Genomic DNA, 57671 nt, shown 5'->3' on the forward strand with positions numbered 1-57671 from the left:
GGAATCAGGCGTTAGAGAGGAAAAGCATTGAAAAGCTGAAGGCTGCCCAAGGCATCCTTCAGCTATGACAAACTTTCCCCGGACACTAGTGACGCTCCGCGTGGTAATGCATCCGACGACGCTCTGCGTCGCAGCGATGGACGCGGAGCGTCCGGGGCGGCATCCCCACGCGGAGCGTGGGGACGATCATTCACGCGATGCTTTCAGCGGGACCGGTTTCAGCCGGAAATGACTGAACCCTCACTTCGCTCGGGTTGTCGACTAGGCTCAAGGTTCGCACGTAAGGAACCTGCCACACGATCTGAGAGGTCCCCCATGAGCCTGCTGCTTGAACCCTATACCCTTCGCCAACTGACACTGCGCAACCGCATTGTGGTTTCGCCGATGTGTCAGTACTCCTGCGCCGATGGTCTGGCCAATGACTGGCATCTGGTCCATCTGGGCAGTCGTGCGGTCGGCGGCGCCGGGCTGATTTTCACCGAAGCGGCGGCAGTCACCCAGGACGGGCGGATTACCCCGGAAGACCTCGGCATCTGGAACGATGAGCAGATCGCACCTTTGCAACGCATCACTCGCTTCATCGAGGCGCAAGGTGCGGTGGCCGGCATTCAGCTGTCCCACGCCGGACGCAAGGCCAGTACCTGGCGTCCGTGGGTGAGCCAGAGCGGCGCCATCCCTGCCGACCAGGGCGGCTGGGCGACCTGGGGCCCCTCGAAGATCGCTTTCGACCCGACCTACACCACGCCCACGCCGCTGGATGAAGCCCAGATTCAGGACATCATCAAGTCCTTTGTCGATGCTGCCAAGCGTGCTTTGACCGCCGGTTTCAAAGTGGTCGAAATCCACGCCGCCCATGGCTACTTGCTGCATCAGTTCCTGTCGCCGCTGAGCAACCAGCGCCAGGATCAATACGGTGGTTCATTCGAAAACCGCATTCGCCTGACCCTCGAAATCACCAAAGCCGTGCGTGAAGTCTGGCCCGCAGAGCTGCCGCTGTTCGTGCGTGTCTCGGCCACCGACTGGGTGGAAGGCGGCTGGAACGCGGATGAAACCGTCGAGCTGGCCAAGCGCTTGAAAGAGTTGGACGTTGATCTTGTTGACGTGTCTTCCGGCGGCACTGCAGCCAAGGCCGAGATCCCGGTGGGCCCGGGTTATCAAACCGAATTTGCCGCTCGCGTGCGCAACGAGTCCGGCATTGCCACCGGCACCGTGGGCATGATCACCGAGCCCACCCAGGCCGACACCATCCTGCGGACGGGTCAGGCTGACCTGATTTTCCTCGCCCGCGAACTGCTGCGCGATCCGTACTGGCCGCTGCAAGCCGACGAGTCCCTCGGTGGACGCCAGGCCACATGGCCCGCGCAATACCAGCGGGCAACGCACCGCGACCAGCCGATTCATGAGTCGGATCTGCGCGATTGATCACGCCGCTGAATAGCTGATGTAGGCTCGCTTGTTGATGTCAGGTTCGGTCGGTCAATCGGGATCGACCGGAGCGGACAGCGATCGACAAGCTCACCCTACCTGCCTCCGTCGTGGGAAGCACACTGCCCCAACCCACTCACTTCCCTCCACTCCCCGCCACGCTTTCCCCGCCCCGAGTCAGGCAGTACGCGCCGAGGATCGGCAGCAGGGTCACCATCATCACGAGCATCGCTACTACGTTGGTCACCGGCACGTCCCGTGGGCGGCTAAGTTGGTTGAGCAGCCAGATGGGCAGGGTGCGTTCGTGCCCGGCGGTGAAGGTGGTGACGATGATTTCGTCGAAGGACAGGGCAAACGCCAGCATGCCGCCGGCCAGCAACGCCGAGCCCAGGTTGGGCATGATGATGTAGCGGAAGGTCTGCCAGCCGTCAGCACCGAGGTCCATCGAGGCTTCGATCAGGCTGTGGGAGGTACGGCGCAGGCGGGCGATGACGTTGTTGTAGACGATCACCACGCAGAAGGTCGCGTGGCCGACGATGATGGTGAACATCCCAGGCTCGATCCCCAGGGTCTTGAACGCTGACAACAAGGCCAGCCCGGTGATGATGCCGGGCAGGGCGATGGGCAGAATCAGCATCAGCGAAATGCCGTCCTTGCCGAAGAAGTCCCGCCTGTACAGCGCCGCTGAGGCCAGCGTGCCGAGCACCAGTGCGATCATCGTGGCAACACAGGCGATTTGCAGCGACAGCTTGATCGAGTCCAGCACGTCCGGCCGCGCGAACGCCACGCCGATCCACTTCAGGGTGAAGCCTTTTGGCGGGAAGCTGAAGGCGGCGTCTTCGGTGTTGAAGGCGTAGACGAAGATGATCAGGATCGGAAAGTGCAGAAACACGAGCCCGCCCCAGGCGGCGATTTTCAGGCCCCACGACGCGTTTTCAGAGTGCATCGAACGCCCCCAGACGCTTGACGATCGCCAGATAAACCGCGATCAGCACGATCGGCACCAGCGTGAAGGCCGCGGCCATGGGCATGTTGCCGATGGCGCCCTGCTGGGCGTAGACCATGCTGCCGATAAAGTAACCCGGTGGGCCGATCAGTTGCGGCACGATGAAATCCCCCAGCGTCAGCGAAAACGTGAAGATCGAGCCCGCCGCAATGCCCGGTACTGACAGCGGCAGAATCACCTGCATGAACGTCTGCCGGGGCGTGGCGCCGAGGTCGGCGGAGGCGTGCAGCAGTGAAGGCGGCAAGCGTTCGAGGGAGGCCTGAATCGGCAGGATCATGAACGGCAGCCAGATGTAGACGAACACCATGAAACGCCCCAAATGCGAGGTCGACAGCGTGCTGCCGCCAATGCCGGGCACGCTCAACAGCCACTGCAACACTGGCGCCAGCCCCAAGTGCTGAACGAACCATTGCGCGACGCCGCCCTTGGCCAGCAGCAGTGTCCACGCGTAGGCCTTGACGATGTAACTCGCCCACATCGGCATCATCACTGCGATGTAAAAGAACGCCTTGGTTTTGCCGGTGGTGTAGCGCGCCATGTAATAGGCGATGGGGAAGGCGACGATGGCACTTGCCATGGACACGGCGACGGCCATGGTGAGGGTGCGGCGGATGACATCGAAATTGGCCGGGTTGAACAGCGCCCCGAAGTTCGCCAGGGTCAGGTCGGGCGTCACGGTCATGCTGAAGTCGTCGAAGGTATAGAAGCCTTGCCACAACAGGCCCAGCAGTGAGCCGAGATAGATGGCGCCAAACCAGAGTAGCGGCGGGATCAGCAGCAGTGACAGGTACAGGTTCGGGCGTCGATACAGCAGGTTGGAAAAACGTCGAAGTGGCGATGGCCGTTGCGTCGGCGCCGAGCCAGTGCACGTTCGGCCCATCTCAATGCGCCTCGACCGGCGCGTCATGCAGCGCAATCATCGCCTCCCGCGCCCAGCGAACGGTAACGCGTTCCCCCGGCTGATGAAGCGCTCCGGTGTCCAGCCACTGATTGTTGGCCTGGCTGACCGTGAGCGTGTGGCCGTTGTCCAGTTTGATCTCGTAGCGGGTGGCACTGCCCTGATACTGGACGTCGTGCAGCACGCCGCTGACCTGAACCTCGTGGCTCGCCGCAACGCCCTCGGCAAAACGAATGTGCTCTGGCCGAATAGAGAAGGCGCCCGGGTTGCCGCTCAACGCCTGCGCCGGTTCGCCGCGCACGACGTTGGAGGTGCCCACGAATTCCGCCACGAAGGTCGTGGCCGGCTTTATGTACAAATTGCGCGGCGTGTCGACCTGCTCGATGCGGCCCTTGTTGAATACCGCGACCCGGTCCGACATCGACAGTGCTTCGGTCTGGTCGTGGGTGACGAAGATGAACGTGATGCCCAGTTGGCGCTGCAGTTTCTTCAGTTCGCCCTGCATCTGTTCGCGCAGCTTCAGGTCGAGGGCGCCGAGGGGTTCATCGAGCAGCAGCACGCGCGGCCGATTGACCAGTGCCCGCGCCAGGGCCACACGCTGACGCTGGCCGCCGGACAGTTGCACGGGTTTGCGCGCGCCGTAGCCGTCGAGGGCGACCATGTTCAGGGCCTCGTCGGCCCGTTTGATTCGTTCGGCCTTGCCGACGCCTTTGACTTTCAGGCCATAGGCGACGTTGTCCTGCACGTTCATGTGCGGGAACAGCGCATAGTCCTGAAACACTGTGTTGACGTCACGCTGATACGGCGGCAGGCCGGCCGCTTCCTGGCCATGAATGCGGATCGATCCGGCAGTGGGCTGCTCAAAGCCGGCGATCAGGCGCAGGCAAGTGGTCTTGCCGGAGCCCGAGGGGCCGAGCATGGAAAAGAACTCGCCGTCCTCGATGTCGATGGACACCCGGTCCACGGCTTTCACCTCGCCGAACAACCGCGAGACCTGAGTGAACTGGACAGCGTGGGTCATGGTGGCTAATTCCCGAAATCTTTCTCGATGTGTGCACTGGGCAGGTTTGTATTTGTAGGAGCGCGCTTGCCCGCGATTGCGACCTGCCTGTGAGGTTGATGCTGTATGACACACCGTAATCGCGGGCAAGCGCGCTCCTACAATGGATGGATGGATGTACCCAGAGAGATTCCCCGGGCCTGAATACGCTTACCTGCCACCCATGATTGCAATGTAATCCTGCGTCCAGCGGCTGTACGGCACGTATTTTCCGCCCTCGGCCTGGGGTGTTTTCCAGAAGGCGATCTTTTCGAACAGGTCAAACCCGTTGGTTTCGCAGCCCTCGGCGCCGAGCAGTGCGTTGCCCTTGCACGCTTCAGGCACCACCGGCAGAGAGCCGAACCAGGCGGCAACGTCGCCCTGCACTTTCGGTTGCAGCGACCAGTTCATCCATTTGTAGGCACAGTTGGGGTGTTGGGCCTCGGCGTGCAACATCGTGGTGTCGGCCCAACCGGTGGCGCCTTCCTGGGGGATGGTCGAGGCGACGGGCTGTTTGTCGGCGACCAGCCCGTTGACCATGTACCCCCATGAACTGGACGCTGCCACGCCTTCGTTTTTCACGTCGCTCATCTGCACCGTTGCGTCGTGCCAGTAGCGATGAACCAGCGGTTGCTGAGCGCGGAGCAGGTCGAGTACAGCCTTGTACTGCGTCTCGGTGAGCTGATACGGATCGACGATGTCCAGCTCTGGCTTGGCGGTCTTCAAATACAGTGCAGCGTCGGCGATGTAGATCGGCCCGTCATAGGCCTGGACCCGGCCCTTGTTCGGTTTGCCGTCGGGCAAATCCTGCGGCTCGAACACCACGCTCCAGCTCACCGGCGGCGTCTTGAACACGTTGGTGTTGTACATCAGCACGTTCGGGCCCCACTGATAGGGTGTGCCATAGGTTTTGTTTTCGACCGTGTACCAGGGGCCATCTTTCAGGCGCGGGTCGAGGGTTTTCCAGTTCGGGATCAACGTGGGGTCGATGGGCTGCACGCGCTTGCCGGCGATCAGGCGCAACGACGCGTCGCCCGATGCGGTGACCAGGTCATAGCCGCCCTTGGTCATCAGGCTGACCATCTCGTCGGACGTCGCGGCAGTCTTGACGTTGACCTTGCAGCCGGTCTCCTGCTCGAAGCCGGTCACCCAGTCGTAGGCCTTGTCGCTTTCGCCGCGCTCGATGTACCCCGGCCACGCCACAATATCCAGCTGCCCCTCGCCATCGCCCACCGCCGTCATTGCTTCAGCGGCCTGCACCGCGCCGCTGGTGAATAGTGCAGTGATCACAGCGCTCAGAATCGCGGTCTTGTGCACGGACATGGTGGGTTTGCCTCATGGTGGTTGTGTGGGCAGAGATCGGTGGTGCAGAGCGTAGTGCCCAGTTCGATCCTCGACAAACTTCGCGCAGCAAATACCGAGCCCATTCGTGCAGGCGGAAGCGGTTGAGCGAAAACCCGTCGTCATCCGGCCTCAGGACATCCAGTCGCCGCAACATTCAGAAGCAAACCTGCCCAACGGCTGCTGGTGCCTTCGCCTTAACCTGCGGGTCGAATCGTCTGTCCCCATTTCTGAAGGTGAAGTCATGAACACGCGCGGTTTACTGGATCAACTGTTGAAATCCGGTCAGGACCTGCTGCAAAACAAGGCCGGCGCGCCTGACAAGAGCGGCAAAAGCGGGCAAAACGGGCAGGGCGGGCTTGGCGATTTGCTGGGCAAGGTCGGTGGCAGCGGCCTGGGCGGCAGACTGGGCGGCAGCCTTGGCGGGCTGCTTTCGGGTGCCGGCGGTGGTGCGTTGGCGGCGGGCGCGATGGGCTTGCTGATGGGCAACAAAGGCGCACGCAAAATGGGCGGCAAAGCGCTGACCTACGGCGGGCTCGCGGCGTTGGGCGTGCTGGCGTACAAGGCGTACGGCAACTGGCAGGCAAATCAGGGTGTGGCGCAACCGGTTGAGCCGCAAACCGTGGACCGCGTGCCCCCGGCTCAGGTCGAACAGCACAGCGAGGCCATCCTGCGGGCGCTGGTGGCAGCGGCCAAGGCCGACGGCCACGTCGACGAGCGTGAACGTGAACTCATCGAAGGCGAGTTCACCCGCATCACCGGCGACAACGAACTGCAGCAGTGGCTGCACGCCGAGCTCAACAAACCGCTGGACCCTGTCGATGTCGCCCGTGCCGCGCAGACCCCGGAAATCGCCGCCGAGATGTACCTGGCCAGCGTGATGATGGTCGACGAAGAACACTTCATGGAGCGCGCTTACCTCGACGAGCTCGCCAAGCAGTTGAAGCTTGACCCGGCCCTCAAGACTGAACTTGAGCATCAGGTGCTTCAGGCCCAGCCGTAAACCAGAGCGGGTCGGCCCAGTGACCCGTAACGAAAACCGAATACCCGCAACGCTGGCGGGTCAGTCCCGACAATCCCTGGGTCCTGACCCGCATTTCTCTCCCGCGCTTCAGGCGCGCCAGCCACACATGTGCCCTCAACGCACTTGCACCATCAAGCAACGCCACATCGAGCCGATAGCGTGTAAGACACTTCCGATCTGGTTGTGTGTTATGGCGTTTTCCTTGTCGGAAACAGCCCGTTTATTGGGAAGTCACTAGGCTATACTCCCGCTCGCTTTGGACCGTTCGTCGGTCCGCTTCTTGAACCCGGTCATGCCGGCGTTGAACCCTTGAGGGCTGACTGTGAAGAACTGGACGTTGCGTCAACGGATTTTGGCGAGCTTCGCTGTCATCATCGCCATCATGCTGTTGATGGTGGTTGCGGCGTTCAATCGCCTGTTGGTTATCGAGAACAGCGGCGATGCGGTGCGACTGGACGCGCTCCCCGGCGTTTTTTACAGCAGCACCGTGCGCGGCGCCTGGGTTGAAAGCTACGTACAGACCCAGCGTTTACTCAGTGAAGGCGCCGGTCGTGCTCTCACCAGCGCTGAAGAAGACCAGTACAAAGAATTCGACGACCGCTTGCAGGCGCAGATCGTCAATTACCAGAAGAGCATCTTCGACGAATCGGATCGCAGTGACTTCGCCCAGTTTCTGCAATTGCGCGAACGCTACCAGCTAGTGCTCAACGGTGTGCTCGCGGCTTACCAGGGCGATAACTACGCGTTGGCCCAGCGGACTTTCACCGAGCAACTCACGCCCGCGTGGTTTGAGGGTCGCAAACAGCTCAACGCACTCGGCGCCAAGAACAAGGTGGTCGCCGACAAGGCGTCCGACGCCATTCAGGCCGCTGTTTCCAGCGCCAAGATCACGCTTGGCATTTCGCTGATCATCGCTTTGCTGGCGGCGGCTGCGTGCGGCCTGTTGCTGATGCGCGCGATTCTGGCGCCGATGAACCGTATCGTGCAGATTCTCGACACCATGCGCACGGGTGACCTGAGCACGCGGCTGGCGCTGGACCGCAACGACGAGTTCGGATCGGTGCAGACCGGCTTCAACGACATGGTCGCCGAACTTGCTGCGTTGGTGTCCCAGGCCCAGCGCTCGTCGATTCAGGTGACCACGTCGGTCACCGAGATTGCCGCCACCTCCAAGCAGCAACAGGCCACGGCCACCGAGACCGCTGCGACCACCACGGAAATTGGCGCGACCTCCCGCGAGATTGCCGCGACGTCCCGGGATCTGGTGCGCACCATGACCGAAGTGACCTCGGCTGCGGATCAGGCTTCGGTCCTGGCGGGCTCCGGTCAGCAAGGCCTGGCGCGCATGGAAGAAACCATGCACTCGGTCATGGGCGCGGCCGATCTGGTCAATTCCAAGCTGGCGATCCTCAACGAGAAGGCCGGCAACATCAATCAGGTCGTGGTGACCATCGTCAAAGTCGCCGACCAGACCAACCTGCTGTCGCTCAACGCCGCCATCGAAGCCGAGAAAGCCGGCGAATACGGCCGTGGTTTTGCCGTGGTGGCGACCGAGGTCCGGCGTCTGGCCGACCAGACCGCCGTGGCCACCTATGACATCGAGCAGATGGTTCGCGAGATCCAGTCGGCGGTGTCGGCAGGCGTCATGGGCATGGACAAATTCTCCGAAGAAGTGCGTCGCGGCATGTACGAAGTGACCCAGGTCGGCGAGCAGCTTTCCCAGATCATCCATCAGGTGCAGGCCTTGGCGCCGCGTGTCTTGATGGTCAACGAAGGCATGCAGGCCCAGGCCACTGGCGCCGAACAAATCAATCAGGCGCTGGTGCAGTTGGGTGATGCCAGCAGCCAGACCGTCGAATCCCTGCGTCAGGCCAGCTTCGCCATCGATGAGCTGAGCCAGGTGGCGGTGGGGCTGCGTAGCGGCGTTTCGCGTTTCAAGGTCTGAGTCAGGCCCATGATCGAGCATTCAGCCAAGCGCAGCGCTGCGGTGTTGCCCAAGAACAAGCTGTTTCTGCTGTTCCGCATCGGCGCGGAACGCTATGCGCTGCAAGCGACAGAAATCGCCGAAGTGCTGCCACGGCTGATGCTCAAACCCATCGCGCAAGCGCCCCACTGGGTCGCCGGTGTGTTTGCCCACCGCGGCGCGATCGTGCCGGTCATCGACCTCAGCGCGCTGACCTTCGGCCATCCTGCCCCGTTGCGTACCAGCACACGGCTGGTGTTGGTGCATTACCGCCTTGGCGGGGATCGTCCTGCCCGGGAGCTGGGTTTGATCCTCGAACAGGCGACCGACACGCTGCGTTGCTCGCCCCATGAATTCAAAGCCTACGGCCTGGATAACGCACAGGCGCCGTACCTGGGCCCGGTGCGCGAGGACGAACACGGTCTGCTGCAGTGGATACGCGTGGATGACTTGCTCAGCGACGCCGTGCGCGAACTGTTGTTTCCCGAGCAGCCCATGAGCCTTGATGCTTTCGAGGCCGCGCCATGAGCAGCGATGCGCGTTTCTTCGCCTTTCTAAAAGACCGCATCGGGCTGGACGTCGCGTCGGTGGGCGAGGCGATCATCGAGCGCGCCGTGCGTCAGCGCTGCACGCTGTCCAGGGCGCGGGACCACGACGATTACTGGCACACCCTGCTGGTTTCGGCGGATGAGCAACAGGCGCTGATCGAAGCGGTGATCGTCCCCGAAACCTGGTTTTTCCGTTATCCGGAATCCTTCGTCACCCTCGGCAAGCTGGCCAATGCCCGGCTGTCGCAGCTCAATGGTGTCCGTGCGCTGCGGATTCTCAGCCTGCCGTGCTCAACTGGCGAGGAGCCTTACTCGATCGCCATGGCGCTGTTCGACGCAGGTTTACGAGGCCCGCAGTTCAGCGTCGACGCTGTGGACATCAGCCCGCTGTCCATTCAGCGCGCGCGGCAGGGCGTGTATGGCAAGAACTCCTTTCGGGGTGACCAGCTGGGTTACCGGGAACGTTTTTTCAGCGCGGTCGAGGAGGGCTATTGCCTGGAGGAGCGGGTGCGGGATCAGGTCCGCTTTCAATCCGGCAACCTGCTCGACCCTGCCATGCCGTTGGCGCAGTCGGCGTACGACTTCGTGTTCTGCCGCAACCTGCTGATCTACTTCGACGTCGACACCCAGCGCCAGGGCTTTGAGGCTCTTAAACGCATGACCCGCGACGACGGCGTGCTGTTCATCGGCCCCGCCGAGGGCAGCCTGCTGGGGCGCATGGGCATGGTGTCGATCGGCATTGCCCAATCGTTCGCCTTTCGTCGGCATGACGATGCCATTCCCGAACCCCACAGCGTCTTGACTGACCCAGCCATGCAGCCGTCGCGAAGGGATTCGGTGTCAGTTCAGTCAACATCGCTCCTGTCGCGCGGCACTCATAAACCGCAGCCCTTTGCGCCGAGGTCATTGGGTGATCCTGCGGTGACTGAAGAACGCAGGGCTGCCCTCAGACCGGACATCAAGGCAGTGGCGGCGCCGGGCGCGGGCAGTGGCGAAGCTGCCGAGTTGCTGCGCAGCATCGCGGCCCTTGCCAACGAAGGCCGCAGTGCTGAAGCGAAGGTTGCCTGCGAGCAGTACCTCAAGCGCTTTGAGCCCGTGGCGACGGTGTTTTACTGGCTGGGCCTGCTTAGCGAAGTGGCGGGGGAGGCGAGCGCGGCACAAGGGTTTTATCGCAAGGCGTTGTATCTGCAGCCGCAGCATCCGGAAACCCTGGCACAACTGGCCGCGCTGCTTGCCGCCCAGGGCGACAGCGCAGGAGCCCGGCGGCTGCAGGAGCGTGCGGCACGAAGTGTCACTAAAGAAGGACGCAGCGGATGAGTCGCGTACACACAGAGCTGGTCAGCGACGACGCCGAGACGATCGACGACTGCTGGAACCGCATCGGCATCCATGGCGACCGGTCCTGCCCGCTGCTTATCGATCATATTCACTGCCGCAACTGCTCGGTGTATTCGGCCGCAGCCACGCGCTTGCTCGACCGTTACTCGCTGGCGCAGGAGCAGCGTGTGTCGATGCACAGCGATGCGCTTGCCGTCGACGTCGAAACCCGCTCGACCGTGGTGTTTCGTCTGGGCGAAGAGTGGCTCGGTCTGCCGACCCGTTGTCTGGTGGAAGTGTCGCCGGTGCAAGCCATTCATTCGCTTCCGCACCAGCGCTCCCGCGCCTTGCTGGGGGTTGCCAATGTGCGCGGCGCCCTGGTGGCGTGCCTGTCGTTCGTTGAACTGCTCGGGCTGGACCCGTCAGTCGCGCCGGTCGGTGATGGCCGAACATTGCCGCGCATGCTGATCGTTTCCGCAGACGGCGGTCCGGTGGTGGTACCGGTCGACGAGGTCGACGGCATTCATGCCATCGAAGCGCGCCTGCTGGATAGCGCCTCGGCGTCGGCGCAGAACAGCAACGCGCGCTTCACCCGAGGCGTCGTGCAATGGAAAAACCGCAGCCTGCGCTTGCTCGATGAAGACCAACTCTTGTCGGCTGTGAACCGGAGCCTGACATGACGCCCGATCAAATGCGCGACGCGTCGCTGTTCGAACTCTTTACCCTGGAGGCGGAAGCGCAAACCCAGGTGTTGAGCGCGGGCCTGCTCGCCCTTGAGCGCAACCCGACCCAGGCCGATCAGCTGGAAGCGTGCATGCGCGCGGCTCATTCGCTGAAAGGCGCGGCACGTATTGTCGGGGTCAACGCCGGCGTCAGCGTTTCCCATGTCATGGAAGATTGCCTGGTCAGCGCCCAGGAAGGGCGACTTTACCTGCTGCCCGAGCACATCGACGCCCTGCTGATGGGCACCGATCTGCTGATGCGCATCGCCACGCCCGGCGCCACCGTCCCTCAGGCGGATGTGGATGGCTACGTGGCGCTGATGAACAACATGGTCAGCGCCGATCCGGCGGCGAAAGCCATGCTAATGCCCACCGCGCTGCCTTCCCTTGAAGACATCCTGCTCGCCAACGCGCAGTCGCTGGTGACCTCGCTCCAGTCGGCGCAGGATTCGGCGGCCGAAGAACTGGCTGCCGCCATCGTCGTTGAACCCGTCGCCGACCCGGCGCTTAAAGCAGACGGCCCCGGTGAACGACGTGTGGTTGAGACCGGTGAACGGGTCCTGCGCGTCACCGCCGAACGCTTGAACAACCTGCTGGACCTGTCGAGCAAGTCGCTGGTCGAGACTCAACGGCTGAAGCCGTATCTGGCCGCAATGCAGCGGGTCAAACGCACGCAGACCGGCGCCACCCGAGCGCTGGACAGCCTCGAAGCCTTGCTCGGCGCCAACACCGATCCCGATGCGCAAAAGGCGCTGGATGAAGCGCGGCGTCTGCTCGGCGAAGCGCAGCACTTGTTGATTCAGCAGACGGCTGACCTCGACGAGTTCGGCTGGCAGTCCTCCCAGCGCGCGCAACTGCTGTACGACACCGCGCTGGCCTGCCGCATGCGCCCGTTTGCCGATGTGCTGGCGGGTCAGGCGCGCATGGTCCGGGATCTGGGCCGCTCCCTGGGCAAGCAGGTGCGCCTGGAAATCGACGGCGAAAAAACCCAGGTCGATCGCGATGTACTGGAAAAACTCGAGGCACCGCTGACCCATTTGCTGCGCAACGCCGTCGACCACGGCATTGAGCTGCCGGCACAACGCATCGCCAGCGGCAAGCCGGCCGAGGGGCTGATTCAGCTGAAGGCCTCGCACCAGGCCGGGCTGCTGGTAGTCGAACTGATCGATGATGGCGCCGGTGTCGATCTCGAACGCCTGCGCATGAACATCATCGATCGCAAACTTTCGCCCGCCGAAACCGCTGCGCAGTTGAGCGAGGAAGAGCTGCTGAGCTTCCTGTTCCTGCCCGGGTTCAGCATGCGCGACACGGTCACTGAAGTGTCTGGCCGGGGCGTCGGCCTGGACGCGGTTCAGCACATGGTCCGGCAGCTGCGCGGTGGCGTCGAACTGGACCAGCGCGCGGGGCAGGGCAGCCGTTTCCATCTGGAAGTGCCGCTGACCTTGTCGGTGGTGCGCAGTCTGGTGGTGGAAGTCGGTGGCGAAGCGTATGCCTTTCCGCTGGCACACATCGAGCGGATGCGTGACGTGCGTGCCGACGAAATCGTGCAGCTGGAAGGCCGTCAGCATTTCTGGCATGAAGAGCGTCACGTCGGGCTGGTCGCCGCCACTCAGCTGCTCAACCGTCCGGCCAGCCAGCACAGTGAAGATGTGCTCAAAGTCGTGGTGATTCGCGAGCGCGATGCGGTGTATGGCGTCGCCGTGGAGCGGTTTATCGGCGAACGTACGCTGGTGGTTTTGCCGCTGGATCCGCGCCTGGGCAAGGTTCAGGACATCTCCGCCGGTGCGTTGCTTGACGATGGCTCGGCGGTGCTGATCATCGACGTCGAAGACATGCTGCGGTCGGTGGAGAAACTGCTCAATACCGGACGCCTGGAACGCATCGATCGGCGCAATCGTCAGGCGGACGCACGGGTGCGCAAACGCGTGCTGGTGGTCGATGACTCGCTCACGGTGCGCGAGCTGGAGCGCAAGTTGTTGCTCAGCCGTGGCTATGAAGTGGCAGTGGCCGTGGATGGAATGGACGGCTGGAACGCATTGCGCGGCGAAGATTTCGACTTGCTCATCACTGACATCGACATGCCGCGCATGGACGGCATCGAGCTGGTGACGCTGGTGCGTCGCGACAGCCGCCTGCAATCGCTGCCGGTGATGGTGGTGTCGTACAAGGACCGTGAAGAAGATCGCCGTCGCGGTCTGGACGCCGGCGCCGATTACTATCTGGCCAAGGCCAGTTTCCACGACGACGCGCTGCTCGACGCGGTCGTTGAGTTAATAGGAGATGCGCAGGGATGAAGATTGCCATCGTCAACGACATGCCCATGGCGGTAGAGGCGTTGCGCCGTGCGCTGGCCTTCGAACCGGCGCACCAGATTGCCTGGGTGGCGAGCAATGGCGCCGAGGCGGTGGAGCGCTGTGCCCAGCTGACGCCCGATCTGATACTCATGGACCTGATCATGCCGGTGATGGATGGCGTGGAGGCGACTCGACGTATCATGGCGGCCACGCCCTGTGCCATCGTCATTGTCACCGTGGACCGCGAGCAGAATGTGCATCGGGTCTTCGAAGCCATGGGCCACGGCGCGCTGGACGTGGTCGACACGCCCGCGCTGGGGGCCGGCAACCCCAAGGACGCAGCCGCGCCTTTGTTGCGCAAGATACTTAATATAGGCTGGCTCATTGGCGAGCGGGACACGCGGGTTCGCCCCGTGCCGCCACCGGTGCGCGAGTCGGCACAGCGTCAGCGGTTGATCGCGATCGGCTCATCGGCCGGCGGGCCCGCCGCGCTGGAAATACTGCTCAAGGCGCTGCCGACGGATTTTCCGGCGGCCATCGTGCTGGTGCAGCACGTGGATCAGGTATTCGCCGAAGGGATGGCGCAATGGTTGAGCAGCTCTTCGGGGCTGGAGGTCAGGCTGGCGCGCAATGGCGAGCCGCCGCAAGTGGGCACGGTGCTGCTGGCAGGCACCAACCACCATATTCGTCTGCTCAGGAACGGCACACTGGCGTACACCGCAGAGCCGGTTAACGAAATTTACAGGCCCTCCATCGACGTGTTTTTCGAAAGTGTGGCCAGCTATTGGAATGGTGACGCAGTGGGTGTTTTGTTGACCGGCATGGGCCGTGATGGTGCGCAGGGACTCAAGCTGATGCGTCAGCGGGGCTTTCTCACCATCGCCCAGAATCAGGAAAGCTGTGCGGTGTACGGCATGCCCAAAGCGGCTGCGGCGATTGACGCCGCCATGGAAATTCGCTCACTGGACTCGATCGCACCTCGCTTGAAGGAGGTATTCACCCAATGAATTTCCAGGTGATTTCACAGCCCGCCTGTGACCAGGAGACCCCGCATGCATGACTTGCAACTGGACGATCTGACCGCCACGGATGAAAACGCTGCCATGGTGTTGCTCGTCGACGATCAGGCCATGATCGGCGAGGCTGTCCGGCGCGGGCTGGCCCACGAAGACAACATCGACTTCCACTTCTGTGCGGACCCCCATCAAGCGATTGCGCAAGCCATCCTGATCAAGCCCACTGTCATCCTTCAGGATCTGGTCATGCCTGGCCTGGACGGCCTGACCCTGGTGCGCGAATACCGCAACAATCCGAAAACCCGTGACATCCCGATCATCGTGCTCTCCACCAAGGAAGACCCGATGATCAAGAGCGCCGCCTTTGCCGCCGGGGCCAATGATTACCTGGTCAAACTGCCGGACAACATCGAACTGGTCGCGCGCATTCGCTACCACTCGCGTTCGTACATGACGCTGCTTCAGCGCGACGAAGCCTATCGTGCGTTGCGGGTCAGTCAGCAACAGCTGCTCGACACCAACCTGGTGCTGCAGCGCCTGATGAACTCCGACGGCTTGACCGGCCTGTCCAACCGCCGCCACTTCGATGAATACCTGGAACTCGAATGGCGCCGTTCCACCCGGGAGCAGACGCAGATCTCGCTGTTGATGATCGACGTCGATTACTTCAAGGCCTACAACGACGCCTTCGGCCATCTCGAAGGTGACGAGGCGTTGCGTCAGGTCGCAAAAGCCATCCGCGCCAACTCCAGCCGTCCATCCGACCTGCCGGCGCGTTACGGCGGCGAAGAATTTGCGCTGGTACTGCCCAGCACATCACCGGGTGGCGCGCGTCTGCTGGCGGAAAAGCTGCGCCAGACCATCGCCAGCATGAACATCCCCCATGTCGCCCCGAGCCAGGGCTCGAGCCTGACCGTCAGTATCGGGTTGGCAACCATCGTGCCGCAGGTCGGCAGCCACAGCCGCCAGCTAATTCAGAGTGCGGATCAGGGGTTGTACGCGGCCAAACACAATGGGCGCAATCAGGTGGCGGTGGGGTAGGGCGAGGATCCACATTCCTGCGCGCTCTCGCCGTAGCCGGGTCGGGTCCTCATCAAGAACAGCGAACACGGCACACCCGTCGCCCAACGGACTGCCATCGGGGGTTTGCCTGCGCTATACTCGCCGGCTTTGTGAAAATCGCCTGCGAGTGCTGCCTACCATGGAAATCAACCCGATCCTAAACAGCATCAAGGACCTGTCCGAGCGCTCCGAAACCATTCGGGGGTATCTTTGACTACGATCACAAACATGATCGTCTGACCGAAGTTAACCGCGAGCTCGAAGATCCAAACGTCTGGAACAACCCGTCGTACGCCCAGGAACTGGGCCGCGAGCGTTCGCTGCTGGCGCAGATCGTCGACACCCTCAACGAAATGAGCACCGGCCTGGTGGATGCCAAGGACCTGTTGCTGATGTCCGCCGAAGAAGAAGACCAGGCCGCCGTCGACGACGTTGCCGCTGAAGTCGAGCGCCTGCGCGAAGCCTTGGAAAAACTGGAATTTCGTCGCATGTTCAGCGGCGAGATGGACCAGAACAACGCCTACCTGGACATCCAGGCCGGTTCCGGCGGCACCGAAGCCCAGGACTGGGCGAACATCCTGTTGCGCATGTACCTGCGGTGGGCCGACAAGCGCGGCTTCGACGCGACCATCATGGAACTGTCGGCCGGTGAAGTCGCCGGTATCAAAGGCGCCACGGTGCACATCAAAGGTGAATATGCATTCGGCTGGCTGCGCACCGAAATCGGCGTCCACCGGTTGGTCCGCAAGAGCCCGTTCGACTCCGGCAACCGCCGCCACACCTCATTCTCGGCCGTGTTCGTGTCGCCGGAAATCGATGACAACATCGAAATCGACATCAACCCGTCGGACCTGCGCATCGACACCTACCGCTCCTCGGGCGCTGGTGGTCAGCACGTCAACACCACCGACTCGGCGGTCCGGATCACCCACGTTCCGACCAACACCGTGGTCAGTTGCCAGAACGAGCGCTCCCAGCACGCGAACAAAGACACCGCGATGAAAATGCTGCGGGCGCGCCTGTACGAGCAGGAAGTGCAGAAGCGCAACGCGGCCTCGCAAGCGCTGGAAGACACCAAGTCGGATATCGGCTGGGGTCACCAGATCCGTTCGTACGTGCTCGATGCCTCACGCATCAAGGACCTGCGGACCAGCGTCGAACGCAGCGATTGCGACAAGGTGCTCGATGGCGACATCGACGAATACCTGATCGCGAGCCTCAAACAGGGCCTGTAATCGCCACACCACTGTTGCGGGTCGGGCGCGTCATCATGACGTCGCCGCCCGCGATCCTTCGTCACGCACCCCGGCCAGACGAAGGGCCACGAACCTGTGATGGATAATCAAGACATGAGCGACCAACAACTCGACCCGCAAGCCCAGCAACAGGAAGAAAACAGCCTGATCGCCCTGCGCAAGGAAAAACTTGCGGCCGAGCGCGCCAAGGGCAATGCCTTCCCGAACGACTTCCGTCGCGAAAACTACTGCAACGACCTGCAGAAACAGTACGCGGACAAGACCAAGGAAGAGCTGGCTGAAGCGGCGATTCCAGTCAAGGTTGCCGGGCGCATCATGCTCAACCGTGGCTCGTTCATGGTGATTCAGGACATGACCGGTCGCATCCAGGTCTACGTCAACCGCAAGACGCTGCCGGAAGAAACCCTGGCCTCGGTAAAAACCTGGGACATGGGCGACATCATCGCAGCCGAAGGCACCCTGGCCCGTTCCGGCAAGGGCGACCTGTATGTCGAAATGACCAACGTGCGCCTGCTGACCAAATCCCTGCGTCCATTGCCTGACAAGCACCACGGCCTGGTGGATACCGAACAGCGTTATCGCCAGCGCTACGTTGACCTGATCGTCAACGAAGACGTGCGTGAAACCTTCCGCGTTCGCTCCAAAGTCATCGCCCACATCCGCAGCTTTCTGATGCAGCGCGATTTCCTCGAAGTCGAAACGCCGATGCTGCAGACCATTCCGGGCGGCGCCGCGGCCAAGCCGTTCGAGACGCATCACAACGCGCTGGACCTGGAAATGTTCCTGCGCATCGCGCCAGAGCTGTACCTCAAGCGTCTGGTGGTTGGCGGGTTCGAGAAAGTGTTCGAGATCAACCGCAACTTCCGTAACGAAGGCGTTTCGACCCGGCACAACCCCGAGTTCACCATGCTCGAGTTCTACCAGGCCTACGCTGATTACGAAGACAACATGGACCTGACCGAGGAGCTGTTCCGCGAACTGGCCCAGCTGGTTCTCGGCAGCACCGACGTGCCATATGGCGACAAGGTGTTCCACTTCGGCGAGCCGTTTGCGCGTCTGTCGGTGTTCGACTCGATCCTGAAGTACAACCCCGAGCTGACCGTCGATGACCTGAACGACATCGACAAGGCTCGCGCCATCGCCAAGAAGGCCGGCGCCAAGGTGCTGGGTTTCGAAGGTCTGGGCAAGCTGCAAGTGATGATTTTCGAAGAGCTGGTCGAGCACAAGCTGGAACAGCCGCACTTCATCACCCAGTACCCGTTTGAAGTGTCGCCGCTCGCCCGTCGCAACGATGACAACCCGAACGTCACCGACCGCTTCGAGCTGTTCATCGGTGGCCGTGAAATCGCCAACGCCTATTCCGAGTTGAACGACGCGGAAGACCAGGCCGAGCGCTTCATGGCTCAGGTGGCGGACAAGGACGCGGGCGACGATGAAGCCATGCACTACGACGCAGACTTTGTCCGGGCACTGGAATACGGCATGCCGCCGACAGCGGGTGAGGGCATCGGCATCGACCGTCTGGTCATGCTGCTGACCAACTCGCCGTCCATTCGCGACGTCATTTTGTTCCCGCACATGCGGCCACAAGCCTGAGTGTCAAAACAAGCCGCCTGAGCAGGGCGGCTTTTTTTTGTCTGTTCGTTGAGTGCGCGGCTGCATTTGGAGATGCTATCGCGAGCAAGCTCACTCCTACAGGGGCACTCCGCCGATTGTAGGAGTGAGCTTGCTCGCGATGACCTCGGCGCAGACACCGCCGTAAGCTACGTTGCTGTGACGTGAATGACTCGAAAAAAGGAAACCCCGTTGTGAACCGCACGATCGCTCAAAAGGGAGCCGCTGGCCTGGCCACGGCAGTCGCACAGAGTGTTCAGTACCAGGGCCGCAAGGCGAGTCGACAGGGAAGTGAACAGCGTCGCCAACAGATTCTCGATGCGGCCATGCGCATCCTCATTCGTGACGGCGTTCGGGCCGTGCGTCATCGCGCGGTGGCGGCCGAAGCGCAAGTGCCGCTCTCTGCCACCACCTATTACTTCAAAGACATCGATGACCTGCTCACCGATGCCTTCGCGCAATACGTTGAACGCAGCGCGGCGTACATGGCCAAGCTGTGGACCAACACCGAGGCGCTGCTGCGCGAAATGGTTGCGCGCAACGACGGCAGCGCCGAGGCCCGCGCCCGGCTGGCCGATGAGATCGCACGCATGACCATGGAGTACGTGCGCCATCAGCTGCTGACCCGCCGCGACCAGCTCATCGCCGAGCACGCCTTCCACCTCGAAGCGCTGATCAACCCGCGGCTGGCGCCACTGGTGAGTGCCCATCAGCAGATTCTGTTGCAGGGCAGCGCCCAGTTTCTCGAAGTCATGGGGTCGGTTCAGCCGCAACTGGATGCCCAAGTGTTGACGGGGCTCATCTGCCGGATGGAATATCAGGGGCTGCTCAACGGGCCTCGGCCCGGCGCAGACGAAGAAATGCTCGCTATTCTTACTCGCCAGATGCATCTGGTACTGGGCACTGCCAAGCCGATGGCTGGCTGATACCTCAAGGAGAACCCGATGAGAGTCTGGAGCGTATTGCTCGCCCTGTCGTTCGCGCTGTTGAGCGGATGCCTGGTGACGTTCAAGGACCCGATTCCGGTCAGCGACACCGCCCCGCCCAAATTACTCGGCACCTGGAGCAGCAAAAATGCCTGGGGCGAGCCGCTCGAACTGGAAATCAGCCGCGCCGGCCCTGATCGCTACAAAGCGGTCAGCTACCGCAAAGGCGACCGCAAGAACCGCGACGAGTATGCCTTCACCGTGTCGCGCCACGGCAGTCGCTGGTACGTCTCCGCCGCGCTGCCTGACAAATACGGCGCCAATTACGTCATCGCCGGTTTCGACCTCATGGATAACGAGAACGGTGCCGATGAACTGGTGGTCTATGACCTCGACCTGGAGCGGTTTCAGCAGTTGGTCGAGCAGAAGGTGCTCGACGGCGAGCGGGTCGATACGGTCAAGGGCGACGGCATGTTGATCTCAAGTCCCATGGACAAGGTGTTTGCCTACCTCGACGACCCTGCCAATTCCGACGTTTTTCTCAAGGCAGCTCAATATCAGCGCATGACCAAATAGCGCAAAAGGTTCAATAAGGGGTACCGGGTGGACGAATACCAACAGACTATTCGCACGTTGTCCGATCGTATCGTGGTGGCGCAGACGCCGATTCGAATCCTAGATGCCGTGAAATGGGATGACAGCATCCGCAAGACCTTCCTCGACGGCAAAGGCAAACATCTGCCTGAAGTCGATCGCGCGTACTACGAGAATCGCCCTCTGGGCTTTGATTCCGGCGCGGTGAAGCTGGAATTCCAGAACATCGAGCGTGACATCACCCGCCAGCTGGGCCAGTTCAATCCGGTCGGGCAGATCATGCGCCGCATGTGCAAAGAGTACCGGATGGTGATCCGCATGCTCGAAGCGCGCGGCACTCCGGACTTCGGCCTGATCTCCCAGGAGCTGTACGGCGCGGCGTCCGATGCCTTTCACGCTGGCGACCCGACGCTGTCCGACCTCGGCATGATGCTCTCCGATTATCTGAACAACATTGCCGGTCGCGGCGATCTCAAGGATGAGCCGAAAATCCTGACGGCCAAAGACGCCGTCGGCATGCTGCAAACCCGGCTCAATCGCACGTTCGGGGAGGCGGAAGAGACGATCCGGGTGTTTGAGTCCGACGGCATCGTCGCGGACGCTGCGGCCGGCGCCGACTACATCAAGATCCGCAGCGACGCGATGTTCAACGAACGAGACGTGCGGGCGCTGGAAGTCCACGAAGGCCTGGTCCACGTCGGCACCACGCTCAACGGTCAGAATCAGCCGATCTGCACCTTCCTGTCCAAAGGCCCGCCCTCGTCGACGGTGACCCAGGAAGGCCTGGCGATTCTGATGGAGATCATCGGCTTTGCGTCCTACCCGAGCCGCCTGCGCAAGCTGACCAATCGCACCCGCGCCATTCACATGGCCGAGGAGGGTGCCGACTTTCTGCAGGTCTTCGACTTCTATCGCGAGCAAGGCTTCGGCATGTCGGAAAGCTACGGCAACGCCAGCCGCGTATTCCGGGGCTCGGTGCCGAATGGGCTGCCATTCACCAAGGATCTGTCCTACCTCAAGGGCTTCATCATGGTCTACAACTACATCCAGCTGGCCGTGAGAAAGGGCAAGCTGGAGCAGGTGCCGCTGCTGTTCTGCGGCAAGACCACCCTGGAAGACATGCGCACGTTGCGCCAGTTGGTGGACGAAGGCCTGGTGGTGCCGCCCAAATACTTGCCCGATCAGTTCCGTGACATGAATGCGCTGTCGGCATGGATGTGTTTCTCCAACTTCCTCAACCACCTGAGCCTGGACCGGATCGAAGCGGACTATTCGAATATCCTCTGATACGTTCGCGTTTAACTGGGACCTGTAGGAGCCGGCTTGCTGGCGAACGCTTCAGTTCAGCCGCCATGTGCGCAGCTGCGCCGACGCCTTTGCCAGCAAGCCGGCTCCCACAGTTTTGTACAGTGACCCCTATCGTGAATAGAAGGACATCGCGTGAAGCGTCTTCTTACCTTGCTCCTGATCATCTCCCTCAGCGGCTGCAGCCAATTGCTGTTCTACCCGGAACGCGGCCTGCCGCTGACGCCGGACAAAGCCCACCTCGCCTGGCGCGACGTCACCCTTACGGCGGCCGACGGCACCAAGCTGAACGCGTGGTTTTTGCCAGCCAAGCCCGGCGTACCGGTGAAGGGCACGGTGGTGCACCTGCATGGCAACGGCGGCAACATGGCCTGGCACCTGGCGGGGAGCTGGTGGTTGCCGGAGCAGGGCTATCAAGTGCTGCTGGTGGACTATCGCGGTTATGGCCGGTCCGAAGGCGAGCCGAGTCTGCCGGCGATTTATCAGGACATCGATGCGGCCTTTGACTGGCTGAACGCTGCGCCCGAGGTACAGGGCAAACCGCTCGTGGTGCTCGGCCAAAGCATCGGCGGCGCCCTGGCCGTTCATTACCTGTCCGGGCATCCCCAGCAGCGCGCGCGGGTCAAGGCGCTGGTGCTCGATGGCGTGCCGGCGAGCTATCGTGAGATGGCGCGCTATACCCTCAGCACGTCGTGGCTGACGTGGCCCATCAAACGGCCGCTGTCGTGGGTAATCCCCGACGGCGACAGCGCCATCAACGGCATGCCGCAGCTCAAGGGCACGCCGATGCTGCTGTTCCAGAGTCTGGATGACACGCTAGTGCCGCTGCACAACGGCATCAGCCTGTATCAGGCCGCGCCGCCACCGCGTGTGCTGCAACTGACGCGCGGGCCTCACGTGCAGACCTTCGGCGACCCCACCTGGCGCGAGGTGATGGTCCGCTATCTGGACGACCCGCAGCACTTCAATGGGCTGCGCAGGTTGGGGGAGATTCCGAATTATCCTGAGCCTCAATCCGGCAAGGCGGCGCCGTCTCCGCAGGAGGAGCACCACGAGTGACACTTAGTATCACTCGCACTGTGAAAGCGCCACAAAAAAGCCCCGCCTGTCTCTCAACAGGCGGGGCTCTTTATTTGCCGCTACAACCGCATTACTTCATCGAAGAGCGCGGTGCTACTGGCTGGTTGTCGTTGGAAATGGTCACTTCCACGCGGCGGTTCATGGCACGGCCCGAGGCGCTGGCGTTGTCAGCAACCGGGTATTCCTTGCCGTAACCCTGAGCAACGATACGCTCCGGGCCTACGCCCATCTTGATCAGAGCCATGCGCACGGATTGGGCACGGCGCTCGGACAGCGAGTCGTTGTAAGCAGCCGAACCGGTGCTGTCGGTGTAGCCTTCAACGATGACCTTGCGATCAGGGTTTTCCTGAAGGAACTGGGCCAGCTTGTTGACGTTGACCAGACCGGACGACTTGAGCTCAGCCTTGTTCAGGTCAAACAGTACGTCGCCGAAGGTCACCAGCGTACCGCGTTCGGTCTGCTTGGCGTTCAGGCTGTTCTGCAGGGCCTTGATCTGTGCATCACGGGCATCCAGACGCGCTTGTGCACGTTGGGCCGCAGCACCTTTCAGATCGTTTTCAGCGGTCTTCAGGTTGATGGTCTGCTTGGCCAGCTCAACGCGCTGGTTGGTCAGGTACGCCAGCTGATCGACCTTCTTCTGGTCATCGTTGTTGCGATACGCGGCGTCAGCCTTGTCCAGCCACTCGCTGGCGTCTTTGGTTTCCAGCGCAGCCAGTTCAGTGGCTTTAGGGTTGCTTTGCAGCGCGGAGTAGTTGGTGCGGGCTTGTTCCAGGTTCACGTTCGGCTGCGACGAGCATGCCGCCAGACCAACGCTCAAAGCCAGCAGGGCAGGAATAAGTACTTGTTTACGCATGATATTTTCGTCCTTTAACTCAATGGCCAATGCTTGAATTGCGAAGCGTTACTGTGTGACAGGCTGAACCTGACGCATGCCTTCTTCACGCAACTCATTGACGCCCTGACGAGCATCCTGCACCGCTTTCTGTGCCTTCGCGGCCTGAGCCTTACGCTCGGCTACACGTGCATCCCACTCGGCTTGCTCGGCGTATTTGCGAGCTTCGTCGTATTTCTTTTCCTGCATCGCCAGTTCGGCTTGCTTGAACTTGTCCTGGGCGGACTTCATTTCAACGGCAGCGTACTCGGTAGCGCCGGCGGTGACTGCGGCGTTGACGGCCGACTGGGTCACGGCGTACTGCTCGCTTGGAGGATTGCCTGCGCAACCAGCCAGAAGAACGCTGGTGCCCAGCGCCAGTGCAGCCATCTTCAGCCCGCGCAGGCGATTGAACGTTGGTTTGGCAGTGCTGGTGTTCATGGTGGTCAACTCCATTTCTTAACTCCTGAAAACTGGTTGTTCCATTTCAGCAACGGCCCACGCGGATGGATTGTATTGCGTCACTTCCGCTGTCATCTGACGGCTTTTACTGGAATGGCTAACTGCTCGGACCGCTGCCTTTTTTGAATAGTTCAGACATTTTTCTTAACTTCCGGTCAGCTTTTGTTGCGTGTTGTAAAATTGACGCTCAAAAAAATGACGGCGCTTTTCCCCGATCATCATCGGCAAAATGCACCGGTGGAGAAATTTGACGGGGCAAAAGCGACGTCGCGCACGCGATCGTTACAACGCTTCCCGATCCGAGATTTCCTGGAGATGGCGTCGCGAAAGCTCAAGGAACCGCGGCGTCGGGCCAACGTCTTCGTACAGCGGGTTGCCTTCCTCGTCGGTGGCGACCACCTGCTGACCGCGCACGTAGGGGAAGCTCGCCTCCAATTCTTCCAGCGCGGCGCCGATCAGCTCGCCCAGTAATTCATCGGGCGTGCGCTTGGGGTACATCTCGGCAATCGCCGCAAGCCGGGCGGCCGCCTCAACATCCAGATGAATGGCATAGGCGGTCTCGGTCAGACGGCCTTTGGCATTCTGTTCCCACTGTTCGGCGAGCTCTCGGATCTTCATACCTACCTCATCGGTTCCCGCGCTAGGGCGGGTGTTGGACATGGTGCTGAGCCACAATGATGCATGACTGAGACGGGCTTCCCCGGCGGTGAAAGTGCGTCGAGGGTTGCGTATGGACATCAATTTGTCGCTCTATACACACCAATAGAAACGAGACCCCGCAGGGCGTTCCGTTCGGCAGCAGCGAATGGACCCCCGCAAGGACTCGCCGGTAAAAACAATAAAGCTGAAGGAGAGGGCTGGATGGCTGATATCGATGCACGATTGCGCGAGAACGTTCACCTGCTGGGTGAGCTGTTGGGCAACACCATTCGTGATCAGCACGGCGCTGATTTCCTCGAGAAGATCGAGCGCATCCGTAAAAGCGCCAAGGCTGATCGCCACGCGTCTACCCAGCTCACCGAGCAGCTTAGCTCCAGTCTTGAAGATCTGGGTGAGGACGAGTTGCTGCCGGTCGCACGTGCGTTCAATCAGTTCCTCAATCTGGCGAACATCGCCGAGCAATATCAGCTGATCCATCGTCGCGATGACGGCAAACCGCAGCCGTTTGAATCCCGCGTCTTGCCCGAACTGCTGGAACGCCTGAAACAGGCCGGGCAGACACCCGAAGCGCTGGCGCAGCAGTTGTCCACGCTGGAAATCGAACTGGTGCTGACCGCTCACCCGACCGAAGTCGCGCGGCGCACGCTGATTCAGAAGTACGACGCCATCGCTGCGCAACTGGCGGCGCTCGATCATCGTGATCTGAACCGTCACGAGCGTGAGCAGATCACCGAGCGTCTGCAGCGACTGATTGCCGAAGCCTGGCATACCGAGGAAATCCGCCGCGTCCGCCCCACGCCCGTCGACGAGGCGAAGTGGGGGTTTGCGGTCATCGAGAATTCGTTGTGGCAAGCGATTCCCAACTACCTGCGCAAGGCCGATCAGGCGTTGCACGTCGCGACCGGTCTGCACCTGCCGCTGGAGTCGGCGCCGATTCGCTTCGCTTCCTGGATGGGCGGCGACCGCGATGGCAACCCCAACGTCACCGCTGCTGTCACGCGGGAAGTGCTGCTGCTGGCGCGCTGGATGGCCGCCGACTTGTACCTGCGCGACGTTGATCATCTGGCGGCCGAACTGTCGATGCAGCAAGCCAGCCCTGCGCTCATGGAAGCTGCGGGTGACAGCGCCGAACCTTATCGCAGTGTCCTCAAGCAACTGCGTGAGCGGCTTCGTGCCACCCGCAACTGGGCCCACGCTTCACTGAGTGTCACCCAGGTCGCGCCGGAAGACGTGTTGCACGAAAATCGCGAGCTGCTTGAACCGTTGCAACTGTGTTTCGACTCGCTGCACCAATGCGGCATGGGCGTGATCGCCGATGGCCCGCTGCTCGACTGTTTGCGTCGCGCGGTGACCTTCGGCCTGTTCCTGGTAAAGCTCGACGTGCGCCAGGATTCCACGCGGCACAGCTCGGCCATGAGCGAGATCACCGAATACCTCGGGCTGGGTCGCTATGACGAGTGGGATGAGCCGACGCGCATCGAATTCCTGCTGCGTGAACTGGATAACAAGCGCCCACTGCTGCCCGCGCATTTCAGCCCTGAAGCGGACACCGCCGAAGTGCTCGCCACCTGCCGTGAGGTTGCGGCTGCGCCGGCAGCATCGCTGGGTTCCTACGTGATTTCCATGGCCGGCGCGGCTTCCGATGTGCTCACCGTCCAACTGCTATTGAAAGAAGCCGGTCTGCAGCGCTCCATGCGCGTGGTGCCGTTGTTCGAAACCCTCGCCGACCTGGACAATGCCGGCCCGGTGATCGAGCAGCTGTTGAGTATTCCTGCCTATCGCCGAAGCCTGGAAGGTCCGCAGGAAGTCATGATCGGCTACTCGGATTCGGCCAAGGACGCCGGCACCACCGCTGCGGCCTGGGCGCAGTACCGGGCGCAGGAAAAACTGGTTGAGATCTGCCGCGCGCAGGAAGTTGAGCTGCTGTTGTTCCACGGTCGCGGCGGCACGGTCGGTCGTGGCGGCGGCCCTGCACATGCGGCGATTCTGTCGCAGCCGCCGGGCTCGGTGGCGGGGCGTTTCCGCACCACCGAACAGGGCGAGATGATCCGCTTCAAGTTCGGCCTGCCGGACATCGCCGAACAGAACCTCAACCTGTATCTGGCTGCTGTGCTGGAAGCCACGCTGCAACCGCCGCCGATGCCGCAGCCGGGCTGGCGTCAGGTGATGGACGAACTGGCGCAAGACGGTGTGAACGCCTACCGCGCCGTGGTTCGGGAAGACCCGGAGTTCGTCGAATACTTTCGTCAGGCCACCCCGGAACAAGAGCTGGGCCGCTTGCCGTTGGGCAGCCGTCCGGCCAAGCGCCGCGAAGGCGGGGTGGAAAGCCTGCGCGCGATTCCGTGGATTTTCGCCTGGACCCAGACGCGCCTCATGCTGCCCGCCTGGCTGGGCTGGGAAAACGCGTTGAGCAAGGCGCTGGAGCGCGGTCAAGGGGATCTGCTCGCCGAGATGCGCGAGCAATGGCCGTTCTTCCGCACCCGCATCGACATGCTGGAAATGGTGCTGGCCAAGGCCGACAGCGACATCGCCCAGCTCTACGACGAACGTCTGGTGGAACCGAAACTGCTGCATCTGGGGACGCATTTGCGCGGCCTATTGTCGCAGGCGTGTGACGTGGTGCTCGGCCTGACGGGCCAGTCGCGGCTGTTGGCCCACAGCCCGGAAACGCTGAAGTTCATCAGCCTGCGCAACACCTACCTCGACCCTCTTCATTTATTGCAGGCGGAGTTGCTGGCACGTTCCCGTCACCAGGACGCGAGTCTGGACAGTCCGCTGGTGCAGGCGCTGCTGGTGTCTGTCGCAGGCATCGCCGCCGGATTGCGCAACACCGGCTGACGGGCAGGCATCCCGGCCGAATGAACATGACCCCTTTCATTCGGCCGCACCTGAAGTGTCATGAGCGGTGCGGCGTCACGCAGTTGCACGAGGTCCTACCCTTGCGTCGATCGATGCCAAGCTACTGGTTTTTCGCGGGTTACTGCGACTTTCGGCGTCTTGTGCGCCATGAATCGGCTGTGTATCTTGATCAGCCTTTGGCCGTTGGGTCAGTAAAATTTTGCGATTGGCCCCATTTAGGCGAATCCGACGATATCTCTATAAAAATTTGAGGAGCACAACAATGCGCGTGATTCTGCTGGGAGCTCCCGGGGCCGGCAAAGGTACTCAGGCAAAGTTCATCACTGAGAAATTCAACATTCCGCAGATTTCCACTGGCGACATGCTGCGCGCTGCGGTCAAGGCCGGTAGTGAACTGGGCCTGAAAGCCAAAAGCGTCATGGACAGCGGCGGCCTGGTCTCCGATGACCTGATCATCGGCCTGATCAAGGATCGCCTGTCCGAGCCGGACTGCGCCGGCGGTTGCCTGTTCGACGGCTTCCCGCGCACCATTCCTCAGGCTGAAGCCCTGAAGAAAGCCGGCCTGGCCATCGATCACGTCATCGAGATCAAGGTCGACGACGAAGAGATCGTCAAGCGCATCTCTGGTCGCCGCGTTCACGAAGGTTCAGGTCGCGTTTATCACACGTTGTACAACCCGCCTAAGGTTGAAGGCGTGGATGACGTCACTGGCGAGCCACTGGTTCAGCGCAAGGATGACGTCGAAGCCACTGTTCGCCATCGCCTGTCGGTTTACCATTCGCAGACCAAGCCACTGGTGGAGTTCTACACCAAGCTGCAGGCTCAGGACGGCACGCCAAAGTGCAGTCACATCGAAGGTGTGGGCTCGGTCGAGCAGATCACCGCCAAGGTGCTTGAAGCCCTGAGCTGATTCGCGTCTCAAGGCATTGAACAACGGCCCGCTTGCGGGTCGTTGTTGTTTATAATGCGGCACTTTTTTCGCACAACGATGGAAACCCCGATGACCACCTTGCTGGCCCTGGACACCGCCACTGAAGCCTGCTCAGTCGCTTTGCTGCACGATGGCAAAGTGCTGACTCACTACGAGGTGATCCCGCGCCTGCATGCGCAAAAACTCTTGCCGATGATCAAGGACCTGCTGGCCGAGGCGGGCATCGGCCTGTCGGCGCTGGACGCCATCGCCTTCGGCCGTGGGCCGGGCGCGTTCACCGGCGTGCGCATTGCCATCGGGGTGGTTCAGGGGCTGGCCTTCGGTCTGGATCGCCCGGTGCTGCCGGTCTCCAACCTCGCGGCGCTGGCGCAACGAGCGTTTCGCGAGCAGGGCGCCACTCAGGTCGCGGCCGCCATCGATGCGCGGATGGATGAGGTGTATTGGGGTTGCTACCGCGAAGTGGCGGGAGAGATGAAGCTGGCGGGTGAAGAGGCTGTCATGGCACCGGAACATGCCGTCTTGCCGAGCGCTGCGACAGGCGACTGGTTCGGCGCGGGCACAGGCTGGGGTTACGCCGAGCGCATTGCCGCCGTTGTCAGTGCCCAGGACGCCACCCTGTTACCCCACGCCCAGGACCTGCTGACCCTCGGCAGGTTCGCCTGGCACCGTGGCGAAGCCATCGTTGCCGACGACGCTCAACCGGTTTACCTTCGCGATAAAGTCGCCACGCCAAAAGCGCGTTGAGGATCAATCCTGTATCCCGGCCCTTCGCAAAACTGTAGGAGCCGGCTTGCTGGCGAACCTGTCGCATCCGGCACCGCTGAAGTAACGTGTTGAATGGTGTTCGCCAGCAAGCCGTTCATACAAACTGCGGGCATCCACACGGCCAGTGAATGCGCCATGCCACGCCCGATCTGCGACGCAGGTCACACTGTTCATGACCGTTCGGCGATAAATCTGCATAAAATTCAGGCTGCTTTAAACAATTCGCAATAAGTGTGGTCTAGTTATCGTTCGCATGTTTGCTTAACGGCTTACTGTGAGACTAAATTGCCACTATCAGACGCCGAGTAAGCATGATGCGAATCACCGGTCCCTCACCACGTTCATACCCGATCAAGCGCAAGCCACGCAGGGATTCTGCGTCGGTGGATGGTACGTTCGAGGAAGTGAATGACGAGATCGAGGTGAATCCGCAAGTGGCCCGTCGCCAGACCGGGACCACGGCAAACGTGCCCGCGCGTCAGCAAGACATCATTTTCCCCCGTGCCATGAGCACCCGAGTCGCGCACGCGCTCAGCAGCTATCTAATGACCTCGACCTTCGTCGACTGGGACCTCGAAGTCTCCGGGCTCGACCTCCACGTTTGAACCTCGCTGACCCGCCTTACTACATCGGTTGCCCGTCCTGGAGCGAAAAAGCCTGGCGTGAGTCGCTGTACCCGCCGGACGCCCCGGACCTGGATTTGCTTGGGTTGTACGCCCAGGTCTTCAACGCCGTCGAAGGCAACACCACGTTTTACGCACGTCCCAAGCCGGAGATCGTTCAGCGCTGGGCGGACGCCTTGCCCGAGCACTTCCGCTTCTCTGCAAAAATCCCCCGTGACATCAGCCATGCCGGCGACCTGCGCGAGCACCTGGGCGCGGTGGAGGATTTCCTGCAACTGCTTGCTCCGCTGGGGTCGAGACTTCAACCGCTGTGGCTGCAGCTGTCGGCCAGTTTCGGTCCCCATCGGCTGAATGAACTGGCTGCCTTCATTGATGCACTGGAAGGCCGACCGTTGGCGGTGGAAGTGCGCAACATGGCGTTTTTCACCAAGGGCGAAGACGAGCGTCAGCTTAATCGCCTGTTGCTCGACCGAGGCGTCGAGCGGATCTGTCTTGATTCCCGGCCGCTGTTCAGCTGCGTTTCCACTGAGCCTGCCGTGCTTCATGCGCAATCGAAGAAGCCCAAGGTTCCGCCGCGTCCGGCTGCGCTCACGTCCTTCCCTCAAGTGCGCTTCATCGGCGGGCCGGATGAGGCGATCAACGAAGGCTTCATCGTGCAGTGGGCGGAAAAAGTGGCCGGCTGGATCGAGGAGGGGCGCACGCCTTCGGTGTTTCTGCACACGCCTGACAACATCGCCTCGCCGCAACTGGCCCGTCGTTTTCACCATCAGTTGATGACCCTGCTGCCGGGGCTGCCCGATCTGCCGCAGCTGGATCGCGGTCGGCAAGTGGAGCAACTCGGGCTGCTCTGAGGTCGAGATAGGGTGGACTCATCCCTCCGTCAGACGAGAACCTTCCTGCATGCGCGGCTCGACCTTCTTTCTTCTACTGGTTCTGATCAGCGCAGCGGTCGCGGTGTCGATCTGGCGTGGCTGGTTGCCTGTCGCTGACCGCTGGAACCCGTGGGCCCCGCTGAATGTGCGGGACGAGCCCAATCTCGTCACCCCCTTCAAGCTCTGGCGACTGCAGGACGACCCGGCGCTGTGCGAGGCCGCGTTGCAAACCTCGACCCTGCGTTACACCCATCAGGCCGACAGCGCTGCCGACGCCAAATGCCCGCTGACCAACGCGCTGCGTATTCAGGGCGGCGACGTCGCGCTGAGCAGCAGTTTTCTGTCCAGTTGTCGCCTGGCCGTGGCGTACGCGCTGTTCGATATTCACCAGTTGCAGCCAGCGGCCAAGGCGGTGTTCGGGCAAAAGGTCACCCAGGTTGATCACCTGGGCAGCTTCGCCTGCCGCAACATTTACAACCGCAGCGAAGGCCGCCTGAGCCAGCACGCGACCGCCAACGCGCTGGACATCGCCGGGTTTCGACTGGCAGACGGGCGCAGGATTTCGGTGCTCAAGGACTGGAAAGACGAGGGTGACGAGGGGCGTTTTCTGCGAATGGTGAGGGATGGCGCCTGCATGCAGTTCAACACGGTGCTGAGCCCGGAATACAACGCCGCGCACCGTAACCACTTTCACCTGGACATGGGACGCTGGCGGGTGTGTCGCTAGGGGAGGCGAGCGGGGGTGTGTGCTTGCGCCGGGTTACGGCCTGCGTCAGGCAGCGAGACGAAGGTTCTGCAGCACAATCGGCCGCGCCCAACCGTTATCGAAGGCCAGATGACGCTGCTGCTCGGTCATTTCTTCAGCGCTGAATGGCGTTGCAGGCTTGTCGGCCAGGTCCCATTCGAACTCGGCAATCGGCAGGAACAGTGGGCGAGGCTGAGGGCCCGGGCCGGGTTCAACGCTGTCATCGTAGGGGTTGAGGACGGTCGGGCGGACCCAGGTGTCATCGAACTTGAGGTTGCGTTGCTGCTCGATCATTTCCATCGCGGTGAACGGCTTGGCGGGCTTGTCGGCCAGATCCCATTCAAACTCGGCAATCGGCAGAAACAAAGGCTCCGGCGGCGCGATTTCCTTGTCCTGGATCGGGCATTCACGTTGCTCGACGATCTTGCTCAGCGCGCTGGCGCCAGCAATCGGCTCGCCGGTCAGGTTGTCCGTCGTGGCGACGGCGCTGTATTCAGGAGTGGCGCCAGCGTTGTCATCGACCTGCTGAGCCATCGCACGGGTAAACGCATCCTGCCAGAGCTGCGTGACGCCGCTCAGGGTTTGGGTATTGCGTACGCTGTAGTCGCCTGCGTACGTCAAATAGCCTATCGAGGAGGTTTGCTGAATGTCTGACATAAGCGCTCAGTACAGCCCGTGGGTCTGGCAAAATGCCGGATACTTTTGTTATCGGCAGATCTTGCCAATCATTAAGAATATTTGAGCGCGTAGAGACAATGACTGAGCAGCACGCGGGCAGCCGCATTCGGGTCGACAGCCTGACCCCCGACGGGCAGGAAACCGCAGCGCAGTGGGCGCAGCGACTGGGTTTGCCGCTGGACGATGCAGACGCGGATTTTGCCCTGCAGGTGGCCGAAGACGGCCTGCAATTGCAGCAACTGGGTGACGACGTGCCGGGCCCGGTGCGCGTGGATTTCATCGAAGGCAAGGCGGCCCATCGGCGTCTGTTTGGCGGCGGCAGCGGGCAGATGATCGCCAAGGCCGTGGGCATTCAGCCGGGCGTGCGCCCTCGGGTGCTGGATGCCACGGCGGGGCTGGGCAAGGACGCGTTTGTGTTGGCGAGTCTGGGGTGCGAAGTCAGTCTGATCGAGCGCCAGCCGATCATCGCGGCGTTGCTCGAAGACGGCCTGGCGCGCGGGGCGAGAGATCTGGATGTGGGCGGGATCATCGCGCAGATGCGCCTGCTTACAGGCAACTCCATCGAGCTGATTCGCCAGTGGGAAGGCGAGCCGCCTCAGGTCATTTACCTTGATCCGATGTTTCCCCATCGTGAGAAAACCGCGCTGGTGAAGAAGGAAATGCGCCTGTTCCGGCCGCTGGTGGGTGACGACATGGACGCCCCTGCCTTGCTGGAAGCGGCGCTGGCGCTGGCGACCCACCGCGTCGTGGTCAAACGCCCGCGCAAGGCGCCGTGCATCGAAGGGGCCAAGCCTTCCTACGCCCTGGACGGCAAATCCAGCCGCTACGACATTTACCCGAAGAAGGCGTTGAAGAGCACGGGTTCGTGACACTCATCCGGTAAACCTGAACCTGGCAACCGTCGGCGCAGTCCTCTGCTGTGCCGATGCCTGACAAGCCACCGTTTCAGGTGTGCGCTCATCGGCGATATGCCCTGACCAGAGCTGTAGCCGGAGATAACCGATGAGCACTTCCCCATTGTCCGTGACGCCTTTGCCGTTCGAGCCGCAGTTCGAGCAGATACCCGATGACGAGGCTCAGACGAGCAAAGAGCTGGCCGAGGCCATGCACAGCATTCTGGAAACCACCTACAAGGATGGCGGCCATGCCATACGCAGCGTGCATGCCAAGGCCCATGGTTTACTGCACGGCCAGATTCATATTCTGGACGGCCTGCCCGCTGAGCTGGCGCAGGGCGTCTTCGCGCATCCCGGCACGCTGGACGTGAAGATGCGCTTCTCCACCAATCCGGGTGACCTGCTCGACGACAAGGTGTCAACGCCGCGCGGTCTGGCCATCAAGCTGGTCGGTGTGCAGGGCGCACGCCTGCCGGGCAGTGAAGGCCAAGTCACCCAGGACTTCGTCATGCAGAACGCCAAGGCGTTCACTGCGGCCACGCCCAAGGACTTCCTCAAGACCCTGAAGTTGCTGGCAAAGACCACCGACAAAATGCCCAACATGAAGAAAGCGCTGTCGGCATTGTTTCGTGGTCTGGAGTCGACGGTTGAAGCCATGGGCGGGGAGAGTGGCACGCTCAAGTCACTGGGCGGGCACCCGATGACGAATTTGCTCGGGGAAACCTATAACAGCATCGTGCCGTTTCTCTATGGTCGCTACTACGGCAAATTGAGCGTGGCGCCTGTGTCACCTGAACTCACCGCCCTGACCGACCAGAAGGTGGACCTGAATGGCCACCCCGACGGTTTGCGGGAAGCGGTGCGCAGCCACTTCGCAAATAAGGGTGGGATTTGGGAAGTGCGTATCCAGTTGGCCACCGACCTTGAAAAAATGCCGATTGAAGACGCTTCGGTGGAATGGTCCGAAGAGCTGAGCCCATTCGTGACCGTGGCCCGCATCGAAGTGCCGCCCCAGGACAGCTGGTCGGACGAACGCCAGCAGGAAATCGACGACGGCATGGCCTTCAGCCCCTGGCACGGCGTGGTCGAGCACCGGCCACTGGGCGGCGTCATGCGGGTGCGCAAGCCGTCCTATGAGCTGTCTTCAGGCTTCCGCGCCAGCCACAACGGCTGCCCGATGCACGAGCCTCGCTGATAGACCCGAAGTCGGTCCCACTGCGCGCGAGGTGTTGTAGGACCGGCTTCAGCCGGGAAGAGGCCGGTGCGCACGCCACCATAACTACAGCCCTAAACCCGATACGCCTTCAAGAACAGTGCTACCACGTCCCTTACATGGTGGTCAGCCGCTTGCTCGTCCGGTACTTCCCCGGTGCCGATGAGAAGCCTGAAATGGTGCACGCCTTTGATCAAACTCAAAAAATGCCCCGCCGCATCAAGGGGCGATTCGAAGCGCAGCCCGTTGGTACCGCTCAGCTTCCCAAGAAATCGCTCCAGCTCGTGCAGGACCCGTTGCGGTCCTGCTTCGAAGAACACCTGAGTCAGCGATGATCCCTGGGGCCCCAAAGCGATGATCAAACGATTCAGGTCGATGGACTCGGGGCTGTTGATCAGCGTCTGAAACCCTCTGGCAATACCGAGCAATACCTTTTCAACGGGCTGATCAACCGGCACATCCACGAATAACTCCGGCACCTGCTCCTCACAACGCGCGACGACCGCACAGGAAAACAGCGTCTCCTTGTCGACGAAGTGGCTGTAGACCGTCAGCTTGGAAACCCCGGCTTCGGCGGCGACGGCGTCCATGCTGGTGTTGGCGTAACCGTTGCTGATGAACAGGTTTTTGGCGGCTTCGAGAATGGCCTGGCGCTTGGCCAGGTCCTTGGGGCGGCCGGGGCCTGCGGGGGAGACTGACCTCACAGCGCGCCGAACACCTTCTTCGCCAGACCGGTCGCCGCCGCTGCCGGGTTGGCGCGGATGCTTTCTTCCTGTTTGGCGATCATTTCGAACAGGCCGTTCAGCGCCTTCTCGGTGACGTAGCCTTCGATGTTCGAGCTCTTCGCGTCCAGCACGCCCAGCGTCGCGGCCTGACCGGCGAAAGCGTTGTATTTCTGCGCCAGGCCTACCTTGTCAGTGGCTTGTTTGATGATGGGCAGGAACTTGGCGCGGATCTGCTCGCGGCTGGAGGTGCTCAGGTACTGCGTGGCCGAGTCCTTGCCGCCCTTGAGGATGGCTTTGGCGTCGGAGACACTCATCTTCTTCACGGCATCGACCAGCAACGTCTGCGCCTGGGGCATTGCCGCCTCCGCCGCCTGGTTCATGCTGGTTTCCAGCTGATCGACCTGCGCGCCCATGCCGAACTGCTTCATCTTCTTGGCGACCTTGCCCAGGTTGCCCGGCAGTTCGATGCGTACATCCTTGTTGTTACTGAACCCGCCCGGCACGCCCAGTTGCTTGACGGCGACCTGCGCGCCTTGGGTCAGGGCATCCTTTAGCCCGCCGGTGGCGTCCGATTGCGACAGATCATTGAGCGACAACGCGAAAGCACTGGCCGATAACAGCAGGCCTGCGCATATACCAGTGAACGAGAGGGAGCGACGCAGCATGGGTAATGTCCTTTTCAGCGGTGTGTGGTGCACGCCCGATTAACGGGCCGGGCTCAAACGAATTTTGACGGGCGGTTTTTCGTCCAGCGTCAGGTCCACCGTGTAGCGCTCGGTGCTGAGCATCAGCAGCTTGCCGTCCACTTCAATGCGCGCGCTGACCGAATAGGTGTGACCCGGCTGGACCTGCTTCTGATCGTAGGTCAGGTGAAAGGGTAGCGGCACCTGGCCTTTGATCGGACCGTTCTGGCTGGCAAGGATCTGTGCGGGTGCGTCGGCCAGCGTCACGTCCTGCAACGAGACTTTCAGCGTCGCGGTTGGCGGAAGCGCCATGCGCTGCAGGTAAAAAACCTCGCCATCCACCGAGCCCGGCAGGTTATCCGGCGCATGGGCGCACGCGGCCAGCACCGTGGTCAGGAGGGTGAGCAGGATGTGTTTCATGTGAGGCTCCTTGTCAGGTGAAACATTTGATAGGGCGAGGTTCGTCGCTTAGGCGATCGGCGCCGCCCCAACGACTTCATCACTGCGGTGCAACGCCACCTGGCGGATCGACAGCCTGATTTCCGCTGGCAGTACGCGCTTGGCGGCGCCTTCCGCCAGATCCCCCAACATATCGTGATAGCTCAGTTTGCCGGCGGCGTCGGTGCGCAGAACGCCCTGATCCAGCAGCGTCTGAATGAAATGCCGGAACAGGCTCTTGTCGAAAAACTCCGGCGCGTTCAGGCCGTGCAGGATCGACAGCCGCTGGGCCATCGTTGTGCACAACTCTTCAAGCCCTTCGGCGCTGAGCGTGTGTTGGCCGCTGTTGAGCAGCAGCGAAATCGCCATGTAGAAACGCTGCAGGGTCTGGGCAATCGCCCGCGACAGCACCGTCAGCAGCACGAAAGCCCGCGAGCTCGGCGCCGGGCGCAGGTACACGCCGTTCTCGAATCGCAACAAGCCCTGTTCAACAAACGCTGCCAGCCACTGATCGACGACGTCATCCAGATCGTCCAGCGACCAGCGGATGAACAGCTCCGATTGCAGGTACGGATACAGCGCCCGCGTATACCGCAGAATCTGCTCGCGGCTCATGCGCGACGAGCTCTGGAAGAAGCAGGCCAGCAACGAGGGCAGCGCGAAAATGTGCAGCACATTGTTGCGGTAGTACGTCATCAGGACGGCATTCTGCTCGTCCAGGTACAGAATCTTGCCTAGCGCATCGCTGAGCTCCGAGAGCAGATTCATGCCTTTGACATGGTCGATCAGCGCCCGGCCATCGCCTTCCGGCAGCGTGGTATGGGGCGAGTAGGGCACGGTGCGCAACAGCGTCAGGTACAGATCGAGCACCCGCGCCAGGGCCTGATCGTCCAGCGCGTGTTTGGCCGTCGACAGCAACGCCAGCGCCACCAGATTCACCGGGTTGATTGCTGCGGCTTCGTTCAGGTGGCGGGCCACGCGTTCGCCCAAACGGTGGGTGGTCTCGTTGAGCCAGGCCGGTTTGAACACCGGGCCCAGTTCCTGAGTGCGCCAGTCCGGCTGCTCATGGTCGAGAAACTCGGTCAGCTTGATCGGCTCACCGAAGTTGACTGACACCTGGCCGAAGCGCTGCTTCAGCGCGCCGATGACTTTGAAGATGTCGAAGATCGATTCTTTCTTCTTCGCCGCACCGCGCAGCTCGCCCAGGTAGGTCCGGCCTTCCAGCACCCGTTCGTAACCGATGTACACCGGCACGAACACGATGGGCATGCGCGAGTTGCGCAAGAAGCTGCGCAGGGTGATCGCCAGCATTCCGGTCTTGGGCTGCAACATGCGCCCGGTGCGCGAACGTCCGCCTTCGACGAAGTACTCGACCGGGAAGCCTTTGGTGAACAGGGTGTGCAGGTACTCGTTGAACACCGCGGTGTATAGCGGATTGCCCTTGAACGTGCGGCGCATGAAAAACGCGCCACCGCGCCGCAACAGGCCACCGATCACCGGCATGTTGAGGTTGATGCCGGCGGCGATGTGCGGCGGGGTCAGGCCGTTGCGAAACAGCAGGTACGACAGCAGCAGGTAGTCGATGTGGCTGCGGTGGCACGGCACATAGATGATCTCGTTGCCTTGAGCGACGTTCTGCACGCCCTCCAGGTGACTGACCTTGATGCCGTCGTAAATCTTGTTCCAGAACCAGCTCAGCACCACTTCCAGAAACCGGATGGCGGTGTAGGTGTAGTCCGAGGCGATTTCGTTGCCGTAGTGCAGGGCTTTTTCCCGGGCCTTGGCTTCGGTGATCTTCTCCCGGGCGGCCTCGTCGAGAATGGCCTGCCTGACCAGCGGGTCCGCCACCAGCCCTTTAACCAGATGGCGACGGTGCGAAAGGTCCGGGCCGATCACGGAGGTCTTCAGGTTGCGGAAATGCACACGCAGCAGGCGTTGAGCCATGCGCACCGTGCGTTCGTAACCTTTGTTCTGATCGACCAGCTCGCGCAGATGAACCGGTGCCGAGAACTGCACGCGGGTCTTGCGGCCCAGGATCAGAATGGTCACGAAACGACGCAGACGCCCGGTCACCGCCCAACTGTCGGCAAACAGCAGTTTCCACGGGCTGTCTTCCTTGTCCGGGGACTGGCCCCAGAACACGCTGACCGGAATGATTTGCGCGTCTTCAGTGGCGTTTTGCGTGACCGCGCTGACCAGACGTTCAAGGGTCGGTGGCGCGCCGCGTTTGTCGTGGCGTCCCAGCCAGTCAGGCTCGGGCGTCAGGTAGAAAAACGCGGCCGGCTCGGTCAGATTGCCAACGGCCACGGACAGCACCGGGCGCGGCAGACCGGCCTTGCGGCACTCGGTGTCGAGGACGGCGAGATCGCTCATCGAAGGATTTTGCAGCGCATAGAAAACCGGACGGCTGCGGTCGAGATTGAGGGTGAAGGACGACTGGTTGATCGTCTCCGAGCGCACCCACAGGTAAAGCAGGCGGCGCACGGTGCCGAAGACAAGACGGCGAAACGGGGAACGGGTCATAGAATTCTGCTGAGAGGGGCGACGCCCGCGAGGCCGCCAGTTTGCCGCATCTGGTGGGGATGGGCAAAGCGGCGCGGGTGCCCGTCAGAATGACGTCTCAGGACGTATGCCAGGTGATTTCTTCTTCACCGTCAACGCTGATGCGAATCCATTGGTCGGCCTCGGCGTCACTCTCTTCCTCGACCCACGTCCCCGGCGCGCAACGCACTTCGACCTTCAATGCGGCGAAGGCGGCGCGGGCGCAGGCGATGTCGTCTTCCCACGGAGTTTTATCGCTGTCCAGGCACAGGCTGTTCCACTTGCCGACGGCCTTGGGAATCCAGGTCACGGGCACGTCGCCGGCCCGGCATTTCCAGGTCTGGCCTTTCTGCGTCCAGTCGGTGCAAGGGCCGATGTCTGCGGTGAGCCAGGCGGTGATCGCCTTGTGGTCGACGTCAGCGTCTTTCAGGTAAATCTCGATATCGGGTTGGCGCATGGATGCCTCTTGGTTGTGCTGGAAAATCCACTCGCGGATTCAGTCTGTTCAGGTGTTTCAAGCCGTCAATTCAGGACGAAGTAATCGTAGCGCATCGACACCGTGACCTCGAACGGCTCAGCCTGCTCGATCACCTTCGCGCGGCGTTCGGCACTGGCGCGCCAGCCGTGGGGCGTCATGGCGAGCAGATTGGCGCGGGCCTGGCCGTCGACCAGTGTCAGGGTGAAACGCAGGGTTTCGCTGTGCTGCAGGCTCATGCCCTCCGGCACCAGCGCAAGGTGCTTGTCATCGCTGTAATCGCGGACTTCGTCGTACAGGCGTTGACGCAGTTCCATCAGGTGGTCGTTGGTCGGCCCTACACGCATCAGGCCGCCGCCCTGCGACAGCAGACGCTTGGCCTCGGCCCAGTCCAGCGGGCTGAACACGCTGGCGATGAACTGCATGCTCGCCTCCGGCAGTGGCACGCGCGCCATGCTGGCGATCAACCAGGTGATCTTCGGATCACGCTTGCAGGCGCGCTTCACCGCTTCGCGGGAGATGTCCAGCGCATAACCGTCAGCGTCGGTCAGGCCCTGGGCAATTTGTGCGGTGTAATAACCCTCGCCGCAACCGATGTCGACCCAGTGCGCAGGGGCGCGCTCGGCGGCCAGTTCGGCCAGACGCTTGGCCACCGGGGCGTAATGCCCGGCGTTGAGGAAGTCGCGGCGCGCCTCGACCATCGCCTGATTGTCGCCGGGGTCGCGGCTGTTCTTGTGCTGCACGGGCAGCAGGTTCAGGTAACCCTGACGGGCGCGGTCGAAGCGGTGCCCGGCCGGGCACACGACGCCGTTATCCGCTGAATCGAGCGGGGCGGAGCAGATCGGGCAGGTCAGCATCAGGCGAGCAACTTGACCAGGGTCTGGTAGTAGATCTCGGTCAGCACGTCGAGGTCGCTGGCGAGGATGCGTTCATTCACCTGATGGATCGTCGCATTGACCGGCCCGAGTTCGACCACTTGTGTGCCGAGGGTGGCGATGAAGCGACCGTCCGACGTGCCGCCGCTGGTCGACGCACGGGTGTCGCGACCGGTGACGTGTTTGATGCTCGCCGACACCGCGTCCAGCAGCGCGCCCGGTTCGGTGAGGAACGGCAGGCCGGACAGCGCCCACTCCACGTGCCAGTCCAGGTCGTGCTTGTCGAGAATGTCGGCCACGCGTTGCTTGAGGCCTTCGACGGTGGATTCGGTGGAGAAACGGAAATTGAACACCGCCACCAGATCACCCGGGATCACGTTGGTGGCGCCGGTGCCGGAATTCAGGTTGGAGATCTGGAAGCTGGTCGGCGGGAAGAAATCATTGCCGTTGTCCCAGTGCTCGGCGGCCAGCTCAGTCAGCGCAGGCGCTGCCAGATGAATGGGATTCTTTGCCAGATGCGGGTAGGCGACGTGGCCCTGAATGCCTTTGACGGTGAGGGTTGCGCCCAGTGAACCGCGACGGCCGTTTTTGACCACATCACCCACCAGCGTCGTGCTCGACGGCTCGCCGACGATGCACCAGTCCAGCCGCTCATTACGCGCCGCCAGACGCTCGACCACCGCTTTGGTGCCGTGGTGGGCCGGGCCTTCTTCGTCGCTGGTGATCAGGTAGGCAATCTTGCCTTTATGGTTCGGGTGATCGGCGACGAAACGCTCGGTGGCGACAATCATCGACGCCAGACTGCCTTTCATGTCCGCCGCGCCACGGCCGCAGAGCATGCCGTCTTCGTCGATCAGCGCGCTGAACGGATCATTCTGCCAAGCCTGAACCGGCCCGGTTGGCACCACATCGGTGTGACCGGCGAAGCACAACACCGGACCGTCCTGACTACCGTGGGTTGCCCAGAAGTTATCCACATCCTGAATACGCATGGGCTCCAGGGCAAAACCGGCATCGCTCAGGCGTTTCATCATCACGGCCTGGCAGTCGGCGTCCAGTGGCGTGACGGATGGGCGACGGATCAGGTCGCAGGCGAGTTGCAGCGTGGGCGAGAGGTCGGCTGGGGCTGTCATGAAAAGTCCGAGATATTGAGTGAAGGCAAGGCATAAACCGGCGAATAGCTTAAAGCAAAACGGCGACCCGAAGGCCGCCGTTTAGTACAGCGCCCCATTGTTTCAGGCGGTAGCGGCTTCGTCTGCCGGTTTCGGTTTCGGCAGTGAAGACAGAAACGCCATGATCAGTGCCGCCAGATACGGCAGCGATTGCACCAGCAGCATGAAGACCCAGAAGCGCATGTCGTTGCTCGGCAGACCCTGCACCAGACAGATCCCCAATGCAGCGCCCCATAGCATCAGCATGATGAACAGCTCTTCGCGAGCCTCGGAAATCGCCACCAGCAAGCCATGGCTTTCGGCGTTTTTCGGGGTGCGGAAGAACGGAATGCTGGTGGTGAAGAACCCGTACAGCACGGCTTTGGCGATGGTGTGGGACAGCGCCAGCCCTGCGAGGGCCGCATAGAACGCGTCAGTGAGGTTCACACCAACGGCGCGGCGGTACAGGAAGATGATCTTGCCGACCTTGAAGAAGAACAGCGCGAGCGGCGGGATCGCGAAAATCAGCAGCGGCGGGTCAACACGGTTGGGCACGATGATCATCGCCGACGACCAGAGCAATGCGCCGACCGTGAAGAAGATGTTCATGCCATCGGCCACCCACGGCAGCCAGCCCGCGAGGAAGTGATAACGCTGGCCGCGGGTCAGTTCGGTGTCCTTGCCACGCAGCAGGCTGGCGGCGTGACGCTTGATGATCTGAATCGCGCCATAGGCCCAGCGGAAACGCTGCTTCTTGAAGTCGATGAAGGTGTCGGGCATCAGGCCCTTGCCGAAGCTGTTATGGGCATACGCCGCCGAATAGCCTTTTTCGAACACGCGCAGGCCCAGTTCGGCGTCCTCGCAGATGCACCAGTCCGCCCAGCCAAGCTCTTCAAGCACCGAGCGACGGGTCATGGTCATGGTGCCGTGCTGAATGATCGCGTCGCGGTCATTGCGGGTGACCATGCCGATGTAGAAGAAGCCTTTGTATTCCGAGTAGCAAAGCTTCTTGAACGCACTTTCGTGCTGGTCGCGGTAGTCCTGCGGCGACTGCACAACGGCGATTTTCGGATCGGCGAAGTGCGGGACCATGTGCTTGAGCCAGTTGCGGTCGACGCAGTAGTCCGAGTCGATCACGGCGATCACTTCGGCGTCCGGCGCGGTATGCGGGATCAGGTAATTCAGGGCGCCGCCCTTGAAGCCCGCCAGCGGTGCGACGTGGAAAAACTTGAAGCGCGGGCCGAGCATTTCGCAGTGGGCTTTGACGGGCTCCCACACCGCGGGGTCCTTGGTGTTGTTGTCGATCAGCAACACTTCGAAATCCGGGTAATCCAGCGCGGCCAGTGCGTTGAGGGTCTGTTTGACCATCTCCGGCGGCTCGTTGTAGCAGGGCACGTGGATAGACACTTTCGGTCTGTAGGCCGAATCCCCTTCAACGGGCAGGAATTCGCGGCGGCGCTTGTGCGTCCATACTGCTTCGGCCAGTTCGTGGGCCTCGGTCAGCAACACGATAAACACGCCGAACGCGCCCAGTGCCAGTAAAAATCCGACGAGCAAACTGAACCAGGTGCTGTATTGCTGACTGTAGTCGTAGCCAATCCAGACCAGAACAGAGCCGCACAGGAAGGCGATGAAGGTCAGGAAGGTCCGGCCACGCTGGCGCAGCGCCGAGCCATCAATCAGCAGCAAGGCGAGGGCAAGCATCGCCAACACTGCCGAGCCGATCGCCAGCACGCGCCACTGCGGGATCGCCACGACCGGGCCTTCGAAATTGAATTTCTGCTGGCGGGCAGCGTTATAAACGCCCCAATACGCGCCGACCGATCCTTCGTCGCTGGCTTTCCACGGCTGGTCGAAGGCCTCGATCACGAAGTAGTTAAAGCCCTGACGGTTGAGCTTGTTGACCAGCGTGCGCAGGTAAACCGCCTGATCAGCCTGAGTCGCGTCCGCACCGCCGCGCATGTGGCCATTGCTCGGCCAGCCAACCTCAGAGAGCAGCAGCGGCTTTTTCGGGAACATGCGTTTCAGTTCGCGGGCGCGGTCGAGCACGTACTGCCCGGCCTTATCCATCGGAATGTATTCCCAGTACGGCAGGATGTGCGCGGCGACCAGGTCAACGTGCTTGGCCAGTTCCGGGTACTTCTCCCAGATATGCCACTGCTCGGACGTGGTCACCGGGACTTTGACGGCAGCCCGCACGCGGTCCAGGGCGGCCATCAGGTCCTTGGGTTTGATCTCTTCGCGGTACAGCGCTTCGTTGCCGACCACCACGCGAACGACGCTGCGGGAGGTGTTCGCCAGCTCGATTGCCGTAGTGATTTCTCGCTCGTTGCGCTCCAGGTCCGGGCTGATCCAGATGCCGAGGGTCACCCGCAAACCGAACTCTTCGGCCAGCTTGGGGATGTCCTTGAGCGTGCCGTCCACCGAGTAGATACGGATGTTGTCCGTCTGCTTGCTCATCAGCTCCAGGTCCTGACGCATTTCTTCGTCGGACGGGTAGAGATCCTTCTGTGGATTCTGTCCCAGCCGGAAAGGCGAATAGGAAAAGCCGGAGATCTGTTCAGGCCAGTTGGGGGCGGTCACGGGGCGGTTGATCAGCGCCCAGAAGCCGGTGAACAGCGCGGCAATTGCCACGACGACAACGAGGTTGAGTCCAAATTTACGGGATGACATAGATGCTTCTGGTTCCAAGAGGGGAACGGGGAGGAGTGACAGGGTACAGCGGGCCGAAACTTTGGCAACCGACACGTGTTGAAGTTTTGTTCGGCCGGGCCTGTAGGGCATCGACTGTGCCCTGCAGGCATGCCGTGAAAGAGGCGACTTTCAGACCAAATGTCTGCAACTCGGCGCTTTGCGAATGTCCGTCAGGGCCTATAATGCGCGCCGGTTTTTTGGGGTATTGGTCATGAGCACAGAAGATCCGCGTTTCGCCGGCGTTGCCCGCCTGTACGGCATCGAGGGCCTGGAACGCCTGCGCGCGGCCCACGTGGCGGTGGTCGGCATCGGCGGCGTGGGTTCCTGGGCGGCGGAAGCCATGGCGCGCTGTGGCGTGGGCGAGATTTCCCTGTTTGATCTGGACGACGTGTGCGTCAGCAACAGCAACCGCCAGTTGCACGCCCTGAGCAGCACCGTTGGCCGCACCAAGGTCGAAGTCATGGCCGACCGTTTGCGGGAGATCAACCCTGATTGCGTCGTTCATGCCGTCGCCGATTTCGTCACCCGCGACACCATGGCCGAATACATCACGCCGGACATCGACTGCGTGCTCGATTGCATTGATAGCGTCAACGCCAAGGCCGCGCTGATCGCCTGGTGCAAACGCCGCAAGATTCAGATCATTACCACCGGCGGCGCGGGCGGCCAGATCGACCCGACCCTGATTCAGGTCTGCGACCTCAACCGCACGTTCAACGACCCGCTGGCGTCCAAAGTGCGTTCGACCCTGCGCCGCGACTACGGCTTTTCCCGCACGGTCACTCGGCATTACAGCGTGCCGTGCGTGTTCTCCACCGAGCAACTGCGCTACCCCAAACCCGACGGCAGCATTTGCCTGCAGAAAAGCTTTGTCGGCGATGGCGTGAAGCTGGACTGCGCGGGTGGTTTTGGCGCGGTGATGATGGTCACCGCCACCTTCGGGATGGTCGCCGCGACCAAGGCCGTGGACAAAATCGTCGCCGGCGTGCGACGGCCGTCGGAGCGGGCCAAAGCACAGGCAAAGGAATGACGGTAGAGGATGTGGGAGCATCCTTGCTCACGAAGGCGGCATTTCAACCGCAGAATATTGAGTGGATGTGCCGGCCTCTTCGCGGGCAAGCGCGCTCCCACAGGTCTTGCGTCCAACGCGGATTTTCGGTGAGCCACGATCAACTGTAGGAGCGCGCTTGCCCGCGAATGCGGTGTGTCAGTCGCCATCGATGTTTCTGACATGACGCCTTCGCGAGCAAGCTCGCTTCCCCAGGTCTTGCGTCCAACGCGGATATTCTGTGAACCACGATCAACTGTAGGAGCGCGCTTGCCCGCGAATGCGATCTGCCTGTGCCATCAATCCCAACAGGCCCACCCCGTTCGCGGGCAAGCGCGCTCCCACACTGGCGCTCGGCAACGCACACAATCTTCGGGCTACACAAAATCCGTAGGAGCCGGCTTGCTGGCGAACGCGTTGGATCTGAAAAGAAGATGTCGACCGACACATCGCCTTCGGGAGCAAGTTGGAGCGACATCCCGGTCACTCCCACAAGGTCGGCGGTTCATGTGCGATTGTTTGAAGGCTGATCTCAGCCGGCTAACTGCCGCATTTTCTGCAACACCGCATTCAACCCATTGCTGCGTGATGGCGACAGCTGACGGCTCAATCCCAGCTGCGTGAACCAAGACACCAGATCCACTTCCTGCAGCGCTTGCGACGACAGGCCATTGACCCGGGCCAGCAGCAACGCCACGAGACCCCGGATCAACCGCGCATCACTGGCGGCGCGGAACTGCCAGCGACCGTCGATCACGTCGCCCACTAGCCAGACCTTGCTCTCGCAGCCGTCCACCAGACGCTCGTCGGTTTTTTCTTCGTCGCTCATGGGTGGCAGGCGCTCGCCCCATTGCATCAGCAATCGTGCGCGCTCTTCCCAGCTCAATGACCCGGTAAAGGTTTCCAGCGCAGTGCGGGCATTGATGGGCAGGCTCATCGCAACAACTCCAATGCCTGATCCAGTGCGGTGAAAAATCGTTCTAGGTCTTGGGAATCGTTGTACAGCCCCAGCGACACGCGAATCGCGCCAGAGAGTTCCAAACCGCTGATCAACGGGATGGCGCAGTGGTGACCGGCACGAACGGCAACGCCTTGCTCGGTCAGCAAGTGCGCGAGATCGGCGTTGTGTACGCCCTCGACCACAAAGCTCACCAGCGCCACATGGGGATCGCCCAGCACCTGCACACCATCGCGCTGCATCAATCCGGCGCGCAGCCGCTCATGCAGGCGCGCTTCGTATTCGGCGACGGCGGACTGATTGAGGCCGTTGAGGTAATCCAGCGTCGCGCCGAGGCCGATCACCGCGCTGATGGGCGGCGTGCCCGCTTCGAAGCCCAGCGGCGCAGGGCGAAACGTGGCCGTCTGGTAGACAGTCTGCAGGACCATTTCGCCGCCGAACTGCCAATGCTGCAGCTGTGCCAGCGCCTGATGTCGCCCGAACAACACGCCCACACCATCCGGGCCGTACAGCTTGTGGCTGGAAAAGACGTAGAAGTCGCAGCCGATGTCCTGCACATCGTGTCGGCCATGGACCACACCTTGTGCCCCATCAATCACCGTCAGCGCGCCCTGTGCCTGAGCCAGCGCGACGAGTTGGCGAACCGGTTGCCAGGTCCCGAGCACGTTGGACAACTGACTGACCGCCAGCAAACGGGTGCGTGGTGTGATCAGCCCGGCGGCGGCCTCCACATCAATCACCCCGGCGTCGGTAATGGGCAACACCACCAGCTTCAGGTTGCGACGCAGGGCCAGTTGCTGCCAGGGCAGCAGATTGGCGTGATGCTCCAGCGCGCTGATGACAATTTCGTCGCCGGCCCGGAACACATGCTCCAGGCCATACGCGAGCAGGTTGAACGCGGACGTGGCGCCGTGGGTGAACACGATCTGCCCGGACGCTCCGGCATTCAGCCATTCGCCGGCCTTGCGCCGCGTGTCCTCGAAGGCCTGGGTCGCCATCGCGCCCAGCAGGTGCTGGGCGCGATGCACATTCGCCGCGCCGTTGGCGTAGTAATGCACCGTGGCGTCGATGAGGGCATGGGGTTTTTGTGCGGTGGCGGCGCTGTCCAGGTAGGTCTGGCCTTGCCGTTGCAGGGCGTCAATGGCCGGAAAATCAGCGCGCCAGGGAGAAATGAGGGGCATATCAGTCACGCTCGTTGAGGCGGATTCGGTCCCCGGGGGAAACCGAACCCGCACGCAGCATCGATCAGTTGTGAGCGTGCAGCGCTTCGTTCAGCTCGATGGCCGACTTGTGGGATTTGCACTCCACGGCGCCGGTCTGCGAGTTGCGACGGAACAGCAGGTCCGGTTGACCGGCCAGTTCACGGGCCTTCACGACCTTGACCAGCTCGTTTTTGTCATCCAGCAGCGCGACCTTGGTGCCAGCGGTAACGTACAGACCGGCTTCAACGGTGTTGCGATCGCCCAGCGGAATGCCAATACCGGCGTTCGCGCCGATCAGGCAGCCTTCGCCGACCTTGATCACCATGTTGCCGCCGCCCGACAGGGTGCCCATAGTCGAGCAACCGCCGCCCAGGTCCGAACCCTTGCCAACGAATACGCCAGCCGACACACGGCCTTCGATCATGCCAGGGCCTTCAGTGCCGCCGTTGAAGTTGACGAAACCTTCGTGCATCACGGTGGTGCCTTCGCCGATGTAAGCGCCCAGGCGCACGCGCGCGGTGTCAGCGATGCGTACACCGGCCGGCACGACGTAGTCGGTCATTTTCGGGAATTTGTCCACCGAGAAGACTTCCAGCAGATGGCCTTTCAGGCGGGCTTCCAGCTGACGCTCGGCCAGCTCGCCCAGGTCGATGGCACCCTGGCTGGTCCACGCGACGTTCGGCAGCAGCGGAAACACGCCGGCCAGGCTCAAACCGTGGGGCTTGACCAGACGATGGGACAGCAAGTGCAGCTTGAGGTAAGCCTCGGGAGTGGAGGTAAGCGCGGTGTCGTCAGCCAGCAGCGTGGCAACCAGCGGGTTGTGGCTCTCGGCGAGTCGGGTCAGCAGCGCGGCCTGGGTGTCGTCGATGCCTTTGAGGGCATTGGCCAGACGCGAGGAGAGATCGGTGTTGAATGCGATGGCCTGATTGCCACCGGTGTAGCCCAGGATCGGTGCGACGGCGGCGACGATTTCAGCCGACGGGTTGAGCAGTGGCAGGGCGTAGAAAACTTCCAGCCAGGTGCCTTTACGGTTTTGTGTGCCAACGCCAAAGGCCAGGCTGAACAGAGAAGTGGACATGCAGATACCTCGTTATTTAGGGCTATCTCAATCAGGCGATAGCCGCAGCGTACAGTTCGGGTTTGAAGCCAATCAGAGTTTTGTCGCCAAGATCCAGCACCGGGCGCTTGATCATCGAGGGCTGAGCGAGCATCAGCTCAATGGCCTTTTCCTGATCGAGATCGGCTTTCTGCGCCTCGTCCAGTTTGCGAAAGGTCGTGCCGGCTCGGTTGAGTACCGTCTGCCAGCCGTGCTCGTTGCACCAACGGGTCAGGTGGTCGCGGTCGATGCCCTGTGTCTTGTAGTCGTGGAAGTCGTAATTCACCGATTTTTCATCGAGCCAGGTGCGCGCCTTCTTCATTGTGTCGCATGCCTTGATCCCAAACAGGTGCAACGTGTGGGTTTCCTTGGCCATGGGCCTGCTCCTTTCGGGACGGTTGAAAAAAACGGTGGAGGATTATGCCACGTACACGCCGGCTAAGCGCGGCGGGCCGACGCTTTGTCTATTTGCCTCGGGTTTACGCGCCCTGTCTGGCGGCGACGGCGGTTGCCCGCTAATGAGCTATCAGGAACCCATGACCGTTGCAGCCGCTAAGATGGGCACTTTGCCGGACGCATCGGGTCTGTTGCCGATGTCTGTCATGTGTCACACGTTTGGGAGATCACGCCATGCAAACAGCCTATACCGTCCTCATCTTATTGACGCTGGTAGGTGTCTCGCGATTGCTGGCCCGGGTGATTCCGCTGCCGTTGCCGCTGGTGCAGATCGCCGCTGGCGCCTTGCTCGCCTGGCCGACGCTAGGGCTGCACGTGGCGCTCGACCCTGAGCTGTTCCTGTTTCTGTTCCTGCCGCCCCTGCTGTTCTCCGATGGCTGGCGGATGCCCAAGCGTGATCTCTGGCGCTATCGCGGGGCGATTCTTACCCTTGCGATAGGCTTGGTGATTTTCACTGTGATCGGCGCCGGTTACTTCATCCACTGGCTGCTGCCTTCCATTCCCTTGCCGGTCGCCTTCGCCTTGGCGGCCGTGCTGTCTCCGACCGACGCCGTGGCGGTCTCGGCCATCGCCCAGGACCGGCTGCCCGCGCCGATCATGCGCATGCTCCAGGGCGAGGCGTTAATGAATGACGCGACCGGCCTGGTCACCTTCAAGTTTGCCCTGGCAGCCGCCATCACCGGGGTGTTCTCGCTTACCGATGCGAGCCTGAATTTTGTGTTGGTGGCGTGCGGCGGTCTGGCCGTGGGCGTCGCGCTCAGCTGGGTGGTGGGGCGTCTGCGCAGCCGGATGATCACCCGGGGCTGGGATGATCCGGCGACCCACGTGGTGTTCATGTTGCTATTGCCGTTTGCCGCTTACGTCCTGGCCGAGCGGCTTGAGCTGTCCGGAATTCTCTCGGCGGTGGCGGCGGGGATGATGCAGAGCTGGGTCGATCTACTGCCCCGCCAGACCAGCACCCGACTGCTCAATCGCAGCGTTTGGACCCTGTTGGAATTTGCCTTCAACGGCTTGATCTTCCTGCTGCTGGGTTTACAACTGCCGGACATCATCACCGCCGTCACCCACCATGAAGCGACTCTGTGGCCGACCCTGTTGTGGCGCTGCCTTGATGTGCTGGCGATCTTCGTGGTGCTGGCGGCGTTGCGTTATATCTGGGTGCAAAGCGTCTGGCGGTTGATGATCCAGATCCGGCGCTGGCGTGGCAGGGGTGACGGAACCCTTGATCTGTCGACTCGCTCGTCATTGCTGCTGACCGTGGGCGGGGTGCGCGGTGCCGTCACGCTTGCGGGTACGTTATCGGTGCCGCTTCTGATCAGCGCGGGCGTCGACTTCCCCGAGCGTGACTTGCTGATTTTCATTGCTGCGGGGGTGATCCTGCTGTCGCTGGTGTCGGCGAGCATTGGCTTACCGTTGCTCTTGCGTGGGCAGGTGAGTGAGCCAGACCTGCGCATGAAGCGCGAAGTGAGGGACGCCTGGAAGCGCACGGCGCAGGCGGCGATTCAGACACTGGAGAATGAGGCGATCCCTGCCGCGACGGATTCGCCCGATGCCGCGCAGGCGGTGCTCGCCATGGAAGTGAAGGCGCGGATCATGTCCGAATACCGCCAGCGTCTGGATATCTTCAACGACACCGCCGAAGCCCAGGCTTTAGCGTTCCAGATGGATCAACTGGAGAAACGCATGCGCCTCAACGCCCTGCGTGCCCAGCGTCTGGAGCTTTACAACCTGCACCGTCATCACCAGATTGGCGATGACGTGCTGCGCCTGGTGCTGGCGGAACTGGATCTCAACGAAGCCAATCTGGGTCTGGCTCACTGAGGCGAGAATCTGGCCTGAACGCGCCAGGGATCAACGGCTCGTCACAAAATCCCGGATGCGCTGTGCGGCTTCGATGCACTCGGCCAGCGGCGCAACCAGTGCCATGCGTACACGCCCGGCGCCGGGATTGAAATCGTCGACATCCCGGGACAGGTATGACCCCGGCACCACCGTCACGTGTTCGGTGACGAACAGATCCCGGCAGAATTTCGCATCGTCAGTTCCGACGCTTGGCCATAGATAGAAGCCGCCGTCTGGCCGCTGCACGTCCATGACCGGGCTGAGGATTTCCAGCACGGCTTCAAACTTTTCCCGGTACAGCGTGCGGTTGGCGCGCACGTGTTCTTCGTCGCTCCAGGCCGCGATGCTCGCCAGTTGCGTCTGCACCGGCATCGCGCAGCCGTGGTAGGTGCGATAGAGAAGAAACGCCTTGAGAATGTCGGCATCGCCCGCCACGAAACCCGAGCGCAGGCCCGGCAGGTTCGAGCGTTTGGACAGGCTGTGGAACACCACGCAGCGCTTGAAATCCTGACGACCCAGTTCGGCGCAGGCGCTCAGCAGACCGGCCGGCGGAGTGGCTTCGTCGAAATACAGCTCGCTGTAGCACTCGTCCGCCGCGATCACGAAATCGTGCTTGTCGGCCAGGGCGATGAGCTTCTTCAGGGTTTCCAGCGGGATCAGCGCACCGGTCGGGTTGCCCGGCGAGCACAGAAACAGTATTTGGCAGCGGTCCCAGACATCAGCGCTGACGGCGTCGAAATCCGGGTTGAAACCGTGCTCGGCCAGGCACGGCAGATAGTGCGGGGTAGCGCCGGCCAGAAACGCCGCGCCTTCGTAGATTTGGTAGAACGGGTTGGGGCTGATCACCAGGCCGTTGTCAGCGCGATTGACGACCGTCTGGGTAAAGGCAAACAGCGCCTCGCGGGTGCCGTTGACCGGCAACACATGTTTGGTTGCATCCAGCCAGCCGGCCGGCACGCTGAAACGGCGCTCGCACCAGTTGGCGATGGCTTCACGCAGCGCAGGAATCCCGGCCGTGGTCGGGTAGACCGCCATTTGATCGAGGTTGTCGGCCAGCGCCTTGGCGACGAATTCCGGCGATTTGTGCTTGGGTTCGCCGATCGACAGGGCGATCGGACGTTTGTCCGGATTCGGCGTAACGGCACCGAGCAACGCGCGAAGTTTCTCGAAAGGGTAGGGCTGAAGCTGCTGCAGGGCGTTATTCATGTCGAATCGTTCTCAAGGCTGGGCGCCCGCACTCGTGTTCACGATGTGGCAGGGCGCCGTTGTATCAAGTCGTTAAGTCGTGCCGTCCTGGCCTGTTCAGATACTGATGCGCAACTCGCTGCCGGGCTCGGGATTGACGCTGAGCTGCTCAACGATTTCATCCTGCAAGCGTCGACACAGTTGCGGATCGGACAGCGGCTGGTGGTTTTCATCGGTCAGGAAGAACACGTCTTCCACGCGCTCACCCAGCGTGGCGATCTTGGCGTTCTGCAATGACAGGTCGAACTCCAGGAAGATCTTGCCCAGTCGCGCCAGCAGCCCGGGGCGATCCGGCGCGCTGAGCTCCAGCACCGTGACCGGCCGCTGTGCGTCGTTGGAAATCGTCACCACGGGCGCAAAGGCAAAGTGCTTGAGCTGACGCGGTACCCGGCGCTTGATGATGGTCGGGTAATCGTCGGGGTTGCGCAGCGCCTCGGTCAGGCCCTCGCGAATGGCCTTGATGCGCTCCGGATTGTCGCCGATCGAGCCGCCTTCACTGTCGAGCACGATGTAAGTGTCGAGGGTGAACTGGCTGGTAGAGGTGATGACCCGGGCGTCGTGAATGTTCAGGTTCAGCTGATCCATTGCCGCCACGGTCACGGCGAAGAAGTCGTGCTGGTCGGGCGCATAAATGAAGATCTGCGTGCCGCCTTCGAACTCCCGCTGGGTGGTTTCCTTGATCAGCACCAACGGGCCGCCATCGGCTGGCTGCTGCAAAATCGCGTCGCTGTGCCAGGCCACGTCGCCTGCGGTGTGACGCAAAAAGTAGTCGTCGCCCAGCTGTGACCACAATTGCTCGACGTCATCGGGGTCGGTGCCGCTGCGCACCAGAATGTCCAGCGCAGCGGTTTGCGTGCGACGGATCTGCTCTTCGCGGTCGACCGGGTTCTCCAGCCCACGCTTGAGCGCGCGCTTGGTCTCGGTGTACAGCTGGCGCAACAGGCTGGCACGCCACGAGTTCCACAGCGTCGGATTGGTCGCGTTGATGTCGGCGATGGTCAGCACGTAGAGATAGTCCAGATGCACTTCATCGCCGACGAACTGGGCGAAGTCGTGAATCACCTGCGGGTCGGACAAGTCCTTGCGCTGGGCGGTGGTCGACATCACCAGATGGTTCTGGACCAGCCAGACAATCAGCTGGGTGTCCCAGTGGGGCAGGTGATGACGAATGCCGAACGCTTCGGCATCGATCGCGCCCAGTTCCGAGTGATCACCGCCGCGGCCCTTGCCAATGTCGTGGTAAAGGCCGGCCAGATAAATAAGCTCGGGCTTGGGCAGTCTGGCCATGAGCTTGCTGGCCAGCGGGAATTTCTCTGACACCTGCGTGTATTGCAGCTTACGCAGGTGCTTGATCAGGTTCAGCGTGTGGGCATCGACCGTATAGATGTGGAACAGGTCGTGTTGCATCTGCCCGACGATATGGCCGAACTCCGGCAGGTACAGCCCGAGAATGCCATAACGGTTCATCCGCCGAAGATTGCGATGAATGCCGATCTCGCATTTGAACAGCTCGATGAACAGGCTGGTGTTGCGGATATCATTGCGGAAATCGTCGTTGATCAGATACCGGTGTTCCCGCAGCAGCCGGATGGTGTCGGCCCGCACGCCCTTTATCTCCGGGCGCTGCGCCATCAGCACAAAGATCTCGATCATCGCGAACGGCGTACGCTTGAACACGTTCGGATGGGTCGCTTCGATGTAGCCGTCATGCAGCTGGAAGCGCGAGTTGATGGTCTCGGTGACCGTGCCTTCGTCGTCCGCGAGAATCACTTCTTCGAAGTGCTGGATGATCAGGTCGCTGAGCTGCGCAATGCTCATGACCTCCCGGTAGTACTTCTGCATGAAGCGCTCGATGGCCAGTTTGGCGTCGCTGTCTTCGTAACCCAGCAGGCGCGCAATGCTGGTCTGGTAATCGAACAGCAGACGGTCTTCGGAACGCCCGGCGAGCATGTGCAGGGCGTAGCGAACCTTCCAGAGAAATTCCTGAGAGGACGCCAGCAGTGCGTTTTCGCTCTCCAGCAGAAAACCTTCGTCGGCCAGTGCGTGCAGGTTCAGCGTGCCGTACTGGCGACGGGCAACCCAGAGAATGGTCTGAATATCCCGCAGCCCGCCGGGCGAGCCTTTGACGTTGGGCTCGAGGTTGTACTCGGTGTCGAAATATTTGTGATGGCGGTTCTTCTGCTCGGCGCGTTTGGCCAGGAAGAACTCCTTGCTCGGCCACATTTCGCGGGTGCTGGTGACGGCGAGCATGCGCTGACGCAGTCGCTCGGGACCGGCAATTGTGCGGCTCTCCATCAAATTCGTGATGACGGTCAGATCGGCCCGGGCCTCGGTGACGCATTCGTCCACCGAGCGCACGCTTTGACCGACTTCCAGGCCGATGTCCCACAGCAGCGTCAGAAAACGCTCGATGGAATCGCGGAAAACTTCATGGTCGGCGCTGTCCAGCAGGATCAGCAGATCGATGTCGGAGTAGGGGTGCAGTTCGCCGCGACCGTAGCCGCCGACCGCCAGCAAGGCGATGTCGGCGTCTTCGCTCCAGTCGAACTGATCCCAGGCCTGCTGCAGGATGTTATCGACGAACCATGCACGGTCCTCGATCAGCCGGCGAATCTCCCGGCCCGACTTGAAGCGTCCGTCCAGCACTTCGCGCGCTTGACGAATGGCTTTCTTGAAGGCGGGTATGGGGCTGGCCTTCAGTGCCAGCTCGGCCTGAAACTGGCCGCGATCGAACAAATCTGGGTCCACCTGCGGCATCGAACTGCTTTCCTTCTATCTATACCGATCGTGCTGGCTGTACCGACCACAATGGCGAATGATTTCGCGATCAGGCCGAGGTGCGGGCGATGGTGTCATCGCTGCGCAGGGTGAAGATTTCGTAGCCGGTCGCGGTCACCAGAATGGTGTGCTCCCACTGTGCCGACAGCTTGCGATCCTTGGTGATGGCTGTCCAGCCGTCGCCGAGCAGGCGCGTGTCGGCCTTACCCTGATTGATCATCGGCTCGATGGTGAAGGTCATGCCTTCTTTGAGCTCCATGCCGTCGCCGGCCTGACCGTAGTGCAGCACTTGAGGCTCTTCGTGGAAGACCCTGCCAATGCCGTGGCCGCAGTATTCGCGGACGACCGAGAAGCCGTTTTTCTCGGCGTGCTTCTGGATCACTTCGCCGATATCGCCCAGGTGCGCGCCGGGCTTGACCACTTCGATGCCTTTATAGAGGCACTCTTGGGTGACGCGGGACAGGCGCTCGGCCCACTCAGGCACTTTGCCCACGTGAAACATCTTGCTGGTGTCACCGTGGTAGCCGTCCTTGATGACGGTCACGTCGATATTCAGCACGTCGCCATTCTTGAGCGGCTTCTCGTTCGGGATACCGTGGCAGACCACATGGTTAATGGAGGTGCAGATGGATTTCGGGAAACCCTTGTAGTTCAGTGGCGCCGGAATGGCCTTCTGCTCGTTGACGATGTAGTCGTGGCAGATGCGGTCCAGTTCTTCGGTGGTCACGCCCGGCTTTACATGGGCGCCAATCATTTCCAGCACATCGGCAGCCAGGCGGCCGGCAATTCGCATCTTCTCGATGTCTTCGGGGGTTTTCAGTGTCACGGTCATTAAACAGGCTCTCTCGGCGCGGCGCAGCCACGGCTTGATACGGAAAAACGCGATTCTACCAGACCGTTGTCAGGCGGGTTATCATCGCGTCCTCCCTCGGCGCGGGCAGGCCGTCCGACCACCTGCACGAGGGGGGCAAAAGCGTCGGAAAAACAGGCTCTTATTTCGAGTTCCGTTATTCAGTTTTTTGTGATATAAAATGCGCCGCTTTACGGGGTCTGCCCCGAAAGCTCTAACCCACACACGTGTCGACACGATGACCTGGGTGCCTTCGGCTCAAGCCGCTGGTTGGTCATTGGGATACGTGGAGGCCTAACCCGACTTATCAAGGAACTATCATGTCCCAAGTCAACATGCGCGATATGCTGAAGGCCGGTGTGCACTTCGGTCACCAGACCCGTTACTGGAACCCGAAAATGGGTAAATACATTTTCGGCGCGCGCAACAAGATCCACATCATCAACCTTGAAAAAACCCTGCCTATGTTCAACGAAGCTCTGACTTTCGTTGAGCGCCTGGCTCAGGGCAAAAACAAGATCCTGTTCGTCGGCACCAAGCGTTCCGCTGGCAAGATCGTTGCTGAAGAAGCAGCACGTTGCGGTTCGCCGTACGTCGATCACCGCTGGTTGGGCGGCATGCTGACCAACTTCAAGACCATCCGCGCTTCCATCAAGCGTCTGCGTGATCTTGAAATCCAGGCAGAAGACGGCACCTTCACCAAGCTGACCAAGAAAGAGGCGCTGATGCGTACTCGCGATCTGGAAAAGCTGGATCGTAGCCTGGGTGGTATCAAGGACATGGGCGGTCTGCCAGACGCTCTGTTCGTTATCGACGTTGATCACGAGCGCATCGCGATCACCGAAGCCAACAAGCTGGGTATCCCGGTCATCGGCGTTGTCGACACCAACAGCAGCCCTGAAGGCGTTGACTACATCATCCCGGGCAACGATGACGCAATCCGCGCCATCCAGTTGTACATGGGTTCGATGGCTGACGCTGTGATCCGCGGTCGCAACAACAATGGCGGCGGCACCGACGTTTACGCTGAAGAAGTTCCAGCGGCAACTGTTGAAGGCTGAGTAACAAACGCCTGGCGTTGACTCAGTACGCAAAAAGGGGGCTTGGCCCCCTTTTTGCCACCTCGAAAACCATCTGACGTTGCCATCGATCTTATTGTCATGTGCAGCAGTCACCATGGATTTTCAAGAATTTGAACGCCCGTATTGCGGGTGGAATGGTTGAAGACCTATCCAAGAGGATTTTGAAATGGCAGAGATTACTGCAGCGTTGGTCAAAGAACTGCGCGAGCGTACCGGCGAAGGCATGATGGATTGCAAAAAGGCCTTGACCAAGGCTGGCGGCGACATCGAAAAAGCCATCGACGATATGCGTGCTTCGGGCGCAATCAAGGCAGCCAAAAAAGCAGGCAACGTTGCTGCTGAAGGCGCCATCTCCATCAAGGACGACGGCAAAGCCGCAGTCCTGATCGAAGTCAACTCCCAGACCGACTTCCTGGCTCTGCAGGACGACTTCAAGGCATTCGTTGCTAAGAGCGTCGAGAAAGCTTTTGCTGACAAGCTGACCACCGTTGAGCCTCTGGTTGAAGCGATGGAAGCTGATCGTCTGGTGCTGGTCGGCAAGGTTGGCGAGAACGTCAACATCCGTCGTCTGGCGCGCATCGAAGGCGACGTGCTGGGTTCGTACCTGCACGGCAACAAGATCGGCGTGGTTGTCGTTCTCAAGGGCGGCGATGCAGAGCTGGCGAAAGACATCGCCATGCACGTAGCGGCTACCAACCCTGAGTTCCTGCTGCCTTCGGACGTTTCGCCAGAAGCGATCGAGCGCGAGAAGAATGTCTTCATGCAATTGAACGAAGACAAGCTGAAAGGCAAGCCTGCTGAAATCGCCGAGAAGATGGTTGGCGGCCGTATCAGCAAGTTCCTGGCTGAAGCAAGCCTGGTCGAGCAAGCGTTCGTCAAGAACCCGGAAGTTAAGGTCGGTGAGCTGGCCAAGAAAGCCGGCGCTGAAATCGTTTCGTTCACCTACTTCAAAGTAGGCGAAGGCATCGAGAAGCCAGTCGACAACTTCGCTGAAGAAGTCGCTGCTCAAGTAGCCGCAAGCAAGCAATAAGACGGTTTCCAACTGTCGCCCCGAAGAGGCTGCCCGCTAACGCGCGCAGCCTCTTTGTCAAAGCGGTATGCGGAATTGTCATTGCTGCACTGAATTTGTTTTTGCAGGGGGTTGGGCCTACCAGGCTGCATTTCCCTGAAGCAGTGACCTAGAGTGAGCGCAGGCCGAAACGGCCCGCAACTCGAACGATTTTTTTCAAACGCCGCAGGAGAGATTCGCAATGGCTCAGCAGGGCAGTGGCTATCAAGCTCGCTATAAACGCATTCTACTCAAGCTCAGCGGCGAGGCCCTGATGGGGTCGGAAGAGTTCGGCATCGACCCCAAGGTGCTTGATCGCATGGCGCTGGAAGTCGGTCAACTGGTCGGCATCGGCGTTCAGGTCGGTCTGGTCATCGGTGGCGGTAACCTGTTCCGCGGCGCAGCGCTGAGCGCGGCCGGCATGGATCGGGTCACGGGTGACCACATGGGCATGCTGGCCACCGTGATGAACGCGCTGG

At 61.5% G+C, this 57671-nt stretch carries 51 protein-coding genes (1 of these 51 running past the window's edge); 28 read left to right on the forward strand and 23 right to left on the reverse strand.

What is annotated here, in order from left to right; translation table 11 throughout:
* Window positions 1–315 precede the first annotated feature (315 nt).
* Complete coding sequence (locus EC919_RS07390) at window positions 316–1422, forward strand: NADH:flavin oxidoreductase/NADH oxidase (RefSeq protein ID WP_133772626.1); 1107 nt, start codon at window positions 316–318, stop codon at window positions 1420–1422.
* Window positions 1423–1561: 139 nt separating this feature from the next.
* Here the strand turns inward: EC919_RS07390 and EC919_RS07395 are convergent, their stop codons facing one another.
* From EC919_RS07395 to ydcS, 4 genes are all read right to left on the reverse strand, one after another.
* Window positions 1562–2371 carry an ABC transporter permease gene (locus EC919_RS07395; protein WP_133772628.1) on the reverse strand — a complete coding sequence of 270 codons (810 nt, stop codon included), beginning with the start codon at window positions 2369–2371 and terminating at the stop codon, window positions 1562–1564.
* Complete coding sequence (locus tag EC919_RS07400) at window positions 2361–3311, reverse strand: ABC transporter permease (protein ID WP_133772630.1); 951 nt, start codon at window positions 3309–3311, stop codon at window positions 2361–2363. The genes EC919_RS07395 and EC919_RS07400 overlap by 11 nt, the downstream gene beginning before the upstream one ends.
* Before the next feature lies 1 nt (window position 3312).
* The gene (locus EC919_RS07405) at window positions 3313–4350 is read right to left on the reverse strand and encodes an ABC transporter ATP-binding protein (RefSeq protein ID WP_133772632.1); all 1038 of its coding nucleotides are present in this window, start codon (window positions 4348–4350) and stop codon (window positions 3313–3315) included.
* Between the two features lie 189 nt (window positions 4351–4539).
* Entirely contained in the window at window positions 4540–5691 is a 1152-nt protein-coding gene (gene ydcS, locus EC919_RS07410) for a putative ABC transporter substrate-binding protein YdcS (protein ID WP_133772634.1), read from the reverse strand.
* Window positions 5692–5953: 262 nt separating this feature from the next.
* On the opposite strand from ydcS, the gene EC919_RS07415 reads away from it, so the two are divergent.
* The 14 genes from EC919_RS07415 to EC919_RS07480 all read left to right on the forward strand — a co-directional run bounded on the left by EC919_RS07415 (window position 5954) and on the right by EC919_RS07480 (window position 22409).
* Window positions 5954–6712, forward strand: coding sequence for a tellurite resistance TerB family protein (locus EC919_RS07415; RefSeq protein ID WP_133772636.1), 759 nt, complete (start codon window positions 5954–5956; stop codon window positions 6710–6712).
* 403 nt (window positions 6713–7115) lie between these two features.
* Window positions 7116–8678: a methyl-accepting chemotaxis protein gene (locus EC919_RS07420; protein WP_432213802.1), complete on the forward strand. Its 1563-nt coding sequence runs from the start codon at window positions 7116–7118 to the stop codon at window positions 8676–8678.
* A 9-nt stretch (window positions 8679–8687) separates the two neighbouring features.
* Window positions 8688–9224, forward strand: a complete 537-nt coding sequence (locus EC919_RS07425; protein WP_133772640.1) for a chemotaxis protein CheW — start codon at window positions 8688–8690, stop codon at window positions 9222–9224.
* Window positions 9221–10561 (forward strand): CheR family methyltransferase, encoded by a 1341-nt coding sequence (locus EC919_RS07430; RefSeq protein WP_133772643.1) that lies wholly within the window; start codon window positions 9221–9223, stop codon window positions 10559–10561. Before EC919_RS07425 ends, EC919_RS07430 begins: the two co-directional genes overlap by 4 nt.
* Entirely contained in the window at window positions 10558–11241 is a 684-nt protein-coding gene (locus EC919_RS07435; RefSeq protein WP_133772645.1) for a chemotaxis protein CheW, read from the forward strand. The genes EC919_RS07430 and EC919_RS07435 overlap by 4 nt, the downstream gene beginning before the upstream one ends.
* Entirely contained in the window at window positions 11238–13577 is a 2340-nt protein-coding gene (locus EC919_RS07440; protein WP_133772647.1) for a hybrid sensor histidine kinase/response regulator, read from the forward strand. The genes EC919_RS07435 and EC919_RS07440 overlap by 4 nt, the downstream gene beginning before the upstream one ends.
* Entirely contained in the window at window positions 13574–14584 is a 1011-nt protein-coding gene (locus tag EC919_RS07445) for a chemotaxis response regulator protein-glutamate methylesterase (protein WP_133772649.1), read from the forward strand. Before EC919_RS07440 ends, EC919_RS07445 begins: the two co-directional genes overlap by 4 nt.
* Before the next feature lie 45 nt (window positions 14585–14629).
* The gene (locus EC919_RS07450) at window positions 14630–15634 is read left to right on the forward strand and encodes a response regulator (protein WP_133772651.1); all 1005 of its coding nucleotides are present in this window, start codon (window positions 14630–14632) and stop codon (window positions 15632–15634) included.
* Window positions 15635–15794: 160 nt separating this feature from the next.
* A protein-coding gene (gene prfB, locus EC919_RS07455; RefSeq protein WP_133772653.1) for a peptide chain release factor 2 occupies window positions 15795–16890 on the forward strand; the annotation gives its coding sequence in 2 pieces (ribosomal slippage) (window positions 15795–15866 and window positions 15868–16890; 1095 coding nt in all).
* 114 nt (window positions 16891–17004) lie between these two features.
* Window positions 17005–18507, forward strand: a complete 1503-nt coding sequence (gene lysS, locus EC919_RS07460) for a lysine--tRNA ligase (protein ID WP_133772655.1) — start codon at window positions 17005–17007, stop codon at window positions 18505–18507.
* 212 nt (window positions 18508–18719) lie between these two features.
* Window positions 18720–19451, forward strand: coding sequence for a TetR/AcrR family transcriptional regulator (locus EC919_RS07465; RefSeq protein WP_133772657.1), 732 nt, complete (start codon window positions 18720–18722; stop codon window positions 19449–19451).
* An 18-nt stretch (window positions 19452–19469) separates the two neighbouring features.
* Window positions 19470–20027: a cache domain-containing protein gene (locus tag EC919_RS07470; RefSeq protein WP_133772659.1), complete on the forward strand. Its 558-nt coding sequence runs from the start codon at window positions 19470–19472 to the stop codon at window positions 20025–20027.
* Window positions 20028–20054: 27 nt separating this feature from the next.
* A complete protein-coding gene (locus tag EC919_RS07475; protein WP_133772661.1) occupies window positions 20055–21332 on the forward strand; it encodes a flavohemoglobin expression-modulating QEGLA motif protein in 1278 nt (425 codons plus the stop codon).
* Window positions 21333–21485: 153 nt separating this feature from the next.
* Window positions 21486–22409, forward strand: coding sequence for an alpha/beta hydrolase (locus EC919_RS07480; protein ID WP_133772663.1), 924 nt, complete (start codon window positions 21486–21488; stop codon window positions 22407–22409).
* A 91-nt stretch (window positions 22410–22500) separates the two neighbouring features.
* Here EC919_RS07480 and EC919_RS07485 read toward each other — a convergent pair whose 3' ends face one another.
* The 3 genes from EC919_RS07485 to EC919_RS07495 all read right to left on the reverse strand — a co-directional run bounded on the left by EC919_RS07485 (window position 22501) and on the right by EC919_RS07495 (window position 24381).
* Window positions 22501–23283: an OmpA family protein gene (locus tag EC919_RS07485; RefSeq protein WP_133772665.1), complete on the reverse strand. Its 783-nt coding sequence runs from the start codon at window positions 23281–23283 to the stop codon at window positions 22501–22503.
* 48 nt (window positions 23284–23331) lie between these two features.
* The gene (locus tag EC919_RS07490) at window positions 23332–23757 is read right to left on the reverse strand and encodes a DUF4398 domain-containing protein (RefSeq protein ID WP_074893253.1); all 426 of its coding nucleotides are present in this window, start codon (window positions 23755–23757) and stop codon (window positions 23332–23334) included.
* 288 nt (window positions 23758–24045) lie between these two features.
* Complete coding sequence (locus EC919_RS07495) at window positions 24046–24381, reverse strand: pilin assembly protein (RefSeq protein WP_133772667.1); 336 nt, start codon at window positions 24379–24381, stop codon at window positions 24046–24048.
* Window positions 24382–24624: 243 nt separating this feature from the next.
* Between EC919_RS07495 and ppc the strand changes: the two genes are divergently transcribed.
* The 6 genes from ppc to EC919_RS07525 all read left to right on the forward strand — a co-directional run bounded on the left by ppc (window position 24625) and on the right by EC919_RS07525 (window position 31200).
* A complete protein-coding gene (gene ppc, locus EC919_RS07500) occupies window positions 24625–27261 on the forward strand; it encodes a phosphoenolpyruvate carboxylase (RefSeq protein WP_133772669.1) in 2637 nt (878 codons plus the stop codon).
* A 283-nt stretch (window positions 27262–27544) separates the two neighbouring features.
* Window positions 27545–28192 carry an adenylate kinase gene (adk, locus tag EC919_RS07505; RefSeq protein ID WP_133772671.1) on the forward strand — a complete coding sequence of 216 codons (648 nt, stop codon included), beginning with the start codon at window positions 27545–27547 and terminating at the stop codon, window positions 28190–28192.
* A 90-nt stretch (window positions 28193–28282) separates the two neighbouring features.
* On the forward strand, window positions 28283–28957 hold the full coding sequence (tsaB, locus tag EC919_RS07510) for a tRNA (adenosine(37)-N6)-threonylcarbamoyltransferase complex dimerization subunit type 1 TsaB (protein ID WP_133772673.1): 675 nt from the start codon (window positions 28283–28285) through the stop codon (window positions 28955–28957).
* Window positions 28958–29292: 335 nt separating this feature from the next.
* Window positions 29293–29583, forward strand: coding sequence for a hypothetical protein (locus tag EC919_RS07515; protein ID WP_133772675.1), 291 nt, complete (start codon window positions 29293–29295; stop codon window positions 29581–29583).
* Window positions 29580–30452, forward strand: coding sequence for a DUF72 domain-containing protein (locus EC919_RS07520; RefSeq protein WP_133772678.1), 873 nt, complete (start codon window positions 29580–29582; stop codon window positions 30450–30452). The genes EC919_RS07515 and EC919_RS07520 overlap by 4 nt, the downstream gene beginning before the upstream one ends.
* Window positions 30453–30501: 49 nt before the next feature.
* Window positions 30502–31200: an extensin family protein gene (locus EC919_RS07525; RefSeq protein WP_133772680.1), complete on the forward strand. Its 699-nt coding sequence runs from the start codon at window positions 30502–30504 to the stop codon at window positions 31198–31200.
* Window positions 31201–31245: 45 nt separating this feature from the next.
* On the opposite strand, the gene EC919_RS07530 is transcribed toward EC919_RS07525, so the two are convergent.
* Window positions 31246–31875 carry an energy transducer TonB gene (locus EC919_RS07530; protein ID WP_133772682.1) on the reverse strand — a complete coding sequence of 210 codons (630 nt, stop codon included), beginning with the start codon at window positions 31873–31875 and terminating at the stop codon, window positions 31246–31248.
* A gap of 98 nt (window positions 31876–31973) precedes the next feature.
* On the opposite strand from EC919_RS07530, the gene EC919_RS07535 reads away from it, so the two are divergent.
* Together EC919_RS07535 and EC919_RS07540 are read left to right on the forward strand one after the other, a co-directional pair.
* Window positions 31974–32765 carry a class I SAM-dependent methyltransferase gene (locus EC919_RS07535; protein ID WP_133772684.1) on the forward strand — a complete coding sequence of 264 codons (792 nt, stop codon included), beginning with the start codon at window positions 31974–31976 and terminating at the stop codon, window positions 32763–32765.
* Between the two features lie 133 nt (window positions 32766–32898).
* Window positions 32899–33987 carry a catalase family protein gene (locus tag EC919_RS07540; protein WP_133772686.1) on the forward strand — a complete coding sequence of 363 codons (1089 nt, stop codon included), beginning with the start codon at window positions 32899–32901 and terminating at the stop codon, window positions 33985–33987.
* 92 nt (window positions 33988–34079) lie between these two features.
* Here EC919_RS07540 and EC919_RS07545 read toward each other — a convergent pair whose 3' ends face one another.
* The 8 genes from EC919_RS07545 to EC919_RS07580 all read right to left on the reverse strand — a co-directional run bounded on the left by EC919_RS07545 (window position 34080) and on the right by EC919_RS07580 (window position 43566).
* On the reverse strand, window positions 34080–34709 hold the full coding sequence (locus EC919_RS07545) for a TetR/AcrR family transcriptional regulator (protein WP_133772688.1): 630 nt from the start codon (window positions 34707–34709) through the stop codon (window positions 34080–34082).
* On the reverse strand, window positions 34706–35395 hold the full coding sequence (locus EC919_RS07550; RefSeq protein ID WP_133772690.1) for a DUF4197 domain-containing protein: 690 nt from the start codon (window positions 35393–35395) through the stop codon (window positions 34706–34708). The genes EC919_RS07545 and EC919_RS07550 overlap by 4 nt, the downstream gene beginning before the upstream one ends.
* A 39-nt stretch (window positions 35396–35434) precedes the next feature.
* Window positions 35435–35833 (reverse strand): YbaY family lipoprotein, encoded by a 399-nt coding sequence (locus EC919_RS07555; protein ID WP_133772692.1) that lies wholly within the window; start codon window positions 35831–35833, stop codon window positions 35435–35437.
* A gap of 48 nt (window positions 35834–35881) precedes the next feature.
* Entirely contained in the window at window positions 35882–38374 is a 2493-nt protein-coding gene (gene plsB, locus EC919_RS07560; protein ID WP_133772694.1) for a glycerol-3-phosphate 1-O-acyltransferase PlsB, read from the reverse strand.
* 97 nt (window positions 38375–38471) lie between these two features.
* Window positions 38472–38849 (reverse strand): hypothetical protein, encoded by a 378-nt coding sequence (locus EC919_RS07565; protein ID WP_133772696.1) that lies wholly within the window; start codon window positions 38847–38849, stop codon window positions 38472–38474.
* Window positions 38850–38914: 65 nt separating this feature from the next.
* Window positions 38915–39724 (reverse strand): putative RNA methyltransferase, encoded by an 810-nt coding sequence (locus tag EC919_RS07570; protein WP_133772698.1) that lies wholly within the window; start codon window positions 39722–39724, stop codon window positions 38915–38917.
* Window positions 39724–40875, reverse strand: a complete 1152-nt coding sequence (gene dapE, locus EC919_RS07575) for a succinyl-diaminopimelate desuccinylase (protein WP_133772700.1) — start codon at window positions 40873–40875, stop codon at window positions 39724–39726. The genes EC919_RS07570 and dapE overlap by 1 nt, the downstream gene beginning before the upstream one ends.
* Before the next feature lie 102 nt (window positions 40876–40977).
* Window positions 40978–43566 carry a glycosyltransferase family 2 protein gene (locus EC919_RS07580; protein WP_133772702.1) on the reverse strand — a complete coding sequence of 863 codons (2589 nt, stop codon included), beginning with the start codon at window positions 43564–43566 and terminating at the stop codon, window positions 40978–40980.
* Between the two features lie 232 nt (window positions 43567–43798).
* Here EC919_RS07580 and tcdA point away from each other — a divergent pair, with 232 nt between their 5' ends.
* Entirely contained in the window at window positions 43799–44617 is an 819-nt protein-coding gene (gene tcdA, locus EC919_RS07585) for a tRNA cyclic N6-threonylcarbamoyladenosine(37) synthase TcdA (protein ID WP_133772704.1), read from the forward strand.
* Between the two features lie 550 nt (window positions 44618–45167).
* Here tcdA and EC919_RS07595 read toward each other — a convergent pair.
* The 4 genes from EC919_RS07595 to EC919_RS07610 form a co-directional block, all read right to left on the reverse strand.
* Entirely contained in the window at window positions 45168–45572 is a 405-nt protein-coding gene (locus EC919_RS07595; RefSeq protein ID WP_133772706.1) for a SufE family protein, read from the reverse strand.
* Window positions 45569–46774 carry an aminotransferase class V-fold PLP-dependent enzyme gene (locus EC919_RS07600; RefSeq protein WP_133772708.1) on the reverse strand — a complete coding sequence of 402 codons (1206 nt, stop codon included), beginning with the start codon at window positions 46772–46774 and terminating at the stop codon, window positions 45569–45571. The genes EC919_RS07595 and EC919_RS07600 overlap by 4 nt, the downstream gene beginning before the upstream one ends.
* A gap of 64 nt (window positions 46775–46838) precedes the next feature.
* Window positions 46839–47873, reverse strand: a complete 1035-nt coding sequence (dapD, locus tag EC919_RS07605; protein ID WP_133772710.1) for a 2,3,4,5-tetrahydropyridine-2,6-dicarboxylate N-succinyltransferase — start codon at window positions 47871–47873, stop codon at window positions 46839–46841.
* 31 nt (window positions 47874–47904) lie between these two features.
* Complete coding sequence (locus EC919_RS07610) at window positions 47905–48267, reverse strand: ArsC family reductase (protein ID WP_133772712.1); 363 nt, start codon at window positions 48265–48267, stop codon at window positions 47905–47907.
* Window positions 48268–48521: 254 nt separating this feature from the next.
* On the opposite strand from EC919_RS07610, the gene EC919_RS07615 reads away from it, so the two are divergent.
* The gene (locus EC919_RS07615) at window positions 48522–50168 is read left to right on the forward strand and encodes a Na+/H+ antiporter (protein ID WP_133772714.1); all 1647 of its coding nucleotides are present in this window, start codon (window positions 48522–48524) and stop codon (window positions 50166–50168) included.
* 30 nt (window positions 50169–50198) lie between these two features.
* Here the strand turns inward: EC919_RS07615 and dapC are convergent, their stop codons facing one another.
* The 3 genes from dapC to map form a co-directional block, all read right to left on the reverse strand.
* The gene (gene dapC / locus EC919_RS07620) at window positions 50199–51395 is read right to left on the reverse strand and encodes a succinyldiaminopimelate transaminase (protein WP_133772716.1); all 1197 of its coding nucleotides are present in this window, start codon (window positions 51393–51395) and stop codon (window positions 50199–50201) included.
* A 96-nt stretch (window positions 51396–51491) separates the two neighbouring features.
* Complete coding sequence (locus EC919_RS07625; protein WP_133772718.1) at window positions 51492–54191, reverse strand: [protein-PII] uridylyltransferase; 2700 nt, start codon at window positions 54189–54191, stop codon at window positions 51492–51494.
* A 70-nt stretch (window positions 54192–54261) separates the two neighbouring features.
* Window positions 54262–55044: a type I methionyl aminopeptidase gene (map, locus tag EC919_RS07630; protein ID WP_133772720.1), complete on the reverse strand. Its 783-nt coding sequence runs from the start codon at window positions 55042–55044 to the stop codon at window positions 54262–54264.
* Between the two features lie 338 nt (window positions 55045–55382).
* On the opposite strand from map, the gene rpsB reads away from it, so the two are divergent.
* From rpsB to pyrH, 3 genes are all read left to right on the forward strand, one after another.
* The gene (gene rpsB, locus EC919_RS07635) at window positions 55383–56123 is read left to right on the forward strand and encodes a 30S ribosomal protein S2 (protein ID WP_133772722.1); all 741 of its coding nucleotides are present in this window, start codon (window positions 55383–55385) and stop codon (window positions 56121–56123) included.
* Window positions 56124–56310: 187 nt separating this feature from the next.
* Window positions 56311–57174 (forward strand): translation elongation factor Ts, encoded by an 864-nt coding sequence (tsf, locus tag EC919_RS07640; protein WP_133772724.1) that lies wholly within the window; start codon window positions 56311–56313, stop codon window positions 57172–57174.
* Window positions 57175–57394: 220 nt separating this feature from the next.
* Window positions 57395–57671 carry the start of a UMP kinase gene (pyrH, locus tag EC919_RS07645; protein WP_037014256.1) on the forward strand. 467 nt of this gene lie beyond the right edge of the window, so 277 of the gene's 744 nt are visible here — the first part of the coding sequence; the start codon lies at window positions 57395–57397; its stop codon lies beyond the right edge, outside the window.

It is taken from the genome of Pseudomonas graminis, assembly GCF_004364335.1.
GTDB classification, from domain to species: Bacteria; Pseudomonadota; Gammaproteobacteria; order Pseudomonadales; family Pseudomonadaceae; genus Aquipseudomonas; species Aquipseudomonas graminis_D.

Coding starts and splice junctions, on each gene's coding strand:
- EC919_RS07565 (WP_133772696.1), bottom strand. CDS start 38,849: ATGCGCCAACCCGATATCGAGATTTACCTGAAAGACGCTGACGTCGAC.
- EC919_RS07625 (WP_133772718.1), bottom strand. CDS start 54,191: ATGCCGCAGGTGGACCCAGATTTGTTCGATCGCGGCCAGTTTCAGGCC.
- EC919_RS07555 (WP_133772692.1), bottom strand. CDS start 35,833: ATGAAACACATCCTGCTCACCCTCCTGACCACGGTGCTGGCCGCGTGC.
- EC919_RS07405 (WP_133772632.1), bottom strand. CDS start 4,350: ATGACCCACGCTGTCCAGTTCACTCAGGTCTCGCGGTTGTTCGGCGAG.
- EC919_RS07610 (WP_133772712.1), bottom strand. CDS start 48,267: ATGGCCAAGGAAACCCACACGTTGCACCTGTTTGGGATCAAGGCATGC.
- EC919_RS07615 (WP_133772714.1), top strand. CDS start 48,522: ATGCAAACAGCCTATACCGTCCTCATCTTATTGACGCTGGTAGGTGTC.
- EC919_RS07450 (WP_133772651.1), top strand. CDS start 14,630: ATGCATGACTTGCAACTGGACGATCTGACCGCCACGGATGAAAACGCT.
- EC919_RS07515 (WP_133772675.1), top strand. CDS start 29,293: ATGCGAATCACCGGTCCCTCACCACGTTCATACCCGATCAAGCGCAAG.
- dapE (WP_133772700.1), bottom strand. CDS start 40,875: ATGACAGCCCCAGCCGACCTCTCGCCCACGCTGCAACTCGCCTGCGAC.
- EC919_RS07435 (WP_133772645.1), top strand. CDS start 10,558: ATGAGTCGCGTACACACAGAGCTGGTCAGCGACGACGCCGAGACGATC.
- tsf (WP_133772724.1), top strand. CDS start 56,311: ATGGCAGAGATTACTGCAGCGTTGGTCAAAGAACTGCGCGAGCGTACC.
- EC919_RS07495 (WP_133772667.1), bottom strand. CDS start 24,381: ATGAAGATCCGAGAGCTCGCCGAACAGTGGGAACAGAATGCCAAAGGC.
- ydcS (WP_133772634.1), bottom strand. CDS start 5,691: ATGTCCGTGCACAAGACCGCGATTCTGAGCGCTGTGATCACTGCACTA.
- adk (WP_133772671.1), top strand. CDS start 27,545: ATGCGCGTGATTCTGCTGGGAGCTCCCGGGGCCGGCAAAGGTACTCAG.
- EC919_RS07485 (WP_133772665.1), bottom strand. CDS start 23,283: ATGCGTAAACAAGTACTTATTCCTGCCCTGCTGGCTTTGAGCGTTGGT.
- dapC (WP_133772716.1), bottom strand. CDS start 51,395: ATGAATAACGCCCTGCAGCAGCTTCAGCCCTACCCTTTCGAGAAACTT.
- EC919_RS07430 (WP_133772643.1), top strand. CDS start 9,221: ATGAGCAGCGATGCGCGTTTCTTCGCCTTTCTAAAAGACCGCATCGGG.
- EC919_RS07425 (WP_133772640.1), top strand. CDS start 8,688: ATGATCGAGCATTCAGCCAAGCGCAGCGCTGCGGTGTTGCCCAAGAAC.
- tsaB (WP_133772673.1), top strand. CDS start 28,283: ATGACCACCTTGCTGGCCCTGGACACCGCCACTGAAGCCTGCTCAGTC.
- map (WP_133772720.1), bottom strand. CDS start 55,044: ATGACCGTGACACTGAAAACCCCCGAAGACATCGAGAAGATGCGAATT.
- EC919_RS07490 (WP_074893253.1), bottom strand. CDS start 23,757: ATGGAGTTGACCACCATGAACACCAGCACTGCCAAACCAACGTTCAAT.
- rpsB (WP_133772722.1), top strand. CDS start 55,383: ATGTCCCAAGTCAACATGCGCGATATGCTGAAGGCCGGTGTGCACTTC.
- plsB (WP_133772694.1), bottom strand. CDS start 38,374: ATGACCCGTTCCCCGTTTCGCCGTCTTGTCTTCGGCACCGTGCGCCGC.
- dapD (WP_133772710.1), bottom strand. CDS start 47,873: ATGTCCACTTCTCTGTTCAGCCTGGCCTTTGGCGTTGGCACACAAAAC.
- EC919_RS07570 (WP_133772698.1), bottom strand. CDS start 39,724: ATGCTGACCTGCCCGATCTGCTCCGCCCCGCTCGATTCAGCGGATAAC.
- EC919_RS07525 (WP_133772680.1), top strand. CDS start 30,502: ATGCGCGGCTCGACCTTCTTTCTTCTACTGGTTCTGATCAGCGCAGCG.
- EC919_RS07540 (WP_133772686.1), top strand. CDS start 32,899: ATGAGCACTTCCCCATTGTCCGTGACGCCTTTGCCGTTCGAGCCGCAG.
- tcdA (WP_133772704.1), top strand. CDS start 43,799: ATGAGCACAGAAGATCCGCGTTTCGCCGGCGTTGCCCGCCTGTACGGC.
- EC919_RS07595 (WP_133772706.1), bottom strand. CDS start 45,572: ATGAGCCTGCCCATCAATGCCCGCACTGCGCTGGAAACCTTTACCGGG.
- EC919_RS07470 (WP_133772659.1), top strand. CDS start 19,470: ATGAGAGTCTGGAGCGTATTGCTCGCCCTGTCGTTCGCGCTGTTGAGC.
- EC919_RS07580 (WP_133772702.1), bottom strand. CDS start 43,566: ATGTCATCCCGTAAATTTGGACTCAACCTCGTTGTCGTCGTGGCAATT.
- EC919_RS07445 (WP_133772649.1), top strand. CDS start 13,574: ATGAAGATTGCCATCGTCAACGACATGCCCATGGCGGTAGAGGCGTTG.
- EC919_RS07440 (WP_133772647.1), top strand. CDS start 11,238: ATGACGCCCGATCAAATGCGCGACGCGTCGCTGTTCGAACTCTTTACC.
- ppc (WP_133772669.1), top strand. CDS start 24,625: ATGGCTGATATCGATGCACGATTGCGCGAGAACGTTCACCTGCTGGGT.
- EC919_RS07390 (WP_133772626.1), top strand. CDS start 316: ATGAGCCTGCTGCTTGAACCCTATACCCTTCGCCAACTGACACTGCGC.
- EC919_RS07415 (WP_133772636.1), top strand. CDS start 5,954: ATGAACACGCGCGGTTTACTGGATCAACTGTTGAAATCCGGTCAGGAC.
- EC919_RS07530 (WP_133772682.1), bottom strand. CDS start 31,875: ATGTCAGACATTCAGCAAACCTCCTCGATAGGCTATTTGACGTACGCA.
- lysS (WP_133772655.1), top strand. CDS start 17,005: ATGAGCGACCAACAACTCGACCCGCAAGCCCAGCAACAGGAAGAAAAC.
- EC919_RS07395 (WP_133772628.1), bottom strand. CDS start 2,371: ATGCACTCTGAAAACGCGTCGTGGGGCCTGAAAATCGCCGCCTGGGGC.
- EC919_RS07600 (WP_133772708.1), bottom strand. CDS start 46,774: ATGCCCCTCATTTCTCCCTGGCGCGCTGATTTTCCGGCCATTGACGCC.
- EC919_RS07535 (WP_133772684.1), top strand. CDS start 31,974: ATGACTGAGCAGCACGCGGGCAGCCGCATTCGGGTCGACAGCCTGACC.
- EC919_RS07420 (WP_432213802.1), top strand. CDS start 7,116: ATGCTGTTGATGGTGGTTGCGGCGTTCAATCGCCTGTTGGTTATCGAG.
- EC919_RS07550 (WP_133772690.1), bottom strand. CDS start 35,395: ATGCTGCGTCGCTCCCTCTCGTTCACTGGTATATGCGCAGGCCTGCTG.
- EC919_RS07400 (WP_133772630.1), bottom strand. CDS start 3,311: ATGGGCCGAACGTGCACTGGCTCGGCGCCGACGCAACGGCCATCGCCA.